We start from the raw sequence: 40,999 nt of genomic DNA, 5'->3' as shown, positions 1-40,999 counted from the left end.
GCCGGCCAGTCCGCGCTGCTGCCGGCGGGGGTACTGGCGCTGTTGGTGTCGCTGCACCGGGCGGTGGAGCCGGAGCGTCAGCGCCGGCTGCAGGCACGGGTCGCGCGCCAGGCCTTCTTCGATGGCGGCGGCCTGCCGGACTTCCGTGCCGATACCGCGGAGATCCGCGCCGGCGACTGGCACGTCGCCCCGCTGCCGGAGGCGCTGCAGGACCGCCGGGTGGAGATCACCGGCCCGACCGACCCGAAGATGGTCATCAACGCGCTGAACTCCGGCGCCAAGGTGTTCATGGCCGACTTCGAGGATTCCACCGCCCCGGCCTGGCGCAACCTGCTGGCCGGCCAGCAGGCACTGATCGGCGCGGTGCGTGGCGATCTGACCCACACCGGGCCGTCCGTCGATGGGAAGCCGGGCAAGCAGTACACGCTGCGACCGTTCAACGAGCAGGCCGTGCTGATCGTGCGCCCGCGGGGCTGGCACCTGGATGAAAAGCACGTGCGCATCGATGGCCAGCCGATCGCCGGTGGCCTGTTCGATGCGGCGGTCTTCGCCTTCCACAATGCCCGCACGCTGATGTGCAGGCAGCGTGGCCCGTACTTCTACCTGCCCAAGCTGCAGAGCATGGAAGAGGCCGCGCTGTGGGAGACCGCGCTGTCGCACATCGAGGGCATGCTCGGCCTGCCGCATGGGCAGATCAAGGTCACCGTGCTGATCGAAACGCTGCCGGCGGTGTTCGAGATGGACGAGATCCTGCATGCGCTGCGCGATCGCATCGTCGGCCTGAACTGTGGCCGCTGGGATTACATTTTTTCCTACATCAAGACCTTCCGCCGCCACCCCGACAAGGTGCTGCCCGAGCGCGGCCAGGTGACGATGACCCAGCCGTTCCTGAAGGCCTATTCGGAGCTGCTGATCCGCACCTGCCACCGCCGCGGCGCACATGCGATGGGCGGCATGGCCGCGCAGATTCCGATCAACCACGACGCGGCCGCCAACGAGCAGGCGATGGCGCGGGTGCGGGCGGACAAGCTGCGCGAAGTCACCGCCGGCCATGACGGCACCTGGGTCGCCCACCCCGCGCTGATCCCGGTCGCGCAGGCGATCTTCGACGAACACATGCCCGGGCCGAACCAGCACCGCGTGCTGCGCAACGATGTGCAGGTGGGCCGCGATGACCTGATCGCCGCGCCCACCGGCACCGTCACCCGCGCCGGTTTCGAGGGCAACGTGGAGGTCTGCGTGCGCTACCTGGCCGCCTGGCTGGACGGCAACGGCTGCGTGCCGATCCACCACCTGATGGAGGACGCGGCCACCGCCGAGATCAGCCGCAGCCAGCTGTGGCAGTGGCTGCATACCCCCGGCCAGCACCTGGACGACGGCACCGCGATCGACCTGGCCCTGCTCGACGCCACCCTGGCCCAGCTGCCTGCGAGGCTGGGTGACACCACCGCGCTGCCGGGCAGCGCCCGCATCCCCGAGTCCATCGCGCTGCTGGCCGCGCTCAGCCGCCGCGAGGAGCTCACCGACTTCCTGACCCTGCCCGCCTACGACCGTCTTGACTGACCACCCGCCATCCACCTGCTGTTACCGCATCCGTTCCCTTTGGAGATTCGACATGAGCACCCTGCAGACCGCCGAACAGATCCAGCACGCTTGGAACACCGACCCGCGCTGGGCCGGGATCACCCGCAACTACACCGCCGCCGATGTGGTGCGCCTGCGTGGCACCGTGCACGTGGAGCACTCGCTGGCGCGGCTGGGCGCGGAGAAGCTGTGGACGTACCTGCAGGAAAAGGACTTCGTCAACGCGCTGGGCGCGCTGACCGGCAACCAGGCCATGCAGCAGGTCAAGGCCGGCTTGAACGCGATCTACCTGTCCGGTTGGCAGGTCGCCGCCGATGCCAACCTGGCCGGCCAGATGTACCCGGACCAGTCGCTGTACCCGGCCGATTCGGTGCCGGCGGTGGTCAAGCGCATCAACAACACCCTGCTGCGCGCCGATCAGCTGCACCATGCCGAAGGCAAGGATGACATCGACTTCCTGCAGCCGATCGTGGCCGATGCCGAAGCCGGTTTCGGCGGCGTGCTCAACGCCTTCGAACTGATGAAGGCGATGATCGAGGCCGGCGCGGCGGGCGTGCACTTCGAGGATCAGCTGGCCTCGGTGAAGAAGTGCGGGCACATGGGCGGCAAGGTGCTGGTGCCGACCCGCGAGGCGATCGAAAAGCTCAACGCCGCGCGCCTGGCCGCCGACGTGATGGGCGTGCCGACCCTGCTGGTGGCGCGTACCGATGCCGAGGCCGCCGACCTGCTGACCAGCGATGTGGATGGCAACGACCAGCCGTTCACCACCGGTGAGCGCACCGTGGAAGGCTTCTACAAGACCCGCAACGGTCTGGATCAGGCGATCAGCCGCGGCCTGGCCTATGCGCCCTACGCCGACCTGATCTGGTGCGAGACCGGCAAGCCGGACCTGGAGTTCGCGCGCAAGTTCGCCGAAGCGATCCACGCCAAATTCCCGGGCAAGCTGCTGGCCTACAACTGCTCGCCCAGCTTCAACTGGAAGAAGAACCTGGACGACGCCACCATCGCGACCTTCCAGAAGGAGATCGCCAAATACGGCTACAAGTTCCAGTTCATCACCCTGGCCGGCTTCCACGCCCTGAACTACTCGATGTTCAACCTGGCCCACGGCTATGCCCGCCGCCAGATGAGCGCCTTCGTGGAGCTGCAGGAGGCCGAGTTCGCCGCGGCCGACCGGGGCTTCACCGCGGTCAAGCACCAGCGTGAGGTCGGCACCGGCTACTTCGACGCGGTGACCCAGGCGATCCAGCAGGGCCAGTCCTCGACCACCGCCCTGACCGGGTCCACCGAGGAAGAGCAGTTCAACGCCGAACGCGCGGCCTGACCCGGCAAGGGCGGCCAGGGAAGGCCATCAGGGCGGCCGGTCGGGGGACCTGCCGCCCTGTGTCGTCTCCGGACCCGGCTCTTCACATCGTCACACGCGGTAGAACGGGCGTGTTTTCACGATCTTGGGGGGTAAAAGTCGGAAATGGGATAGGGCGCACAGTTTTGAGGAGTGCTATCCTCCTTCGCTCACCAGGGGGACGCTGGAAAGCGGGTGTTCGGAAATGACCGGCAAGGGTGCGGCGGCGATCATGTGCGAACAGGAACCAGACATCGACCGCAAGGCGATGGCTGAGATCGTGCACGCCATCCTGAGCAACGGCGAGTCCGCATTGTTCTCCGAATTCGGCCGGCAACGCAAGCTGCCCTCAGGCACCCATCTGTTCCATCGCGGCCACGCCGGCAGCACGATGTACGTGATCGTCAGCGGCTGCATCGAACTGGACTTCGGCGAAGACCTCGTCGTGAAGTCGCTCGGTCCCAATGAATTCTTCGGCGAGCTGGGCCTGCTGATCGGCGACCACCAGCGCACGGCCGGCGCGCGTGCGGTCGAGGACAGTATCGTGCTGGAACTGGACCACGACGATTTCCAGCGTCTGGTCGACCGCGACCCTGGTCTGCTGGCCTACTTCCTGCGCCGCACGATCATGCGGGTGGTGAGCAACGAGCAGGTGTTGATCCGCCAGCTGCGCCGCCGCAACCACGATCTCGAAACCGCGCTGGACAACCTCTACGTCACCACTCACCAGCTCACCCACACCCGCGAGCTGGTGCGCACCGACGAGCTGACCGGCCTGCACAACCGGCGTGGCCTCGCGCTCTACCTGCAGGACTGCCGTGCGCAGGAAAACAGCGCGCCTCAGGGCCTGCTGCTGATCGACTGCGACCAGTTCAAGCAGGTCAACGATGTGCACGGCCACCAGGCCGGCGACCGCGTGCTGCAGAGCGTGGCCAACATCCTGCGCTCGGTGGCCACCGAGCCGGACGTGGCCTGCCGGCTGGGCGGCGACGAATTCTGCCTGCTGCTGCGCAGCGCCGACCAGGACAGCCTGCAGCACGCCGCCGAGTTCATTCTCAGCGCGGTGCATGGCCTGATCGGCCGTGCGCATGGCGTGCCGCATGTGTGCCCGGTCAGCATCGGGGTCTGTCTGATCGACCCGCAGACCGACTGGAGCGAGTGGTACGCCCGCGCCGACAATGCGCTGTACCAGGCCAAACGGCTGGGCGGCAACCGATTGCACTGGTCGCGATCAGCGACCGCCACACCCTGATCGGGAGATCGGCATGAACGGCGACAACGGAACGTCGACCCAGGCCCCGCAGATGCGGGCGCTGCTGTTCACCGATCTGTGCGACTCGTTGATCCTGGTCGAGCGCATCGGCGATGCGGCGGCGGCCGAGCTGTTCCAGGCGCATGACCGGCTGGTGCTGGTGTTGCAGCAACAGTGGAATGGTCGCCTGATCGATCGTTCCGATGGCCTGCTGCTGTTGTTCGAGCGCGCCATCGATGGTCTCGGCTTTGCGCTGGATTACCAGCGCGGCCTGATGGAGATCGGCAAGCAGCGTGACATCGTGCTGCGCGCCCGCGCGGGCCTGCACGTCGGCGAAGTGCTGACCTGGGAAAACAGCCCCGAGGCGATCAAGGTTGGGGCCAAATCGCTGGAGGTCGAGGGCCTGGCCAAGCCGATGGCCGCGCGCCTGATGGCCCTTGCCCGGCCCGGGCAGATCCTGCTCTCGGCCGTGGCCGAATCGCTGACCCATCGCGCGGTGGGCGAGCTGGGGGAGCGTGGCGAGCGACTGGTGTGGAAATCGCACGGCGGCTGGCGGTTCAAGGGCATGCCCGGTCGCCAGGACATCCATGAAGTGGGTGAACGGGAGTTTGCGCCGCTGCGTGCCCCACGCGGCAGCCCCAAGGCCCGCCGTGCCGTGCCGCTGTGGCGCCGGCCGATGACACTGCTGGCCGAGGTGGCGCTGGTGGCAGGCATGGTCTTCGGCACCTGGGCCTTTCTACGCCCGACGCCGGCCATTGCCTTCGGCGAACGGGATTGGGTGGTACTGGGCAACCTCCATAACCTGACCGGCAATGCACTGCTGGACGACAGTCTTCAACAGGCGTTCCGCATTTCTCTGGAGCAGTCGCGTTACGTCAATGTGCTCAGCGACATGAAGGTGCAGGAAACGCTGGAGCGGATGCGTCGCGAAGGTGGAGCGCTGGACCGCGACGCGGCGATCGAGGTCGCGCTGCGTGAGGGTGCCAGAGCCGTGATCGTACCCACCGTGGCCGAAGTGCATGGGCGGCTGCGTGTTTCACTGGAACTGATCGATCCCAACACCGGCAATACGGCGTGGTCCGACCATGCCGATGGCCGCGGCATGGAATCCCTGCTGGGATCCACCGATGACGTCGTGGCTCAGATGCGCGCCGAGCTCGGCGAGGCCATGCATGACATCTCGCGGGACTCGATGCCCCTGCCCAAGGTGGCGACGGCCAGCCTGGATGCGCTGCATGCCTACGCGATGGGCGTCAAAGCATACGGCGATGGACGCTATGACGACGCGCAGCGGTTTTTCGGGCAGGCGGTGCGTTTCGATCCGGACTTCGCGTTCGCCTACCTGGCACAGCTGCGCATCCAGTGGGGCCGGGGCAATCCCGAAGGGGCCCGGCAATCGCTGGCCGCGGCAAAACGCGCTGCCGGTCGCTTGTCAGGACGGGATCGGCTGTACATGGACGCCTGGGATGCCGATCTCAACGGCGCCGGAACACTCGCCACGGCCGAAAAGTGGAAGCTCTTGGGCGATCTCTATCCCGATTACCACGGCGCCCATGCCAACTACGCCTGGTCCATGCTGAGCGTGGGGCGGTATAGCGAGTCCGAGCAGGCTGCACGCAAGGCCGCTGTCGCACAGAACCCGTTGCAGGCCATGGCGTTGCAGGCGCTCGGTCGCGCCGAGCTGGCGCAGAATCACGCCGATGCGGCACTGCGCAGCTATCGTCAATCCGCACGGATCGGTCAATGGTCAGTGAACCGCCACATGGTCGCCGCGCTCGCCGCTCATGGCGACCTGGTGGGCGCCCAGCGCATGCTTGCCGCCGCTCGGGAGGATGATCTTGCCATGCACCTGGAGGGCACCGCCGTCGCGCTGGACGCAGGCGAGCCGGCGGCGGCACTGCGGGCCAATGCAGGTGCCCTGCGCCACTGTGGTGACAATGCGCGGATCTGCGGAATGTTCCAGGCGCAGTCGCTTTCGCTGGCCAGCATTGCCGTGCGAAAGGCCGGCGCACACGAATATGAGCAGCTTATCGCCACCATGATCGCGCAGGCGGCCGATCCTGCGGCAGGTGAGCGGGGAGAGTGGCTGTACATGGCCGCTGCCTCGGCCTATCTCGCGCAACGCGCCGAGCTCTATGACGTGGCACGTCGCCAGTTGCCGCATCTGCAGCGACTTGCCAAGGCACTGGATGACCCGCGTGGAACGCAGATGGTGGCGGTGCTGGTGGCCAACCAGGATCGCGTGGATGGCCGGGCTGCGCAATCGGTGCAGCGTTTGCGCGCGCTCATCGACGGCAGCGAGTTGTTCCAGGTCCACGTCGCCCTGCAGGACAGCCTGGTGGCCGCCGGGGACCAGGTGGCTGCCGCCGCCGAGCAACGCTGGCTGGCGACACAACGCGGCAGGGCCTACGCGGAGAACGCCGGTTCCTATCTCCTGCAGGCGCTGAATGTCCATGACAGCCGGGCCGCGCAACGACGTCTGGACGCGACGTCGTTGCAGTAACCGCCAGACCTCAGGGCTGCGGCTTGCGCTGCAGTTGTGAGTCGATGTCACCGCTGACGAAACAGTGCGGAAAGCTGAAGGAGCTGGTGGCGGTCAGGTGGGCAAGCAGGCGCGTGCGAGCGGCCTGGAATTCCTCCTTGCTGGCCAGCGGACCGCCTGATTCGCAGTCGCACGATGCCGCGCCCGCCTCGGCGCTGATGGTCGCCAGCGCGGCAGCGGGATCGGCCTGGAACAGGGTACGGAACGCATCGTCGCTGCTGAGCAGATCCAGCAGCTGTACGGCATCGTTGGAGGAAAGCGGCGGAGAAGTGCTGGTCATGTGGGATGTCTCGGAGATAGCGGAGGGAAGGAGGAGGCGTACGCGCAGGCCGGGGTGTGACGTTACAGCCGCGATCGATAGCGGCCGGCGCGTGAAGCGCTTGAGTCGCCCGATGATCATCGGCCTTCATCTTTGGCGATCCCGGCCGACACACTGGAACACGCGATGCTTCCCTTTCTGGCTGCCCATGCACGATACCCTCCACCTGCGCCGATGCCGCACCCTCTACCTCGAGCCCCGACAGCAGACCTCCTTCGATCTGCGCGCGCTGGTATCCGGTGGTACGGGCATGACCCTGCGCAGTGTCTGGACGGCGCTGGCACCGCACCTGCCGGCGCCGGTCGAGCTCAATGAGTCACAGGTGCTGCTGCTGGGACGTCTCGACCCGGAGCGATGGGAGCCACGGCCCGCCGGGGAAGATGACAGCGATCTGCGCTACCTGCTGGCGCATGGGCTGGTCCAGGCACAGGGAGCAGATCGCGACGCGTTGGCTGAACGTGAAGCGCAGCTGCGGCAGGTGCCGTGGTGGGGACCTGCCGCGATGCTCCATTGGCAGGGCCGCTGGCAGGGCCAGGACAGCGTGAAAGCCCTGGAATCGGCGGGACTGCACACAGCGGCGGGGCTGCGTGCACACCTTGGGCCGCCACCGCCCGCGTTGGCTCCCCACGCAGGAGAACCTCGCCGCCTGCCACGCCAGCCCGAGGAAGCGTTCGACCGCAGCCTGCGCGAGCGCAGCACCTGCCGCAACTTCGATACGGCGCAGCCACTGCCGCTGGCCGAGCTATCACGACTGCTGCAGCGCACCCTGGCTGAAACAGGACGGCAGGTGGTCGAAGAAGACGCGGTGTTTCTCAAAAAGAACGTACCGTCCGCCGGGGGCCTGCATCCCACCGAAGCGTATCTGCTGGTGCAGCATGTCGAGGGCCTCCAGGCGGGTCTGTATCACTACGATCCTGCCTCGCACGGCGTGTCCGCCCTGCCTTCCGATGCGCGGTCCATGGCAGAGCTGGCGGTGTTGTTCACCGCCGGCCAACACTGGTTTGCCGATGCGCCGGTGCTGATCGTGCTGGCCCCCCGGTTCGCGCGCACCTACTGGAAGTACCGCCACCATCCCAAGGCCTACCGCGCGGTGATCCTGGATGTTGGCCACATCTCGCAGCTGCTGCTGACCTGCGCGACCGAACAGGGCCTGGGGGCCTTTGTTACGGCCGCGATCAACGAACAGGATATCGAGCAGGTGCTCGGCATGGATCCCATGCAGCTCAGCCCGCTCGCCGTGTGTGGCGTAGGCTGGCGGGCACAGCAGATGTCGACCTCTGAGTTCGACCCCGGCGGCCAGGTGTGGACGCCGGTACTCACTGCCGAGCCGCCAACCGGGTGACTCACCCCGCCTCGAAATCCACCAGCACGGCCCCATCACCCACCTGATCCCCGGCTTTGACCCGGTAACCCTGCACGGTGCCATCGGCCGGTGCCTGCAGCGTGTGCTCCATCTTCATCGCTTCCAGCACCAGCAGCGGCGCGCCGCGTTTGACCGCCGTGCCCGGTGACACGAGTGTGGCCACGATACGGCCCGGCATCGGCGCGACCAGGCTGCCGGCATCGGCGACGGACTGGTCCGCTTCGCTGACCGGATCATGCAGGGTGAAGCGCTGCACGCCCTCGCTGCCGAACAGGTACAGCTCATTGCCGTCGCGGATGACGGTGGCGCGATGCAGCTGCTCGCCGATCTGCACGCGCAGCGCATCACCGGCCAGGCGGCCGCTGCCCTGCAGCGCGTTGCCATCCATGTGGACGGTCCACTGTCCGCCCGCGCCCTGCACGGCCACGCTGCGCTGTGCACCCCGGTGCTCCAGCGTCAGCGCGCGTGCGGCGGCCGCACCAAGGCGCCAGCCATCCTGGGCCTGCCACGGCGAGTGCGGGTCACGCGCATCACGGCTGGCGGCTTCGCTGGTGGCCACGCCGGCAATCGCGGCCAGCGCCCACAGCGCCGGATCACTGTCGTCGTCGTTGGGGGCCAGTGCGGCCTGCTCGCGCTCGATCAGCGCGGTGTCCAGCTTGGCCTGGGTAAACGAATCGGTCATCACCAGCCGGCGCAGGAAGGCGGCATTGGTGGTCACGCCGACCACTTCGCACTCGGCCAGCGCCTGCTGCATGCGGCGCAGCGCGGCGTCGCGGTCGACATCCCAGACGATCAGCTTGGCGATCATCGGGTCGTAGAACGGGGTGATCGCATCGCCCTGCTCGACACCGGCATCCACGCGCACGTGCGCGGTGTTGGCCGGCAGGCGCAGGTGGCGCAGGGTGCCGGTGGAGGGCAGGAAACCGCGGTCGGCGTCTTCGGCGTACAGGCGGGCTTCCAGTGCGTGCCCGCGGATCTGCAGTTGATCCTGCTGCAGCGGCAGCGGTTCACCGCTGGCCACGCGCAGCTGCCATTCCACCAGGTCGGTGCCGGTGATGCACTCGGTGACCGGGTGCTCCACCTGCAGGCGGGTGTTCATTTCCATGAAGTAGAAATCGCCATCCGGGCCGGCGATGAACTCCACCGTGCCCGCGCCGACGTAGTTGACCGCGCGCGCGGCATCGACGGCCGCCTTGCCCATCGCGGCGCGGCGCTCGGGCGTCATGCCGGGCGCAGGCGCTTCTTCGAGCACCTTCTGATGGCGGCGCTGCACCGAGCAGTCGCGCTCGAACAGGTACACCACGTTGCCGTGGCTGTCGCCGAACACCTGGATCTCGATGTGGCGCGGACGCTCCACATACTTCTCGACCAGCACGTGTGCGTTGCCGAACGCGGACTGCGCTTCACGCTGGCAGCTGGCCAGCGCCTCGGTGAAGGTCGCGCTGTCATCCACGCGGCGCATGCCCTTGCCACCGCCGCCGGCGCTGGCCTTGATCAACACCGGGTAGCCGATGCTGTCGGCCTGCTTGCGCAGGAACTCGGGGATCTGCTCGTCGCCGTGGTAGCCCGGGGTCAGCGGCACGCCGGCCTGCTGCATCAGCGCCTTGGCCGCGCTCTTGTCGCCCATCGCGCGGATTGCCGCCGCAGAGGGGCCGATGAACACGATGCCGGCCTCGGCGCAGGCCTGCGCGAAACCGGCATTCTCCGAGAGGAAGCCGTAGCCGGGATGGATCGCCTGCGCGCCGGTGCGGCGGGCGGCCTCCAGGATGGCATCGCCGCGCAGGTAGCTCTCGCGCGCCGGCGCCGGGCCGATCGCGATGGCCTCGTCGGCCAGGCGCACGTGGCGCGCGTTGCGGTCGGCGTCGGAGTACACCGCCACGGTGGCGATGCCCAGGCGTTGGCAGGTAGCGATGACGCGGCAGGCGATTTCGCCACGGTTGGCGATCAGGATCTTGGTGAACATGGTGGTCTCGTTGCGCGGGCCAAGGGCGGCGGTGCCAGGCGGCACCGCCCGTGCATTACATGCGGAACACGCCGAAGTCGGTCTTCTTCGCCGGGGCGTTGAGGCTGGCCGACAGCGCCAGGCCCAGCACACGACGGGTGTCGGCCGGATCGATCACGCCGTCATCCCAGAGGCGGGCGCTGGCGTAGTACGGGTGGCCCTGCGATTCGAACTGCGCGCGGATCGGCGACTTGAAGCCGTCTTCTTCCTCGGCCGACCACTGCCCGCCCTTGGCTTCGATGCCATCGCGTTTGACCGTGGCCAGCACGCTGGCGGCCTGCTCGCCGCCCATCACGCCGATGCGCGCGTTCGGCCACATCCACAGGAAGTTGGGTGAGTAGGCGCGGCCGCACATGCCGTAGTTGCCGGCACCGAACGAGCCGCCGATCACCACGGTGAACTTGGGCACCTTGGCGCAGGCCACGGCCATGACCAGCTTGGCCCCGTCCTTGGCGATGCCGCCGTGCTCGTACTTGCGGCCAACCATGAAGCCGGTGATGTTCTGCAGGAACACCAGCGGAATGCCGCGCTGCGTGCACAGTTCGATGAAGTGCGCGCCCTTCAGCGCGGACTCGGAGAACAGGATGCCGTTGTTGGCGATGATGCCCACCGGGTAGCCGTGCAGGTGCGCGAAGCCGGTGACCAGGGTGTTGCCGTAGCGCGGCTTGAACTCATCAAAGCGCGAATCGTCGACCAGGCGCAGGATCACTTCGCGCACGTCGTAGGGCTTGCGCGTGTCGGCCGGGATCACGCCATACAGCTCGTGGGCCGGATGCCGCGGTTCCACCGGGGCCTGCACCGCCAGCGCCGGCTCGGGCTTGCGCCAGTTGAGCTGGGCGATGATCGCGCGGACCCGGCCCAGCGCCTGCAGGTCGTTGTCGGCCATGTGGTCGGCCACGCCGGAGATGCGCGTGTGCACATCGGCACCGCCCAGTTCTTCGGCGGTGACCACTTCACCGGTGGCCGCTTTCACCAGCGGCGGGCCGCCGAGGAAGATGGTGCCCTGCTCGCGCACGATCACCGTTTCATCGCTCATCGCCGGCACGTAGGCGCCACCGGCGGTGCAGCTGCCCATCACGCAGGCGATCTGCGGGATGCCCTGCGCGGACAGGTTGGCCTGGTTGTAGAAAATCCGGCCGAAATGGTCGCGGTCCGGGAACACCTCATCCTGCAACGGCAGGAACGCACCGCCCGAATCCACCAGGTAGATGCAGGGCAGGCGGTTCTGTTCGGCCACTTCCTGCGCGCGCAGGTGCTTCTTGACCGTCATCGGGTAGTAGGTGCCACCCTTGACCGTGGCATCGTTGGCCACGATCACGCATTCCACGCCCGAGACCCGGCCGATGCCGGCAACCACGCCGGCGCTGGGGATCGGGTCGCCATACATGCCGTGCGCGGCCAGCGGGGCGATTTCCAGGAACGCGCTGCCCGGGTCGAGCAGGGCATCGATGCGGTCGCGCACCAGCAGCTTGCCGCGTGCGGTGTGCTTGGCGCGCGCTGCTTCGCTGCCGCCCAGCGCGGTCTGCGCCAGGGTGGCGCGCAGGTCATCGACCACCGCCTGCAGCGCGGCGCGGTTGGCCTCGAAGGTGTCGCTGCCCGGTTGCAGCTGGGTGCTCAATACGGTCATGGCAGGGCCCTTACTTGGTGCGCTGGAACAGTTCGCGGCCGATCAGCATGCGGCGGATCTCCGAGGTGCCGGCGCCGATTTCATACAGCTTGGCATCGCGCCACAACCGTCCGGTCGGGTACTCGTTGATATAGCCGTTGCCGCCCAGGATCTGGATCGCCTGGCCGGTCAGCCAGGTGGCCTTCTCGGCCGAATACAGGATCGCGCCGGCTGCGTCCTGGCGCGTGGTGCGGCCCTGGTCGCAGGCGCGTGCCACCGCGTAGACATAGGCACGGCAGGCGTTGAGGCCCACATACATGTCGGCCAGCTTGGCCTGGATCAGCTGGAAGGTGCCGATCGCCTCGCCGAACTGCTTGCGCTCGTGCACGTACGGCATCACCACATCCATCGCGGCCGCCATCAGCCCGAGCGGGCCGCCGGAAAGCACCACGCGCTCATAGTCCAGACCGGACATCAGCACCTTGACGCCACCGCCGACCACGCCAAGCACGTTGGCTTCGGGCACTTCGCAATCCTGGAAGACCAGCTCGCAGGTGTTGGAGCCGCGCATGCCGAGCTTGTCCAGCTTCTGCGCCGTGGAGAAGCCCTTCATGCCCTTTTCGATCAGGAACGCGGTGATGCCCTTGGCGCCGCCATCCGGATCGGTCTTGGCATAGACCACCAGCACATCGGCATCCGGGCCGTTGGTGATCCACATCTTGTTGCCGTTGAGCACGTAGTGATCACCGCGCTTGTCCGCGCGCAGCTTCATCGACACCACGTCCGAGCCGGCGCCCGGTTCGCTCATCGCCAGCGCGCCGACCAGCTCGCCGCTGCACAGGCCGGGCAGGTAGCGCTTTTTCTGCTCTTCGTTGCCGTTCTTGCGCAGCTGGTTCACGCACAGGTTCGAGTGCGCACCGTAGGACAACGCGATGGCACCGGAGGCGCGCGAGATCTCTTCCATCGCCACCACATGCGCGAGGTAGCCCATGCCGCTGCCGCCGTATTCCTCTTCCACGGTCAGGCCGAGCAGACCCTGCTCGCCGAGCTTGCGCCACAGCGCATTGGGGAACAGATTCTCTTCGTCGGCCTGGGCCGCCAGCGGCGCGATTTCAGCGGAGGCAAAATGGGCCACGCTCTGGCGCAGCAGGTCGATCTCTTCGCCGAGATCGAAGTTCATGGTCGGGACGTGCATGGGCGACTCCGCAACAACAAGGGATGGGACGCGCCGGGAGGGATGGACGGGCTGACAGGGCCGTCCCGCGGGCGATGTACCCCCAGCGTAGCCGGGTTCGACAAAGAAGTGAACACAAATTCAAAAATTGAACATAGAATCAACAAATGGCCTATAAACGCTCCGCCCTGATGGAAGAACGCCTTGCCGGCGCCCGTGAACGCATCCTGCTGGCGACCCGTGTGCTGGTGGCGGCCGGCGGCTACCGCAACGCCCCGGTGACCGCTGTGGCGGCCGAAGCCGGGGTCTCCACCGGCCTGATCTACCGGCACTTCCCCTCCAAGGCCGAACTGTTCGTGGAGGTGCTCACCGCCGCCGTCGAGCACGAGCTGCGCATCTTCGAGGCGATCGCGGCCGAGCCGCTGCCCGCGCCGGAGCGCCTGCGCCGGGCGATCACCGCCTTCGTGCGGCGCGCGCTGGCCGGGCCCGGGCTGGCCTATGCCTTCATCGCCGAGCCGGTGGATCCGGAAGTGGAGGCCGAGCGCATCCGTTGCCGCCGTCTGTTCGGCGATGTGTTCCGGCGCATCGTCGCCGATGGCGTGGAGGCAGGCACCTTCCCGCCGCAGGACACCCATGTCGCAGCGGCCTGCATCGTGGGGGCGTTCACCGAGGCGCTGGTCGGCCCGACCGCACTGAGCCGCGACGCGCACGGCGATGAAGATGCGCTGGTCGAGTCGATCTGTGTTTTCTGCCTGCGTGCCGCTGGCGCCTGAGCCGCGCCGATGCTGCATTGCGACACCCGGCGGTCGCTTGCGCAGCGCCGCCGACGCTGGTCATACTCGGCCGACAAGCCGTGGTCCAACGACTACCAGCCAGGGGTATAGAGAGTGCGGAATTACGACCTCGAGTTCCTGAAACGCTTCTCCATGGTCATCGCGCTGCTGATGGCCATCACACTCGGCCTCATCATCTTCGCGGCCTACCTGCATACCAGCATCCCCCCTGAAGTCTCGCCGATGGCGGCCAAACGCACGGAACAGCGCATCGCGCCGGCCGGTGCGGTGTACGCCGGCAGCACCGGTGCCGCCGCCCAGGCTGCGGCCCAGGCCGCCGCGCTGGTCAAAGCCGCCTCGCAGGTCGCCTACGGTGGCACCACCGACGGCAAGGTGATCTACGACAACCTCTGCACGGCCTGCCATACCAATGGCGTCGGCAAGGCGCCGACGCTGGATCACGGGCATTGGGATGCGCGCATCGCCCAGGGCAAGGACACGCTCTACAAGCATGCGGTGGAGGGCTATACCGGCCCGGACGGTGGCATCATGCCGCCCAAGGGCGGGAATCCGGCGCTGACCGAGGAGCAGATCCATGCCACGGTCGATTGGATGCTGGCCAACCTGAAATAACGGCTTTGCCGGATCAGGTCACCGACGCCGCCGAAGGGCGGCGTTTCACTTTATATGGTTAGCCTTGTCGCACTTCCCTGGAGTCCTGCTTCCGATGCGCCGTACCCCCCTCGTGTTCGCTCTCGCGCTGGCCCTGTCCGGCGCGGTCCATGCCGCCCAGCCGCAGCCCGCCACCTCGCCGCAGGTGCGTCCGGCGCCGACCACGTCGGCCACGGTCACCCTGACCGCGCCGCCCACCGACTGGCGCACGCTGGACGGCCAGCAGGTCCGCATCGCCGCGCCGCTGACCCTGGCCGGCACCGATGGCCTGTCGCGCTTTGGGGAGTTGACCGTGGCCTTCGGTGGTCGCCTGTGGCAGCCGAGCGAAGTGGCCGCACCCGGCAGCCCGGAGCACGCCCGTGAGGTGGCCGACAACCTGCGTCGCCGGCTGGTGCTCGACGATGGCAGCGACGCCCGGGATCCCGGCCCGGTGGCCTACCTGCCGGCGGCCGCGAACCTGCGCACCGGCATGGTCCTGCGCAATATCGAAGGCATCGTCCGCGTCGATGCCAAGGGCAACACCCGCCTGCAGGTGACCCGCCCGCTGAACCTGCCGGCGCTGCAGCGCCCGGCCGTACCGGTGGTGGCCGGGGCCCTGCATGTGGCCGCGTTCAACCTGGAGAACTTCTTCAATGGCGACGGCCAGGGCGGCGGTTACCCGACCCTGCGTGGCGCCCGGACGCTGGCCGAACATCACGCGCAGAAAGCCAAGCTGGTCGCCACCATCAACGCGCTCGGCGCCGATGTCGCGGCGCTGATGGAACTGGAGAACGATGGTTACGGCCCGCAGTCGGCGATCGCCCAGCTGGTCGATGCGCTCAATGCTGACCGGGGCCAGGGTGCCGACTGGCGCTTCATCGACGCGAAGCAGGGGCCGGGTGACAACCCGATCCGGGTCGGCATCATCTACCGTGCCACGCGCGTGACCCCGGTCGGCGCCCCCGCCGTGCTGGAGAAGGAGCCCTTCGGCGAGCGCAGCCGCGTGCCGCTGGCGCAGGCCTTCCGCGCGGGCAAGGGCGCGCCGTTCGTGGTCGTGGCCAATCACTTCAAATCCAAGGGCTGCTCGGACGCGACCGGCGCCGATGCCGATCAGAAGGACGGCCAGGCCTGCTGGAATGCCACCCGGGTCGCCTCGGCCACGCTGCTGGACCAGTGGCTGGCGACCGACCCCACCGGTGCGGGTACCCGCGATGCGGTGCTGCTGGGCGACTTCAACGCCTACGCGATGGAAGACCCGATCCGCACCCTGCACGCGGCCGGCTGGCGGGATGCGTTCGCAGTGGCCAAGGTCGAACACCCTTACAGCTATGTCTACAACGGCATGACCGGCCGGCTGGACCATGCGCTGTTGAGCCCGGGCATGGCCAAGCGCCTGCGTGCGGCGGCGGAGTGGCACATCAATGCCGATGAAGCTGACGATGTGGGCTACCGCGACCGCAACGAAGCGGGCCCGTGGCGCAGCTCGGACCATGATCCGCTGTTGCTGGGGTTTGATCGCTGATCCCGGTCACCGTCGCGTTGCCTTGGTAGTGCCGGCCGCTGGCCGGCACCGCATCAGTCGGTTACCACGTGCCCCACGCGATCAACCCGATCGCCGCCACGGCCAACCCGAGGCCCACCCGGTTCCACACACTGGTGCGCTCGCCGAAACCGAGGATGCCCACCAGCGCGCCCAGCACCACCACGCCGATGTTCATGCCGGCGAACACCACCGCCGGGCTGTCCGGCAGATGCTGGTGGGCGCGCACGTAGAACAGGATGTTGCCGAAGTTGAGCAGGCCGAGCAGGGCGCCGCCGACCCCGTTGCGCCACTGCAGGCGGGCGATCCCGCGCAGGTGGCGCCATAGCTGCAGGATGAGCATCAGCACGAAGGCCAGGCTGAAGCTGACCAGAAGCGCCGCCATCGAGGGCGTACCCGACAACGCCACCTTCTTGAGCAGGATGTCGACCAGGGCGTAGCCCACCCACACCGCCAGCAGCCACGGCCAGGCCCGCCCACCGGAGGGCTCGGCCGCCCCGGCGCGCGGGCGCACGCTGATCCCCAGGATCGCCAGCAGGCCCAGCCCCAGGCCGGCCAGCTTCCAGCCGTTGGCGCTCTCGCCGAACACCAGGAACGCAGCCAGCAGCGAAAGCAGCAGCGACAATCGCTGGGCCACATCGCTGCGCACGATCCCGGCACGGGTCACTGCGCGGGCCATCATCAGGAAGATCGCCGGCAACGCCACGGCCAGGCAGAGCAGGGCGGCCCACGGCGCGTGCGGGGTCTGCAGCGAGGCCAGCGAGGGCTGCAGCAGCACCGCGCTGAGCACGCTGGCGACCAGGTAATTCCAGGTCACCACCTGCGGCATGTCCAGCCGCTGGCGCGGCGCCAGCTTCAGCAGGACCGACACCAGCACGCTGCAGAGAACGCTGAAAACCAGATAGTGCATGTACGGATCCGGCGGGGGCGGCGGTGAAGCACGCGGAGGGACGGTATTATGACGCCATGCACAATCCCCCATTTCCCCAAGAAAGCGGTGCGCTGACGCTGGACGGACCGGTCGGTCCGCTGGATGTCGTGGTTGATCTGCCCGAGGCCGATGTCGCGGTGCAGCCGGTGGTGGCGATCGTCTGCCACCCCCTGTCCACCGAGGGCGGCAGCATGCACAACAAGGTGGTGACCATGGCCGCGCGCTCGTTGCGCGACCTGGGCATCGCCACCGTGCGCTTCAACTTCCGCAGCGTCGGCGATTCGGCCGGCAGCTTCGACAACGGCGTGGGCGAGCAGGACGACCTCAAGGCCGTTGCCGCCTGGGTCCGTGCACAGCGGCCGGGCCAGGACCTGTGGCTGGCCGGTTTCAGCTTTGGTGCGTACGTCTCGTTGCGCGCCGCGGGCGACCTTCAGCCGACCACGCTGATCTCGATCGCGCCGCCCGCCGGGCGCTGGGACTTCGAGGGCATGCAGCCCCCGGCCCAGTGGCTGGTGATCCAGGGCGAGGAAGACGAGATCGTCGATCCGCAGGCGGTCTATGACTGGCTGGACGGCCTGGACGCACCGCACGAACTGGTGCGCATGCCCGATACCAGCCATTTCTTCCACCGCAAGATCGTCGACCTGCGCGGCGCGCTCATCCATGGCGTCAAGCAGTGGCTGCCCAACGGCGCCTCCGACGCGGCCCCCGACGCAGCATGAGCGAGACCGTGATGACCCCGTCGCAGCGCTACGCCGATGGCGTGGCCCGGGGCGAATGGCAGAACGACCCGGCCCAGCACGCCGCCCTGGCCGAGCTGGACCGCATCCATCTGGCGCTGGTCGACAGCGCGCAGGACGGCTGGCTGGATCGCCTCTCCGCATTCTGGAAGAAGCCCGAGCCGGTCAAGGGCCTGTATTTCTGGGGCGGGGTGGGGCGCGGCAAGACCTTCCTGGTCGATCTGTTCTATGACGGCCTGCCGATCGAGCAGAAGTACCGCACCCATTTCCACCGTTTCATGCGTGGCATCCACGAGCGCCTGCGCGAGCACCAGGGGCAAAGCGATCCGCTGGCGAAGATCGCCCAGGAGTGGCGCAGCAAACTGCGCGTGCTGGTGCTGGACGAGTTCTTCGTCACCGACATCGGTGATGCAATGCTGCTGGCGCGCCTGCTCGAGCGCATGTTCGCCGAGGGTGTGACCCTGGTGACCACCTCCAATACCGCCGTGGAAAACCTGTACCTCAACGGCCTGCAGCGCGACAGCTTCATGCCCGCGATCGGGCTGCTGCAGACCTACTGCGTGGAGCTGTACGCCGAAGGCACCGAGGACTACCGCATGCGCGCGCTGACCCGCTCGCCGGTGTACCAGTCCCCGATCGATGCCGGCAGCGATGCCTGGCTGGCCGGCCGCTGGGCCGAGCTCAGCGGTGGGCAGCCGGCCAAGGCGGGCAACATCGAGATCGAGGCGCGCAAGATTCCGGTGCGCGGCCGCGGCAAGAGCATCGTCTGGTTCGATTTCAAGGCGCTGTGCGAAGGCCCGCGTGGCCCCTCGGATTACATCGAGATCGCGCACGAGTTCAACACCGTGCTGCTCGGGGACATCCCGCACTTCGACACACTCAACGAAGATGCCGCGCGCCGCTTCGTCAACCTGATCGACGAGCTGTACGACCGCCACGTCAACCTGGTCTGCACCGCGACCGATTCACCGGTCGGGCTGTATTCGGGCATCCGCCTGCAGGGCGCGTTCGAACGTACCGCCTCGCGCCTGATCGAAATGCAGAGCGCCGAGTACCTGGGCACCCCGCACCGCGCGTAGCTCCGCGCCATGCGTGGATGCTCTCTACAACGGCGGCAACACCAACGCATCTCCGCGCGGCAGTTCGTGCGCGATCGGCACCGCTGCGTCCTCGTCGCGGTCCATCACCATCATCGCCAGCGGCTTGCCCTGGTAGCGCACCTCCAGCGACTGCTGGATCGCATCCAGCGCCAGCACCTGCGTGCACAGCGACTGGGCCTGCGCCTCCAGCGCCTGCCCGCGCGCCTCCATGCGGCGCTCCAGGTCGGCCTCCATCTGCTCGGCGCGGGCCTCGATCCGGTCCGAGCCGCCGGTCAGCATCGTCCACATCACGCCGCGGGCCAGCGAGGCCGACATCGACTCGGCGGCCTGCTCGATGCGCGCCTCGAACTGCTCGCCGAACAGATCCTGCTCCCAGATCCCGCGGCCAAGGGTACGGCCGACGTACGCGTGGGCATCCTTGCGCAGCCCGTCCACCTCGCGCGCCCTGCGGCGGCTGCCGGTCATGATTTCCACCGTGGCGCCCAGCGCATCGAAGGCGATGTCCGTGGCCTCGCCGGCCACTCCGGCCACGGCAGGCACCAGCTGGCGGGTGCCCCATTCGAGCTGGCGCAGGCGCTGGGCGTCGGCGTCGCTGACCGGGATCGGCTGGCGATCGATGTTCAGCTCGCCATCGTGGAAGAAGATCTCCGCCGGCACCTGCTCGCGGTTGCGCAGCCAGATCCCGCCGCTGTCCACCAGCACGTTGTAGGGCGTGCTCACCCCGCACTGGCGTGAGGAAAGCGCTGGCGCCTTGGTCCCGCCGGCAGCGGCAGCACCGGCCACGGTCAGGCCCAACATCAGACAGCCGGTCAGGGGCAGGCGCATGGTCGCGTTCATATATAAGGAGGCGTATCAGAGCGTGGCACCCCGCAGCCACCCCGGCGCGGGTCGGAAGTCACCCTGACCGGCGGTCATTCGTTAGGCCGGTGTGAGGCCCGCTGTTCCGTTTTTCGCGACCCTGCGTCGCATCCGGCATCGACGTTTTGGCCTTGACTGCGCACTCGCTTTCGACGGGTCCAGACCGTTCGTCGGACGCCCTTCAGGCCCGGTCCTTGCGCCGCAAGGGATTGGAGAAATTCACTACATTTGGCGTTGACGACACCTGGTACCCCCACTATCTTGTGGCCGTCGGTACCGCCGACCACAAGTCGACGGGAGTATTGCCTTCACGCCGATGGCCTGAAGACCTACTGACAACCGCACGAAGTACAGCGTGTGGTGCCGGTCGCAGGATTCTCCGGGGGGAGAGGACCGGTGACGCAGGGGAACCGCCCGCAGGCTTGCCTGCCCGGGTCGCGGCTCCTGCGACGCCGATAGTCCACCCTGAGCATCTCTGCATCGGTTCCGGCGCCTGCCAGGCAGACCCCGCTGTACCACCCCAAATCACGCCAAGAGGAAAACGCCGTGAGCACCGAAACCAGCGCAGCTATCGATAAGGAAAGCGAATTCCTGCTGACCTCGCCGCCCACGGCGACCGCCATGAGCGTGACCAAGCGCAATGGCACGACCGAACTGGTGGACCTGAACAAGATCGTGCGCGCTGTACAGCGCTGCTGCGAAGGTCTGCATGCGGTGGATCCGATGCGCGTTGCGACCCGCACCATCTCCGGCCTGTACAACGGCGCGACCACCCAGGAGCTGGACGAACTGTCCATCCGCACCTCGGCGCTGCTGATCGGTGAAGAGCCCGAATACGGCCGCCTCGCTGCGCGCCTGCTGGCCAACTTCATCGCCAAGGAAGTGTCCGGCCAGGAAATCCATGCGTTCTCGCAGTCGGTCGGCCGCGGCCACGAAGTGGGCCTGATCAACGCGCGCCTGCTGGAATTCGTGCAGGTCAACGCCCGCAAGCTCAACGACGCGATCGATCCGTCGCTGGACCTGCATTTCGATTACTTCGGCCTGCGTACCCTGTACGACCGTTACCTGCTGCGTCATCCGCACACCCGCAAGGTGATCGAGACCCCGCAGCAGTTCTTCCTGCGCATCGCCAGCGCGCTGAGCGAAGACGTGCCGGAAACCCTCGCGCTGTACAAGCGCATGGGCAACCTGGATTACCTGCCGTCCAGCCCGACCCTGTTCAACTCCGGCACCACGCACGAGCAGCTGTCCTCGTGCTTCCTGCTGGATTCGCCGCAGGATTCGCTGGAGTCGATCTACGCCAAGTACGGCGATATCGCCCAGCTCTCCAAGTTCAGCGGCGGCATCGGCGTCAGCTACAGCCGCGTGCGTTCGCGTGGTTCGCTGATCAAGTCGACCAACGGCCATTCCAACGGCATCGTGCCGTGGCTGAAGACCATGGATTCGTCCGTGGCGGCGGTGAACCAGGGTGGCAAGCGCAAGGGCGCGGCCTGTGTGTACCTGGAAACCTGGCACGCCGATATCGAGGACTTCCTCGAACTGCGTGACAACACCGGCGACGAATCGCGCCGTGCGCACAACCTGAATCTGGCCAACTGGATCCCCGACCTGTTCATGCAGCGCGTCGAGGCCGACCAGGAATGGTCGCTGTTCGATCCGAGCGTGGTGCCCGAGTTCACCGATCTGTTCGGCGAAGCCTTCGAACAGGCTTACCTGCAGGCCGAAGCCCAGGGCAAGGCCCAGCGCACCATCTCCGCACGCAAGCTGTACTCGCGGATGATGCGTACCCTGGCCGAGACCGGCAACGGCTGGATGACGTTCAAGGACAAGTGCAACCGCGCCAGCAACCAGACGCTGCGCCCGGGCAACGTGATCCACCTGTCCAACCTGTGCACCGAAATCCTGGAAATCACCTCGGCCGAAGAGACCGCGGTGTGCAACCTGGGCTCGATCAACCTGGGCAATCATTTCGACGGCCACGGCGAGTTCGATTTCGACAAGCTGGCCGACACCGTGCGCCTGGCCGTGCGTCAGCTCGACCGCGTGATCGACCTGAACTTCTACCCGATCGAAACCGCCCGCCGCGGCAACCTGCGCTGGCGCCCGGTCGGCCTGGGCTGCATGGGCCTGCAGGACGTGTTCTTCCGCAAGCGTCTGGCCTTTGACAGTGCCGAAGCCCGCGCGCTGTCCAAGCAGATCGCCGAAACGATCTACTTCCACGCGCTGGAAACCTCGTGCGAGCTGGCCCAGGAACGCGGCAAGCACCCGTCCTTCGCCGACACCCGTGCGGCCAGCGGCGAGCTGCAGTTCGATGCCTGGAACGTGGTGCCCGAAGACACCGCACGTTGGGATGCCCTGCGTGAGCGCATCAAGGAACACGGCCTGCGCAACTCGCTGCTGATCGCGATCGCCCCGACCGCGACCATCGCCTCGATCGCCGGTTGCTACGAGTGCGTCGAGCCGCAGGTGTCCAACCTGTTCAAGCGCGAAACGCTGTCCGGCGACTTCCTGCAGGTCAACCGTTACCTGGTGAACGAGCTGAAGAAGCTCGGCCACTGGACCCCGGAAATGCGCGACGCGATCAAGCTGGCCGAAGGCTCGATCCAGGGCATCACCCAGATCCCGGAAACGCTGCGCCACATCTACCGCACCGCTTGGGAACTGCCGATGCGTTCGCTGATCGACATGGCCGCCGACCGCGGCGCGTTCATCGACCAGTCCGCCTCGCTCAACCTGTTCATGGAAAGCCCGAACATCGGCGCGATGTCCTCCATGTACATGTACGCCTGGAAGCAGGGCATCAAGACCACGTACTACCTGCGTTCGCGCCCGGCGACCAAGATCGCCAAGACGACCGTCAGCAGCTACACCCCGGTCGAAGCCGTCGCCTGCTCGCTGGAAAACCCGGAAAGCTGCGAGGCGTGCCAGTAAACAAGGCGTGCCGGCCCACCCGGCCGGCACCGCCGGGTGCACGGACGGAAAATCACACATTCGGTAGCTACCGACCGTTGGTCGGTAGTCGCCAAGAAGGACGAAACACCATGGCCGACAAGCCTGCTCAAATGCTGCTCGATCCAGGTTTTGAACTGACGTTGCGCCCGATGCGCTACCCGCAGTTCTATGACATGTATCGCAATGCGATCAAGAACACCTGGACGGTCGAGGAAATCAATTTCCAGATCGACATCAGTGACCTGCACGGCAAGATGTCGCCGGGCGAGCGCCACCTGATCCACCGTCTGGTCGCGTTTTTCGCCACCGGCGATTCGATCGTGTCCAACAATCTGGTGCTGAACCTGTATCAGCATCTGAATGCGCCGGAAGCGCGCATGTACCTGTCGCGCCAGCTGTACGAAGAAGCGCTGCACGTGCAGTTCTACCTGACCCTGCTGGACAACTACCTGCCGGATCCGGACGAGCGCGCCAAGGCGTTCGACGCGGTGGAGAACATCGATTCGATCAAGAAGAAGGCGGACTTCTGCTTCAAGTGGATCGATTCGATCCAGAACCTGAAGCGCATCGAGACCCGTGATGAGCGTCGCCAGTTCCTGCTCAACCAGATCTGCTTCGCGGCATGCATCGAGGGCCTGTTCTTCTTCGCGGCCTTCGCCTACGTGTACTACTTCCGTTCGCGCGGCCTGCTCAACGGTCTGGCCTCGGGCACCAACTGGGTGTTCCGCGACGAGAGCGCGCACATGGAGTTCGCCTTCGAGTGCGTGGATGTGATCCGCGAGGAAGAGCCGGACCTGTTCGACGATGCGATGAAGCAGGAGGTCTACGACATGCTGGCCGATGCGATCGAGTGCGAAGTGCAGTTCGCCGAGGACGTGCTGTCGGGCGGTGTGGCGGGCATTTCGACGCGTGACATGCGCCAGTATCTGCAGCATTGCGCGGACAATCATTTCCATCGCCTGGGCATGGAGAAGAAGTACAACGTGCGCAATCCGCTGAGCTTCATGGAGCTGCAGGATGTGCAGGAGTTGACCAACTTCTTCGAGCGTCGTTCGTCGGCCTACCAGGTGGGCGTGAAGGGCGAAGTGTCGTTCGACATGTCGTTCTGATCTGACGCTCACGTCGTGATGTCGAAAAGCCCCGGCCTTGTTCCGGGGCTTTTTCGTTTCCCGCTTTACTCGCTGAAGCGATGAAGCGATGAAGCGATTAAGCGATGAAGCGATTAAGCGATGAAGCGATTAAGCGATGAAGCGATGAAGCGATGAAGCGATGAAGCGATGAAGCATTGAAGCAAGAGCGTTGGCGTCCGGATGCTGCGAGTGGAAGTGACCCGGGCAGGCGAATGCTGGACCCGCCGTGAACACGTCCGTGTGGGCTCGTGGGCCGCATCCATGCGGCCCCAACGGTCCTGCATTCGCCTGCCCGGGTCACTTCTCACGGATCTCCCAGTGCGGTTGGAAAGGCACTTTGCTTCTGATGGCTTCTACTGTCGTGGCATGCCTTCCTATCACACGTTGGGTAGAGCCGAGCCATGCTCGGCTGCTCTTCCTTCCCCACACCACGTCGCGTAAGCATCCGCTGGAACTGCTCTCCCCACCGCGCAACGACACACTATCCAGAGGAGGTCGGGGGCCCATTTGCAGGACCATTAAGCGGCATGGATGCCGCTTACGAGCCTACATGGGTGAGAACGCATTGCCTGCGAGGTATTGCCTCGCATGCGTTCGAACGCACAGCCGCCGGCGGCTGGGCCGGGCCGCGGAGCGGGATTTACGGCGCGTCCCGCAAAGGGGCCCCCGACCTCCTCGAACCGATAGAGATAAAGGCGCCAAGAACGCCCTACGCGACCAACCCTCCCCCTGTCGTATCATCCGCGCCACCCCACACACATTCCCGGCCCCCGCCATGACCCCCATCCCTGAAACCATCCCGCCCATCGAAGTCCGCATGGCCGAGATCGTGTTCCCCAACCACACCAATCACCTGGGCACCCTGTTCGGTGGCCAGGCACTGGCATGGATGGACAAGGCGGCGTTCCTGGCCGCCGCCCGCTACTCCCGCCGTACCGTGGTCACCGCGCGCTCGGACCAGGTCGATTTCAAGCTGCCGATCCGCATCGGCCAGATGGTGGAGACCGTCGGCCGCATCGTTGAAGTGGGCCGCAGCTCGATGAAGGTGGAGGTTGAACTGATCGCCGAAGACCTCCACACCGGTGAGCGCAAGCTGTGTACGCGCGGGCACTTCGTGATGATCGCGCTGGATGCCGATGGCCATCCGACCAGCGTCCCGTCGCTGCCGGGTGACATCCCGGGCCCGTAAGCGGCCAGCGATTGCCTCTCTGTCCCTGCGCCCCCATCTGCTGATCATGAGCACACCTCTCGCCGAGTTCATCGACCGCGCCCAGCGCCTGTTCGTGCTGACCGGCGCAGGCTGCAGCACCGATTCGGGCATCCCGGATTACCGCGATGCCGATGGGCAGTGGAAGCGGACGCCGCCGGTCACCTACCAGGCCTTCATGGGCGAGCTGGCCACCCGCCAGCGTTATTGGGCGCGCAGCCTGCTGGGCTGGCCCCGGTTCGGGTGGGCCCAGCCGAACGGCACGCATGCCGCGCTCGCCGCGCTGGAAGCCCGGGGGCAGGTCGAGCTGCTGCTCACTCAGAATGTGGACCGGCTGCATCAGCGGGCGGGCAGCGAGGCGGTGATCGATCTGCATGGGCGGCTGGACCAGGTGCGCTGCATGGGCTGTGAAGCACGCACTCCGCGCGAGGCGTTCCAGCACCGGCTGCTGGCGCTCAACCCGGACTGGGAGCATCTGGAGGCCGCACAGGCGCCCGATGGCGATGCCGATCTGGAGATGGATTTCTCCGCCTTCCAGGTGCCGGCCTGCCCGGGCTGCGGCGGCGTGCTCAAGCCGGATGTGGTGTTCTTCGGTGAAAGCGTGCCGCGCGAGCGGGTCGCCACCGTCCACGACCATCTGCAGCGGGCCGATGCGGTGCTGGTGGTCGGCTCCTCGCTGATGGTCTATTCCGGGTTCCGCTTCGTGCAGGCGGCCGCGCAGGCCGGGGTGCCGATCGCTGCGCTCAACCGCGGCCTCACCCGTGCCGACGCGCTGCTGAGCCTGAAAGTCGACCAATCCTGCGCCGAGGCGCTGGCCTTCCTGCTGCCGGGAACCGCCGCCGCCTGAGCCGCTACGAAACACTGATCCACTGGCACGGTTGCCTCCGCCGCCGCACAGGAGTGCAATGGCGCCCGGTTACATTTCCTCTTCCCGAGTTCCCCCCTTGAGCCAGCTCTTCTCCTCCATCCCCTTCGGCCCGCTGACCCTGCCCAACCGCATCGTGATCGCGCCGATGTGCCAGTACTCCTGCGTCGACGGCCTTGCCAACGACTGGCACCGCATCCATCTCGGGCAGCTCTCGCAGTCCGGCGCCGGCCTGCTGATCCTGGAAGCCACCGCCGTGCTGCCGGAAGGCCGCATCAGCTGGGCCGATCTGGGCCTGTGGGATGACGCCACCGAAGCCGCGCTGGCCTCGGTCGTGGCCTCGGTCAAGCAGTGGTCGCCGATGCCGCTGGGCGTGCAGCTGGGTCACGCTGGCCGCAAGGCCTCGGTCAACAAGCCGTGGGAAGGTGGCGGTGCGATGGACCCATCCGATCCGCGTGCCTGGCCCACAGTCGCGCCGTCTGCGCTGCCGTTCGCCAAGACCGATCCGACGCCGACCGAACTGGACCTGGCCGGTATCGATGCGGTGGTCGAAGCCTTCGCGGCTGCGGCTCGTCGCGCCGAACGCGTCGGCATGGACCTGATCGAACTGCACGCCGCGCACGGGTACCTGCTGCACCAGTTCCTGTCGCCGCTGAGCAATCGCCGCGAGGACGACTACGGTGGCTCGCTGGAGAACCGCATGCGCCTGCTGGTGCGCGTGTTCGACGCCGTGCGCGAGGCCGTCTCCGATCGCATCGCGGTGGGTGTGCGCATCTCCGCCAGCGACTGGGTGGCCGGCGGCTGGGATATCGAGCAGACCACGACCCTGGCGCATGTGCTGGACGCGCGCGGCTGCCAGTTCCTGCATGTCTCCAGCGGTGGCAACGACCCGCGCCAGCAGATACCGCTGTCGCCGGGCTACCAGGTGCCGTTCGCGCAGGCGATCAAGGCGCACAAGCTGCGCATGCCGGTCATCGCGGTGGGCCTGATCACCGAGCCCTCGCAGGCCGAATCGATCCTGCGCCATGGTCATGCCGATGCGATCGCGCTGGCCCGCGGCATCCTCTACGACCCGCGCTGGCCGTGGCATGCCGCCGCGGCACTGGGCGATTCGGTGGCTCCGGCACCGCAGTACCTGCGCTGCGAACCGCGCGAAGCCCGCGGTGTGTTCATCGCGCCGGAACGCTGACACGCGGAAGGGAGTGCCGGCCGCTGGCCGGCATCCCGGGTGAGCCTGCCCTCAGCCGGCATCCACCCGCCACGCCGGCGGCAGCCCCTCGATGATGTGCTGCATCAGCGCCCGCACCTTCGGGGTCAGATCGCGGCGATCGCTGACGCACAGGAACAACCGCATCGGTTCCGGTGAGGCCTGGGTGCTCTGCGCATCGCCGGGTTCGAACAGCGCCTGCAGCTCGCCGCGCGCGAGATAGGGCGCGGCCACGAATGCCGCCAGCCGGGTGATGCCGCCGCCGGCCACCGCCATCTCGGCCAGCGCGTCGATGTCGTCGCTGACCAGCGCCGGGGCCACCTCGGCATCGAAGCGCATGCCGTCGCGTACGAAGCCCCAAGGCAGATAGCGCCCATCCAGCGGGTAGCGCAGCAGCAGGCAACGATGCTCGCGCAGCGCCTCCGGTGTGAGCGGGATGCCGGCCCGCGCGAGATACGACGGTGCCGCGCAGAACACGAACGGCACCTGCGCGATCGGCCGGGCCACCAGGCCTTCCTCCAGCTGCGGTTCGATCCGGATGCTCACGTCCACGTCTTCGTGCGCGTGGTCGACGCTGCGGTCGGTGAGCAGCAGCTCGATCGCCAGGCGGCGGAAGCGGGCCTGCAGCGCGGGCAGCAACGGGGCCAGCGCGTGCCGGCCGAACGCGGTGCTGCTGGCGATCCGCAGCCGCCCTTCAGGCGTGGCATCGAGGTCGGTCACGGCGGCCTGGGCGCGCTGCAGGTCGCGCTCGATGTGGCGCACCTGGGCCAGGTACAGCGCACCGCGCTCGGTCAGGGCCAGGGTACGGGTGGTGCGGTTGAGCAGGCGCACACCCAGATGCGCCTCCAGCCGGGCGATGTTCTGCCCGACCGCCGCCGGGCTGACCCCCAGCGTGCGCGCGGCCGCGGCCAGGCTGCCGGCGTCGGCGGTCCGGATGAAGCTGCGGATTGACTGGAGAATGTTCATGCTGGCCGCCATTCTCGCGCTCCATTGGAAAGAATTTCTTTATAAAGCGCCAAGCCCATCCGGTCTACCCGCCCCGGCGGCGGCTGCTTATCGTGCCTGTCCCGCAATCGCCAGGTTGCCCGCTCGCCCGGCTCTGTTGCCCGGGCGACGCCGCGTCCGCGCTGTGCCGCCCCCGCTGCCGTCGCGTCCTGCGCACGGCCTGGCCGCCTTCCCCGGAGATGCACATGAACCCAGCGCTCGCCCCCCTCGATACCGACCCGCAGGAAACCCAGGAATGGCGTGAGTCGCTGGAGGCGGTCATCCATGCCGCCGGCCGGCCGCGCGCGCATTACCTGATGGACCAGTTGACCGAGCTGGACACGGCCCGCCATGGGGATCTGCATGGCCGCGTCTGGACGGCGTATACCAACACCATTCCGGTCGAGCGCCAGCCCGCCTACCCGGGCGATCTCGGCATCGAGCGCCGCCTCAACGCGATGATCCGCTGGAACGCGATGGTCATGGTGCTGCGCGCCGGCAAGCACTCCAACGTGGGCGGCCACATCGCCACCTACCAGTCCGCGGCGGTGCTGTACGACGTCGGCTTCGATCACTTCTTCCGTGGCCGTACCGGCACCTTCGATGGCGACATGATCTACATCCAGGGCCATTCGGCGCCCGGCATCTACGGCCGCGCGTTCGTCGAAGGCCGCATCGCACCGGAACGCATGGACAACTTCCGCCGCGAATCCGATCGCGAGGGTCTGTCTTCGTATCCGCACCCGCGCCTGATGCCGGACTTCTGGCAGTTCCCCACCGTCTCGATGGGGCTGGGCCCGCTCACCGCCGCCTACCAGGCGCGCTACATGCGCTACCTGGAATACCGCGGGCTGAAGGAGCACCAGGGCCGCAAGGTCTGGGCGTTCCTCGGCGATGGCGAAATGGACCAGCCCGAATCGCTGGCCGCGATCTCGGTGGCCGGCCGCGAGCGCCTGGACAACCTGGTGTTCGTGGTGAACTGCAATCTGCAGCGGCTGGATGGCCCGGTGCGCGGCAACGCCAAGGTGATCCAGGAACTGGAAGGCACCTTCCGCGCCGCCGGCTGGAATGTCATCAAGGTGATCTGGGGCGGCGGCTGGGACGCGCTGCTGGCCAAGGACCGCACCGGCCTGCTGCGCCAGCGCATGATGGAATGCGTGGATGGCGACTACCAGACCTTCAAGTCGCAGAACGGTGCCTACGTGCGCGAGCATTTCTTCGGCAGGTATCCCGAACTGCTGGCGCTGGTCGCGGACCTGAGCGATGACGAGATCTGGGCGCTCGCCCGCGGCGGTCACGATCCGCAGAAGGTGTACGCCGCCTACGCGCAGGCCGTCGCCGGCAATGGTCGCCCGAGCGTGATCCTGGCCAAGACGGTCAAGGGGTTCGGCATGGGCGAGGCCGGTGAAGGGCAGAACATCAATCACCAGCTCAAGAAGATGAGCGCCGATGCCGTGCGTGCGTTCCGTGACCGGTTCGATCTGCCGGTCAGCGACGACCAGCTGGAAGACATGCCGTACCTGCGCCCCGCGCCGGGCAGTGCCGAGGCGCGCTATTTCGCGCAGCGTCGCCAGGCCCAGGGCGGCCAGCTGCCCGCGCGGGTGACCCACGTCGATCCGTTGCCAGTGCCGGCGTTGTCGGCGTTCGCCACCCAGTTGCAGGGCAGTGGCGAACGTGGCCAGTCCACCACGATGGGCTTCGTGCGCATCCTCACCACGCTGCTCAAGGACCCCGAACTGGGCAAGCTGATCATTCCCATCGTGCCCGATGAATCACGCACGTTCGGCATGGAAGGCCTGTTCCGCCAGATCGGCATCCACTCCTACCTCGGCCAGTTGTACACCCCGCAGGACGCCGGCCAGCTGAGCTATTACAAGGAAGCCAAGGACGGCCAGATCCTGCAGGAGGGCATCAACGAATCCGGCGCGATCTGCTCGTGGATCGCCGCCGGTACCGCGTACAGCAACCACGGCCTGGCCACGATTCCGTTCTACATCTTCTATTCGATGTTCGGCCTGCAGCGCGTTGGCGACCTGGCCTGGGCGGCTGCCGATGCACGTACCCGCGGCTTCCTGCTCGGCGCCACGTCCGGCCGCACCACGCTGATGGGCGAGGGCCTGCAGCACGACGACGGCCACAGCCACGTGCTGTCCTCGGTGATCCCCAGCTGTGTGTCCTATGACCCGACCTACAACTTTGAACTCGCGGTGATCATCCAGGACGGCCTGCGCCGGATGTACGTGGACCAGGAAGATATCTACTACTACATCACCGTGCTCAACGAGGCCTATCCGCACCCGGCACTGCCCGAAGGCAGCGAAGCAGGCATCCTCAAGGGCCTGTACCTGCTGCATCCCGCTGCCGCCGACAGCGACCCGGCGCTGCGCGTGCAGCTGATGGGCAGTGGCGCGATCCTGCGCGAGGTGGAAGCCGCGGCCACGCTGCTGCAGCAGGACTTCGGCATCGCCAGCGATGTGTGGAGCGCCACCAGCCTCACCGAACTGCGCCGTGATGGCCTGGCGGCAGAGCGCTGGAACCTGCTGCATCCCGTGGAGGAACCGCGGGTGCCGTATGTGCAGCAATGCCTGGCCGCGCACCCGGGCCCGGTGATCGTGGCCACCGACTACATGAAGATCGTCGGCGACCAGATCCGCCCCTTCATCGACGGCCGTCGCTTCACCGCCCTGGGCACGGATGGCTTCGGCCGCTCGGATACGCGCGAGTCATTGCGTACATTCTTTGAAGTGGACCGCCACTTCATCGTGCTCGCCGCGCTCAAGTCGCTGGCCGACGAGGGCCGGATCGAACGGGCCCAGCTGCAGGTGGCGATCGACCGCTATGGCATCGATGTGGAGAAGGTGGATCCGGTGTCGGTGTAGTCGCGGGGCCCGCTGCCCTTGGTTGCATCTGAGAGCATCGTCCGCAGCCCGGCGGTGCTCGCTTACACTGGTCGGATGCGCCCCGATTCCATCCTCACCCTGTCATGCCCGGACCGTACCGGGATCGTCTACCGTGTGTCCGGCCTGCTGTTCGAGCTGGGCTGCAACATCCTCGATGCCCAGCAGTTCGGCGACGACGAGAGCGGCCGGTTCTTCCTGCGCGTGCATTTCGACCGTGCCGCCGAGCAGTCACTGGGCGACGTGGAAGCCCGCATGGCCACCCTGGCCGCCGAGTTCGGGATGGACTGGCAGCTGCATGACGCCCGCCGTCGTGCGCGCCTGCTGGTGTTGGTGAGCAAGCAGGGGCATTGCCTCAACGACCTGCTGTTCCGTGCGCACAGCCGGCAGCTGCAGGTGGATATCGCGGCGGTGGCCTCCAATCACGAGGACTTCGCTGCCCTGGCCGGCTCCTACGGCGTGCCGTTCCATCACCTGCCGGTCAACGCGGACAACCGCACCGTGCAGGAGCAGCAGATCATCGATCTGGTGGAGCGCGAGCAGATCGACCTGGTGGTGCTGGCGCGTTACATGCAGATTCTGTCGCCGCGCCTGTGCGAGGCGCTGGCCGGGCGCGCGATCAACATCCACCACAGCTTCCTGCCCAGCTTCAAAGGCGCACAGCCGTACCACCAGGCACACGCGCGCGGGGTCAAGATCATCGGCGCCACCGCGCACTATGTGACCCCGGATCTGGACGAAGGCCCGATCATCGAGCAGGACGTGGCGCGCGTGGATCACGCGATGACGCCACGCGATCTGGTGCGGCTGGGTAGCGATACCGAATCGCAGGTACTGGCGCGCGCGGTACGGCGGCATGTGGAGCACCGGATCCTGCGCAACGGGCATCGCACGGTCGTGTTCCGCTGACCGGTAGGTACCGACCGTTGGTGGGTACGACACTCCGGTAGTGCCGGCCGCTGGCCGGCTCATCGCACGACCCAAACGGTATCGGGAGCCGGCCAGCGGCCGGCACTACCAGCGCACGGCCGGCACCAGACGGTCGTTCTTTGATCCGGTAGGTACCGACCGTTGGTCGGTACGCCGTTCCGGCCGGCGCCTTGACTCGCCCGTCAGATCAGCGCGATTTTCGCCTTGGCCAACGCTTCGCGCACCATCCCATCATTGGCCTCGGTCACCGGCCGGGTCAGGTCCCAATGGAACTTCACCCGGAACCCGGACTTCACCGCATCCTGCGCGCTCCACAACACGCAGTAATCGCGCGCCAGACCGCACACGTGCACCTCGCGGATGCCGCGTTCGTGCAGCCACCCGGCCAGGCCGGTCGCCGGGCGGGTGCCGTCAGGACCATGGTTCTCGCGGAACGCGCTGTAGGAGTCCACCTGCTGGCGCGTGCCCTTGCGCAGGATCAGGTCGGCCAGGGTCCAGTCCACGCCCGGATGCAGCACGGCGCCGTCGCTGCCTTGTACGCAGTGGTCCGGCCACAGCGTCTGCGGCTGCGCGTGCAGCAGGATCGCCTCGAACGGGAGATGCCCCGGGTGCTGGCTGGCAAAGGAGGCGTGGTCGGCCGGGTGCCAGTCCTGGGTCGCCACCACGGTGCGGTAATGGCGCTCGGCGAGCACCGCGGCGATGCCCGGCACGATCGCATCGCCGTCCACGCAGGCCAGTGCGCCACCAGGCATGAAGTCCGGCTGCAGGTCGATCACGACCAACGCGACATCGGCGGGGTAACGGCTCATGGCGGCTTCACGGCTGTGGGGACGCCCAGTCTAGCCGACGCCCCCGCAACGGTCAGTCGGCGTCGCCCTGCTTCAAGGTGCCATCGCCGTAGTACAGCACGCCCAGCTTGATCCGCTCGCGGCCGGTCTGGCGACGGTGGCGGTTGGCGTCGCGCAGTGAGTACACGCAGCCGCAGTATTCCTGTTGGTAGAACTGCTCGCGCTTGCTGATCTCCACCATCCGCGCGGCACCGCCGCCCTTGCGCCAGTTGTAATCCCAGTACTGGATGCCCGGGTAGTGTGCGGCGGCGCGGTGGCCGCAGTCGTTGATCTGGTTCATGTCCTTCCAGCGCGAAATGCCCAGCGAGCTGCTGATCACCGCAAAGCCGTTCTCGTGCGCATACAACGCGGTGCGCACGAAGCGCATGTCGAAGCACATCGTGCAGCGGATGCCGCGCTCGGGCTCGTTCTCCATGCCGCGGGCGCGGGCGAACCAGTTGTCGGTGTCGTAGTCAGCGTCGACGAACGGCACGCCATGCTTCTCGGCGAAGCGGATGTTCTCCTGCTTGCGCAGTTCGTATTCCTTTACCGGGTGGATGTTGGGGTTGTAGAAGAAGATCGTGTAGTCGATGCCGGAGGCGGTGATCGCTTCCATCACCTCGCCCGAACACGGCGCGCAGCACGAGTGCAGCAGCAGCTTGGTTTGGCCGTCGGGCAGGGACAGGGTCGGGCGGTCGATCGGTGTCAGGTCATGCGGGTTCATGCGTTTCTCGTCGACCCCACCGCCGGCAACGGCGGCGATGGGGTCCTTGGGGCGGTCTACAAGGGTCGGATCAGGCGGCGTTGGCGTCCGCGGTTTCCTCGCGCAGCTCACGCGCAGCGGCCACCAGAGCTTCCAGCGCGGCCCGGGTTTCCGGCCAGCCACGGGTCTTCAGGCCGCAATCCGGGTTGACCCAGATCTGCTCCGGGCGCAGTACTTCGGCGGCCTTGCGCAGCAGTGCCAGCATCTCGGCCTTGTCCGGCACGCGCGGGGAGTGGATGTCGTACACGCCCGGGCCGATCTCGTTGGGGTACTGGAAGCGCACGAAGGCATCCAGCAGCTCCATGCGTGAGCGGGAGGTCTCGATCGAGATCACGTCCGCGTCCATCGCAGCCACCGAGTGGATGATGTCGTTGAACTCGGAATAGCACATGTGGGTGTGGATCTGGGTCGCATCGCGCACGCCGCTGGCACTGATCCGGAAGGCTTCGACTGCCCAGTCCAGGTACTCGCGCCACTGTGCGCGGCGCAGCGGCAGGCCTTCGCGGATCGCCGGCTCGTCGATCTGGATCACGCCGATCCCGGCCGCTTCCAGGTCGGTCACTTCATCGCGCAGGGCCAGTGCGATCTGGCGACAGGTGTCCGCGCGGGACTGGTCGTCGCGTACAAATGACCACTGCAGCACCGTCACCGGGCCGGTCAGCATGCCCTTCATCGGCCGCTGGGTGAGCGACTGCGCGTACTGCGACCAGCGCACCGTCATCGGCTGAGGGCGGGTCACATCGCCGAAGATCACCGGCGGCTTCACGCAGCGCGAGCCGTAGCTCTGCACCCAGCCATTCCTGGTGAAGGCAAAGCCATCGAGCTGCTCGCCGAAGTACTCGACCATGTCGTTGCGCTCGAACTCGCCGTGCACCAGCACGTCCAGCCCGATCTGCTCCTGCACGCGCACGCAGTGCTCGGTCTGGGTGGCCAGGAACGCATCGTAGTCCGCATCGGAGAGCTTGCCGGCCTTGTTGCGGGCACGCGCCTCACGCACCTCCAGCGTCTGCGGGAACGAACCGATCGTGGTGGTCGGGAAGCGCGGCAGCTTCAGCGCGGCGGCCTGGGCCAGGTGGCGTTGCGGGTAGCGGCTGTGGCGCTGTGCATCGGCCGGGGTCAGCGAGGAAAGGCGCGCGGCGACGGCCGTGTTGTGCACGCGCGGCGAACGACGGCGCGATTCGATGCACGCACGCGAATGAGCCAGCGGTGCTTCGGCACGCGCCGGTGCATCGATCGCGTCGGCCAGTACGCGCAGCTCGCCGAGCTTCTGCCGGGAGAACGCCAGCCAGCTGCGCAGTTCGTCATCGAGCTTCTTTTCGTGGTCCAGATCGACCGGGGTATGCAGCAGCGAACACGACGGCGCCAGCCACAGCGCATCGCTGCCGACATGGCCGTGCGCGTAGCGCGCCAGCACCAGCGCGTTGTCCAGGTGGGTGCGCCAGATGTTGCGGCCGTTGACCAGCCCGGCCGACAGCACGCGACCGGCCGGCAGCGCCTTGATCACCGCATCGAGCTGTTCCGGCGCACGGACCAGATCCACATGCAGGCCATCGATCGGCAGCGAGGCGGCCAGCGCGAGGTTGTCCTCCAGCGCACCAAAGTACGTCGCCACCAGCACCTTGGGGCGGGCAGCCTGGGCCAGTACCGCGTAGGCATGCTCGTAGGCAGCACGTGTGGCCTCGTCCAGGTCCTGCACCAGCAGCGGCTCATCCAGCTGCACCCACGCCGCGCCGGCCGCCTTGAGCTCGCCCAGCAGCTGCACATACACCGGCAGCAGTGCATCCAGCAGGTCCAGTGCGTTGCTGCCGTCGGTGGTCTTGGACAAACGCAGGAAGGTCACCGGGCCGATCAGCACCGGACGGGTCTCGATCCCCAGCGCCTTGGCCTGGCGGTACTCGGCCAGCGGCTTGTCGCCGCGTACCGTGAAGGTCTGGCCGGCGTGCAGTTCGGGCACCAGGTAGTGGTAGTTGGTATCGAACCACTTGGTCATTTCCAGCGCATGCAGGTCGATGCCATCGCGCTGCAGGCCACGCGCCATCGCGAAATAGCCGCTCAGCGGCTCGGCATCGGCGAGCGCGCGGTAGCGGGTCGGGATCGCATCGAACAGGAAGGCCGCATCCAGCACCTGGTCATACAGGCTGAAATCGTTGCTCGGCGGCACATCCACGCCGGCCTCGCGCTGCAGCTGCCAGTGGCGTTCACGCAGCTCGGCCGCGGTGTCCTGCAGCGACGCGGCGGTGCTCTCGCCGGACCAGAAGGCTTCGAGCGCGCGCTTGAGTTCGCGCTTGGCACCGATGCGTGGAAAACCCAGGGTGGTAACAGTGGTCATTGGAACGTGTCCTCATTGCGTAGGGGCATTGAGGAACGAAGGAACCGCGCGCCGTCCGGGGCCTTGCAGCCCCTTCCGCCCCGCCAGCGACCTTCGCCCCCGCGGGCGAACCGGATGCCGTGAAGCGGACGCACGGGGGCAGCGCCATGCAGGCGGCATGGCGGCAGGCCCCGGCAACCTCCCCGCGGACGTTCCAGGTCGAATCGGAGGACGGTCATGTCCTCCGGCCGGGGCCGGTATTCGGGCTGATGGACACGGGCGCGGGCGCCCACCTAGTACCTGCCGCTTCCCAGGCGCGAAGGCCCAGTGCTGTTGGCAGGAGTCGTTTCCATTCACCGCTGCGGGGCAGCTCCGGAATGGGCGCACGAGGCGCCTTCACCGGATTCCCGTTTAAATCCATCCCTTCATCTGCATGAAGCGATGGATACCTTCGGCGAGCACAAGGTAGGCCGAAGGCGAGCGATGGTCAAGTCGTCTGCCCGATTCACCCCACTGCATCCAAACCACCGTCAACTGCGTATCTCCCTGCAAGCCCGCCCGTTTGGACCCCCATGCGCCAGCCCTTGCCCTGCCTGATCCTGCTGCTGTCGGTGATCGCCGCCCCCGCGAGTGCCGCCGCGCAGACCGTGCAGCGCCAGGAAGGCCGCGCGTACGCCACCGCCGATGGGCGCCTGCTCTACCGCGAGACCCATTGGCTGCAGGGGCCGGCAAGCGCACAGTCGCGGCTGGTGCTGTACCGCTGCAGCGATGGGCGCCCGTTTGCGCGCAAGTGGATGACCCCGCAGGGCAGCCCGCAGACGCCTGATTTCACCTTGGACGATGGCCGCGATGGGTATCAGGAAGGCGTGCGCGGCGGTGCCGCTACCCGCCAGGTATCGGTCCGTGCCAGCGCGCAGGCACCGACATTCAGCCGCGCCATCGCGGTTCCGCCGGGCGCGGTGGTGGATGCCGGTTTCGACGCGGCGGTGCGCAGCCATTGGGCGGCGTTGCAGGCGGGGCAGAGCGTGGCGTTCCAGTTCCTGCTGCCCAGCCGTCAGCGCCTGGTGCCGCTGAAAGTGCAACGCACGGGTGCGGTGACCTGGCAGGGTCAACCGGCCGAGCAGCTGCAGATGAAGCTCGATGCGTGGTTCGGTTTCGCGGTGCCCCCGGTCACCCTGGTCTATGCCACCGCGGACCAGCGGCTGCTGCAGTTCACCGGCACCGGCAACGTCCGCGATGAGAAGGGCAAGTACCCGCAGGTGCGGGTCGAGTTTCCGGCGGCTCCCGTTGCCACGCCTGCGGCAGAGTTGTCCGCCGCGCGTACGCAGCCGCTGGTGAAGACATGCGGTGCCTGAGCGCCCCCTTGCAGCCAGCCTCGCAAGCAAGGACGATGCCGATACGCCCGTTATCGACATTGAGCCTGCGATGCCCGAGCTGGACGCTGCCGCCACCGCCGCATCCCACCGTCTGGACGAGTTGCTCGCCCGGGTCGCCGGCGGCGATCGCCAGGCCTTCGAATCGGTCTATCAGCTGGCCTCTGGCCGCCTGTTCGCGATCTGCCTGCACGTGCTGCGCGACCGCGGGGATGCCGAAGAGGTACTGCAGGACGTGTTCACCACGGTCTGGAACAAGGCGGCGCAGTTCGACCGCGCCAAGGCGGCGGCCATGACCTGGCTGTCGATGCTGGCGCGCAACCGCTCGATCGACCGCCTGCGCGCCGCGCCGCCGCGCGCGCTGGATGATCTGTCGGTGGCGGAGGAGATTCCCGATCTCGCGCCGCAGCCTGCCCAGGCTGCCGAACAGGCCTCCAACCACGAGCGCCTGCAGGCGTGCCTGGAAACCTTGGAACCGCGCCGGCGATCCTTGATCCGGCTGGCCTTCCTCGATGGCGCGAGCTATGAAGAATTGGCGCGCCGCATCGGTTCGCCGCTGGGCTCGGTGAAGAGCTGGGTCCGCCGCGGGCTGGGTCAACTGCGGGTGTGCCTGGAACGATGAACGTTCGCGACCTCCACGATCTGCAAGACGACGGCGAGCCGCCGAACGCCGACATCCTGGCCGGCGAATACGTGCTGGGCGTACTCGATGCCGCCCAGCGTGCCGAGGTCGAACGCCGCATCGCCAGCGATCCCGGCTTCGCGCGATTGGTGGCCCAGTGGGAGAACCGCCTTGCGCCCCTGCTCGAGTCGCTCGGTACCGAAGCGGTGCCCGCGCATCTGTGGCCGCGCATCCGCACCTCGCTCGGCTGGACAGCCGCAACGGCCGCCTCGCCTCGGGTGTGGCAGCGCACCGGTTTCTGGCAGGGCATGACCGCGCTGGCTGCTGCGCTGGCACTGGTCGCGGTGTTCAGCCGCCGCGATCTGGAGCCGACCGCACCTTCGCCCTCGCCGGTGGCGGTAACGCCGACCCCGCCGACGACACCGGCCGAGCCGGAGCAGGCCACCAAGCCGGTCACGCCGCTGTTGCACGACGATGGCACGCCGGGCTGGCTGGCCTCGGTCGACAAGGCCCAGGGCAAGGTGCTGATGGTGCCGGTCCCGGCCGCGGCCGATGCGGCCGGCCGTGCCCCCGAGCTGTGGCTGATCCCGGCCGGCGCCGCCCCGCGTTCGCTGGGCCTGGTCTCCATCGACCGCGCGCATACTGTCGCCGTGCCGGACACGCTGCGTGATGCACTTGTGAACGGCTCGGTGTTGGCGATCACACTGGAACCGTCGACCGGTGCGCCGCAAGGCATTCCGACCGGCCCGATCATCGCCAAGGGCGACATCGCCAACCTGTAATCGCACGGAGTCGCGGTTTTTTTCCGGATCCGTGCATCCAAACGCCGTGCCCTGTCGTATCTCCTGATAACGCCTCAGGAGAAGCGAGTCATGTCGGTCAGCCCCACCCCCGACGCAGGACGCACCGCACAGCGACGCCGCTGGGCCACGCTGTGGCGTTGGTTCGATACCAGCACGGATGCGGCTGCCGCGACCGGCCAGCCACAGCGCGTGGACTGGGTGCGGGCCATCCCGTTCGCGGCGATGCACTTGGCCTGCCTGGCGGTGATCTGGGTGGGCGTGTCGTGGGTCGCGGTCGGCGTGGCGGTCGCGCTGTACGCGGTGCGCATGTTTGCGATCACGGCCTTCTACCACCGCTACTTCTCCCATCGCACCTTCCAGACGTCGCGGGTCGTGCAGTTCATCTTCGCGCTGATCGGCGCTTCCAGCGTGCAGCGCGGCCCGTTGTGGTGGGCGGCGCATCATCGCAATCACCATCGTCATACCGATACTGCCGCCGATCCACATTCGCCCTCGGTGCATGGCTTCTGGTGGAGCCACATGGGTTGGTTCCTGACGGTCGAAGGCTTCCGCACCGACTGGTCGCGCATCCCAGATCTGGCCAAGTACCCGGAGCTGCGCTGGCTGGACCGCTTCGACACGCTGGTGCCGATCGCGCTGGCCGCGGCACTGTTTGGCCTGGGTGCGCTGCTGGAGCGTATCGCGCCGTCGTGGGGCACCAGCGGTGGGCAGATGCTGGTGTGGGGCTTCTTCATTTCCACCGTGGTGCTGTTCCACGCCACGGTGACGATCAACTCGCTGGCGCACCGCTTCGGCCGCCAGCGTTTCAACACCGGTGACGACAGCCGCAACAACCTGTGGCTCGCGCTGCTGACCTTCGGCGAAGGGTGGCACAACAACCACCACTTCTTCCCGGGCACCGCGCGTCAGGGCTTCTACTGGTGGGAAGTGGATGTCACCTGGTATGGCCTGCGTGCGATGGCCGCGCTCGGGCTGGTGCGTGATCTCAAACCCGTGCCGGCCTGGGTGCTGGCCAAGGCGGAGCACTGACATGCGTATCGCCGTGATCGGATCGGGTATCGCCGGCCTCTCCAGTGCGTGGTGGCTGAGCCAGCAGCATGAAGTGACGCTGTTCGAAGCCAATGACTACCTCGGGGGTCACACGCATACGCATGAGGTGGAGGTCGATGGGCGCACGCAGGCGGTGGACACCGGCTTCATCGTGTTCAACCCTGCCCACTACCCGCTGCTGACCGGCCTGTTCGACGAGCTGGGGGTGGCTTCGCAGCCGACCACGATGAGCTTTTCGGTGCACAGCGAGCGCAGCGGGCTGGAGTACAACGCGACCTCGCTGGACACCCTGTTCTGCCAGCGCCGAAATCTGGTGTCGCCGCGCTTCTGGGGCATGCTGCGGGACCTGCGCCGGTTCTACCGCGAGGCGCCGGCGCTGCTCGAGCGCGACGATGAAGGCCCCTCGCTGGGCGAATTCCTGGACAAGGGCCGTTACGGCCGCACCTTCATCGACGAGCATCTGCTGCCGATGGCCTCGGCGCTGTGGTCGTCGCCGACGGCCAGCCTGGCCGCCTTCCCGGCGCGCTACCTCGTGCAGTTCATGGCCAATCACCAGATGCTGCAGATGACCGGGCGCGCGCCGTGGCGGGTGGTGCAGGGCGGCTCGGCCAGGTACGTCGATGCACTGCGCAAGCGCTGGCAGGTGCGTGAGCGCCTGGAGTGCCCGGTGTTCGGCGTGGAGCGGCATGAGCATGGCGTGCGCGTACACAGCGCTGCCGGCCTGGAGGGCTTCGACCAGCTGGTGCTGGCCTGTCACAGCGACCAGGCGCTGGCCTTGCTGTCCGATGCCGACCTCACCGAGCGCGCGGTGCTGGGCGCGATCCGCTACCAGCCCAACGAGGTGGTGCTGCATACCGATGCCAGCCTGCTGCCGCGTGACCGCAAGGCCTGGGCCGCCTGGAATGCGCATGTGCCGCGCGACCCGCTCGCACCGTGCACGGTCAGCTACTGCATGAACCTGCTGCAGGGCATCGACACGCCTACGCCGTTGGTGGTTACGCTCAACCGCAGCGCTGCGATCGATCCGTCCACCGTGCTGCGCCGCCTGCAGTACGCCCACCCCGTGCATGACCACGCGATGGTGCGGGCCCAGCAGCGTTGGGCCGAGATCCAGGGCCACCGCCGCACCTGGTTCGCCGGTGCGTACTGGGGCTGGGGCTTCCACGAGGATGGCATCCGCAGTGCACGGCGCGTGGTCGACGCGTTACAGGCGCTGGATGCGGAGTCGTACTGGCCGCTGGCCGAGGCGCTACCGGCATGAACGCCAGTGCGATCTACCGCGGCTGGATGCGCCATCGGCGACA

Annotated in this window: 33 protein-coding genes and 1 riboswitch (1 of these 34 cut by a window edge); of the genes, 23 read left to right on the top strand and 10 right to left on the bottom strand. The window is 67.3% G+C overall.

Going from position 1 to position 40,999, the window contains the following annotated elements; all coding sequences use genetic code 11:
* The 4 genes from aceB to ACW6W5_RS11775 all read left to right on the top strand — a co-directional run.
* A partial coding sequence (gene aceB / locus ACW6W5_RS11790) for a malate synthase A (RefSeq protein ID WP_458233646.1) occupies positions 1–1,563 on the top strand: 1,563 nt, incomplete at its 5' end.
* Between the two features lie 52 nt (positions 1,564–1,615).
* The gene (gene aceA / locus ACW6W5_RS11785; protein ID WP_152154430.1) at positions 1,616–2,908 is read left to right on the top strand and encodes an isocitrate lyase; all 1,293 of its coding nucleotides are present in this window, start codon (positions 1,616–1,618) and stop codon (positions 2,906–2,908) included.
* A gap of 223 nt (positions 2,909–3,131) precedes the next feature.
* On the top strand, positions 3,132–4,178 hold the full coding sequence (locus ACW6W5_RS11780) for a GGDEF domain-containing protein (protein WP_121044364.1): 1,047 nt from the start codon (positions 3,132–3,134) through the stop codon (positions 4,176–4,178).
* A gap of 13 nt (positions 4,179–4,191) precedes the next feature.
* Positions 4,192–6,681 carry a putative peptide modification system cyclase gene (locus ACW6W5_RS11775; RefSeq protein WP_121044361.1) on the top strand — a complete coding sequence of 830 codons (2,490 nt, stop codon included), beginning with the start codon at positions 4,192–4,194 and terminating at the stop codon, positions 6,679–6,681.
* Between the two features lie 10 nt (positions 6,682–6,691).
* On the opposite strand, the gene ACW6W5_RS11770 is transcribed toward ACW6W5_RS11775, so the two are convergent.
* On the bottom strand, positions 6,692–7,000 hold the full coding sequence (locus tag ACW6W5_RS11770; RefSeq protein ID WP_070474300.1) for an NHLP-related RiPP peptide: 309 nt from the start codon (positions 6,998–7,000) through the stop codon (positions 6,692–6,694).
* 112 nt (positions 7,001–7,112) lie between these two features.
* Between ACW6W5_RS11770 and ACW6W5_RS11765 the strand changes: the two genes are divergently transcribed.
* Positions 7,113–8,381 (top strand): putative peptide maturation dehydrogenase, encoded by a 1,269-nt coding sequence (locus ACW6W5_RS11765; protein ID WP_310793649.1) that lies wholly within the window; start codon positions 7,113–7,115, stop codon positions 8,379–8,381.
* Between the two features lies 1 nt (position 8,382).
* Here ACW6W5_RS11765 and ACW6W5_RS11760 read toward each other — a convergent pair whose 3' ends face one another.
* Genes ACW6W5_RS11760 through ACW6W5_RS11750 form a run of 3 tightly spaced genes read right to left on the bottom strand, consistent with a single transcriptional unit; the run spans position 8,383 to position 13,205 of the window.
* Positions 8,383–10,365 (bottom strand): acetyl/propionyl/methylcrotonyl-CoA carboxylase subunit alpha, encoded by a 1,983-nt coding sequence (locus ACW6W5_RS11760; protein ID WP_152154432.1) that lies wholly within the window; start codon positions 10,363–10,365, stop codon positions 8,383–8,385.
* 55 nt (positions 10,366–10,420) lie between these two features.
* Positions 10,421–12,031 carry a carboxyl transferase domain-containing protein gene (locus ACW6W5_RS11755; protein WP_152154434.1) on the bottom strand — a complete coding sequence of 537 codons (1,611 nt, stop codon included), beginning with the start codon at positions 12,029–12,031 and terminating at the stop codon, positions 10,421–10,423.
* Between the two features lie 10 nt (positions 12,032–12,041).
* Positions 12,042–13,205 carry an isovaleryl-CoA dehydrogenase gene (locus ACW6W5_RS11750; RefSeq protein ID WP_102788830.1) on the bottom strand — a complete coding sequence of 388 codons (1,164 nt, stop codon included), beginning with the start codon at positions 13,203–13,205 and terminating at the stop codon, positions 12,042–12,044.
* Between the two features lie 146 nt (positions 13,206–13,351).
* Between ACW6W5_RS11750 and ACW6W5_RS11745 the strand changes: the two genes are divergently transcribed.
* The 3 genes from ACW6W5_RS11745 (at position 13,352) to ACW6W5_RS11735 (ending at position 16,130) form a co-directional block, all read left to right on the top strand.
* Positions 13,352–13,957: a TetR/AcrR family transcriptional regulator gene (locus tag ACW6W5_RS11745; protein WP_121044348.1), complete on the top strand. Its 606-nt coding sequence runs from the start codon at positions 13,352–13,354 to the stop codon at positions 13,955–13,957.
* Positions 13,958–14,071: 114 nt separating this feature from the next.
* Complete coding sequence (locus ACW6W5_RS11740; RefSeq protein WP_046272290.1) at positions 14,072–14,590, top strand: c-type cytochrome; 519 nt, start codon at positions 14,072–14,074, stop codon at positions 14,588–14,590.
* Between the two features lie 94 nt (positions 14,591–14,684).
* Positions 14,685–16,130: an ExeM/NucH family extracellular endonuclease gene (locus ACW6W5_RS11735; protein ID WP_152154436.1), complete on the top strand. Its 1,446-nt coding sequence runs from the start codon at positions 14,685–14,687 to the stop codon at positions 16,128–16,130.
* 61 nt (positions 16,131–16,191) lie between these two features.
* Here the strand turns inward: ACW6W5_RS11735 and ACW6W5_RS11730 are convergent, their stop codons facing one another.
* Positions 16,192–17,058, bottom strand: coding sequence for an EamA family transporter (locus ACW6W5_RS11730; protein ID WP_152154438.1), 867 nt, complete (start codon positions 17,056–17,058; stop codon positions 16,192–16,194).
* 56 nt (positions 17,059–17,114) lie between these two features.
* On the opposite strand from ACW6W5_RS11730, the gene ACW6W5_RS11725 reads away from it, so the two are divergent.
* Positions 17,115–17,801: an alpha/beta hydrolase gene (locus ACW6W5_RS11725; protein WP_121044340.1), complete on the top strand. Its 687-nt coding sequence runs from the start codon at positions 17,115–17,117 to the stop codon at positions 17,799–17,801.
* Complete coding sequence (zapE, locus tag ACW6W5_RS11720; protein ID WP_121044337.1) at positions 17,798–18,898, top strand: cell division protein ZapE; 1,101 nt, start codon at positions 17,798–17,800, stop codon at positions 18,896–18,898. The genes ACW6W5_RS11725 and zapE overlap by 4 nt, the downstream gene beginning before the upstream one ends.
* A 24-nt stretch (positions 18,899–18,922) precedes the next feature.
* Here the strand turns inward: zapE and ACW6W5_RS11715 are convergent, their stop codons facing one another.
* Positions 18,923–19,744: a DUF2884 family protein gene (locus tag ACW6W5_RS11715; RefSeq protein WP_226956723.1), complete on the bottom strand. Its 822-nt coding sequence runs from the start codon at positions 19,742–19,744 to the stop codon at positions 18,923–18,925.
* Positions 19,745–20,323: 579 nt separating this feature from the next.
* Between ACW6W5_RS11715 and ACW6W5_RS11710 the strand changes: the two genes are divergently transcribed.
* The 5 genes from ACW6W5_RS11710 to ACW6W5_RS11690 all read left to right on the top strand — a co-directional run bounded on the left by ACW6W5_RS11710 (position 20,324) and on the right by ACW6W5_RS11690 (position 27,120).
* Complete coding sequence (locus ACW6W5_RS11710) at positions 20,324–22,708, top strand: ribonucleoside-diphosphate reductase subunit alpha (RefSeq protein ID WP_121044335.1); 2,385 nt, start codon at positions 20,324–20,326, stop codon at positions 22,706–22,708.
* A gap of 110 nt (positions 22,709–22,818) precedes the next feature.
* Positions 22,819–23,838 carry a ribonucleotide-diphosphate reductase subunit beta gene (locus ACW6W5_RS11705; protein ID WP_121044332.1) on the top strand — a complete coding sequence of 340 codons (1,020 nt, stop codon included), beginning with the start codon at positions 22,819–22,821 and terminating at the stop codon, positions 23,836–23,838.
* A 796-nt stretch (positions 23,839–24,634) separates the two neighbouring features.
* Positions 24,635–25,048, top strand: a complete 414-nt coding sequence (locus tag ACW6W5_RS11700; RefSeq protein WP_019184839.1) for an acyl-CoA thioesterase — start codon at positions 24,635–24,637, stop codon at positions 25,046–25,048.
* A 46-nt stretch (positions 25,049–25,094) separates the two neighbouring features.
* The gene (locus ACW6W5_RS11695) at positions 25,095–25,913 is read left to right on the top strand and encodes an NAD-dependent protein deacetylase (RefSeq protein WP_152154440.1); all 819 of its coding nucleotides are present in this window, start codon (positions 25,095–25,097) and stop codon (positions 25,911–25,913) included.
* A gap of 58 nt (positions 25,914–25,971) precedes the next feature.
* Entirely contained in the window at positions 25,972–27,120 is a 1,149-nt protein-coding gene (locus tag ACW6W5_RS11690) for an NADH:flavin oxidoreductase/NADH oxidase (RefSeq protein WP_458233645.1), read from the top strand.
* A gap of 51 nt (positions 27,121–27,171) precedes the next feature.
* Here the strand turns inward: ACW6W5_RS11690 and ACW6W5_RS11685 are convergent, their stop codons facing one another.
* Complete coding sequence (locus tag ACW6W5_RS11685) at positions 27,172–28,104, bottom strand: LysR substrate-binding domain-containing protein (RefSeq protein ID WP_193222806.1); 933 nt, start codon at positions 28,102–28,104, stop codon at positions 27,172–27,174.
* Between the two features lie 224 nt (positions 28,105–28,328).
* On the opposite strand from ACW6W5_RS11685, the gene aceE reads away from it, so the two are divergent.
* Together aceE and purU are read left to right on the top strand one after the other, a co-directional pair.
* Complete coding sequence (gene aceE / locus ACW6W5_RS11680; protein WP_152152955.1) at positions 28,329–31,001, top strand: pyruvate dehydrogenase (acetyl-transferring), homodimeric type; 2,673 nt, start codon at positions 28,329–28,331, stop codon at positions 30,999–31,001.
* Between the two features lie 75 nt (positions 31,002–31,076).
* A complete protein-coding gene (gene purU, locus ACW6W5_RS11675) occupies positions 31,077–31,928 on the top strand; it encodes a formyltetrahydrofolate deformylase (RefSeq protein WP_152152953.1) in 852 nt (283 codons plus the stop codon).
* 203 nt (positions 31,929–32,131) lie between these two features.
* Here purU and ACW6W5_RS11670 read toward each other — a convergent pair whose 3' ends face one another.
* The 3 genes from ACW6W5_RS11670 to metE all read right to left on the bottom strand — a co-directional run bounded on the left by ACW6W5_RS11670 (position 32,132) and on the right by metE (position 35,868).
* On the bottom strand, positions 32,132–32,758 hold the full coding sequence (locus ACW6W5_RS11670) for a nicotinamidase (RefSeq protein WP_152152951.1): 627 nt from the start codon (positions 32,756–32,758) through the stop codon (positions 32,132–32,134).
* Between the two features lie 52 nt (positions 32,759–32,810).
* Positions 32,811–33,500, bottom strand: a complete 690-nt coding sequence (locus ACW6W5_RS11665) for an epoxyqueuosine reductase QueH (RefSeq protein ID WP_193222805.1) — start codon at positions 33,498–33,500, stop codon at positions 32,811–32,813.
* Positions 33,501–33,570: 70 nt separating this feature from the next.
* Positions 33,571–35,868: a 5-methyltetrahydropteroyltriglutamate--homocysteine S-methyltransferase gene (gene metE, locus ACW6W5_RS11660; protein ID WP_152152949.1), complete on the bottom strand. Its 2,298-nt coding sequence runs from the start codon at positions 35,866–35,868 to the stop codon at positions 33,571–33,573.
* Between the two features lie 214 nt (positions 35,869–36,082).
* A riboswitch (cobalamin riboswitch) is annotated at positions 36,083–36,316 on the bottom strand.
* Positions 36,317–36,419: 103 nt separating this feature from the next.
* On the opposite strand from metE, the gene ACW6W5_RS11655 reads away from it, so the two are divergent.
* The 6 genes from ACW6W5_RS11655 to ACW6W5_RS11630 form a co-directional block, all read left to right on the top strand.
* A complete protein-coding gene (locus ACW6W5_RS11655; protein ID WP_152152947.1) occupies positions 36,420–37,202 on the top strand; it encodes a hypothetical protein in 783 nt (260 codons plus the stop codon).
* Between the two features lie 70 nt (positions 37,203–37,272).
* Positions 37,273–37,842, top strand: coding sequence for a sigma-70 family RNA polymerase sigma factor (locus ACW6W5_RS11650; RefSeq protein ID WP_152152971.1), 570 nt, complete (start codon positions 37,273–37,275; stop codon positions 37,840–37,842).
* Positions 37,839–38,624 carry an anti-sigma factor gene (locus ACW6W5_RS11645; RefSeq protein ID WP_152152945.1) on the top strand — a complete coding sequence of 262 codons (786 nt, stop codon included), beginning with the start codon at positions 37,839–37,841 and terminating at the stop codon, positions 38,622–38,624. Before ACW6W5_RS11650 ends, ACW6W5_RS11645 begins: the two co-directional genes overlap by 4 nt.
* A 90-nt stretch (positions 38,625–38,714) precedes the next feature.
* On the top strand, positions 38,715–39,674 hold the full coding sequence (locus ACW6W5_RS11640) for an acyl-CoA desaturase (RefSeq protein ID WP_152152943.1): 960 nt from the start codon (positions 38,715–38,717) through the stop codon (positions 39,672–39,674).
* A gap of 1 nt (position 39,675) precedes the next feature.
* Positions 39,676–40,956: an NAD(P)/FAD-dependent oxidoreductase gene (locus ACW6W5_RS11635; protein ID WP_152152941.1), complete on the top strand. Its 1,281-nt coding sequence runs from the start codon at positions 39,676–39,678 to the stop codon at positions 40,954–40,956.
* Positions 40,953–40,999: the 5' portion of a DUF1365 domain-containing protein gene (locus tag ACW6W5_RS11630; protein WP_152152939.1), read on the top strand. The gene runs 721 nt beyond the window's last position; 47 of the gene's 768 nt are visible here — the first part of the coding sequence; its start codon is at positions 40,953–40,955; the stop codon falls past the right edge of the window. The genes ACW6W5_RS11635 and ACW6W5_RS11630 overlap by 4 nt, the downstream gene beginning before the upstream one ends.

The sequence above is a fragment of the Stenotrophomonas sp. IS26 genome (assembly GCF_054188265.1).
This window is presented reverse-complemented; position numbering and strand designations above follow the sequence as displayed.

What these genes read in the sequence shown, in the direction of transcription:
- purU (WP_152152953.1), top strand. Translation starts at nt 31,077, where the DNA reads ATGCGCCCCGATTCCATCCTCACCCTGTCATGCCCGGACCGTACCGGG.
- ACW6W5_RS11700 (WP_019184839.1), top strand. Translation starts at nt 24,635, where the DNA reads ATGACCCCCATCCCTGAAACCATCCCGCCCATCGAAGTCCGCATGGCC.
- ACW6W5_RS11770 (WP_070474300.1), bottom strand. Translation starts at nt 7,000, where the DNA reads ATGACCAGCACTTCTCCGCCGCTTTCCTCCAACGATGCCGTACAGCTG.
- ACW6W5_RS11705 (WP_121044332.1), top strand. Translation starts at nt 22,819, where the DNA reads ATGGCCGACAAGCCTGCTCAAATGCTGCTCGATCCAGGTTTTGAACTG.
- zapE (WP_121044337.1), top strand. Translation starts at nt 17,798, where the DNA reads ATGAGCGAGACCGTGATGACCCCGTCGCAGCGCTACGCCGATGGCGTG.
- aceA (WP_152154430.1), top strand. Translation starts at nt 1,616, where the DNA reads ATGAGCACCCTGCAGACCGCCGAACAGATCCAGCACGCTTGGAACACC.
- ACW6W5_RS11645 (WP_152152945.1), top strand. Translation starts at nt 37,839, where the DNA reads ATGAACGTTCGCGACCTCCACGATCTGCAAGACGACGGCGAGCCGCCG.
- ACW6W5_RS11765 (WP_310793649.1), top strand. Translation starts at nt 7,113, where the DNA reads ATGATCATCGGCCTTCATCTTTGGCGATCCCGGCCGACACACTGGAAC.
- ACW6W5_RS11725 (WP_121044340.1), top strand. Translation starts at nt 17,115, where the DNA reads ATGCACAATCCCCCATTTCCCCAAGAAAGCGGTGCGCTGACGCTGGAC.
- ACW6W5_RS11775 (WP_121044361.1), top strand. Translation starts at nt 4,192, where the DNA reads ATGAACGGCGACAACGGAACGTCGACCCAGGCCCCGCAGATGCGGGCG.
- ACW6W5_RS11760 (WP_152154432.1), bottom strand. Translation starts at nt 10,365, where the DNA reads ATGTTCACCAAGATCCTGATCGCCAACCGTGGCGAAATCGCCTGCCGC.
- ACW6W5_RS11655 (WP_152152947.1), top strand. Translation starts at nt 36,420, where the DNA reads ATGCGCCAGCCCTTGCCCTGCCTGATCCTGCTGCTGTCGGTGATCGCC.
- ACW6W5_RS11670 (WP_152152951.1), bottom strand. Translation starts at nt 32,758, where the DNA reads ATGAGCCGTTACCCCGCCGATGTCGCGTTGGTCGTGATCGACCTGCAG.
- aceE (WP_152152955.1), top strand. Translation starts at nt 28,329, where the DNA reads ATGAACCCAGCGCTCGCCCCCCTCGATACCGACCCGCAGGAAACCCAG.
- ACW6W5_RS11690 (WP_458233645.1), top strand. Translation starts at nt 25,972, where the DNA reads ATGGCGCCCGGTTACATTTCCTCTTCCCGAGTTCCCCCCTTGAGCCAG.
- ACW6W5_RS11695 (WP_152154440.1), top strand. Translation starts at nt 25,095, where the DNA reads ATGAGCACACCTCTCGCCGAGTTCATCGACCGCGCCCAGCGCCTGTTC.
- ACW6W5_RS11715 (WP_226956723.1), bottom strand. Translation starts at nt 19,744, where the DNA reads ATGCGCCTGCCCCTGACCGGCTGTCTGATGTTGGGCCTGACCGTGGCC.
- metE (WP_152152949.1), bottom strand. Translation starts at nt 35,868, where the DNA reads ATGACCACTGTTACCACCCTGGGTTTTCCACGCATCGGTGCCAAGCGC.
- ACW6W5_RS11730 (WP_152154438.1), bottom strand. Translation starts at nt 17,058, where the DNA reads ATGCACTATCTGGTTTTCAGCGTTCTCTGCAGCGTGCTGGTGTCGGTC.
- ACW6W5_RS11735 (WP_152154436.1), top strand. Translation starts at nt 14,685, where the DNA reads ATGCGCCGTACCCCCCTCGTGTTCGCTCTCGCGCTGGCCCTGTCCGGC.
- ACW6W5_RS11650 (WP_152152971.1), top strand. Translation starts at nt 37,273, where the DNA reads ATGCCCGAGCTGGACGCTGCCGCCACCGCCGCATCCCACCGTCTGGAC.
- ACW6W5_RS11750 (WP_102788830.1), bottom strand. Translation starts at nt 13,205, where the DNA reads ATGCACGTCCCGACCATGAACTTCGATCTCGGCGAAGAGATCGACCTG.
- ACW6W5_RS11640 (WP_152152943.1), top strand. Translation starts at nt 38,715, where the DNA reads ATGTCGGTCAGCCCCACCCCCGACGCAGGACGCACCGCACAGCGACGC.
- ACW6W5_RS11665 (WP_193222805.1), bottom strand. Translation starts at nt 33,500, where the DNA reads ATGAACCCGCATGACCTGACACCGATCGACCGCCCGACCCTGTCCCTG.
- ACW6W5_RS11685 (WP_193222806.1), bottom strand. Translation starts at nt 28,104, where the DNA reads ATGAACATTCTCCAGTCAATCCGCAGCTTCATCCGGACCGCCGACGCC.
- ACW6W5_RS11755 (WP_152154434.1), bottom strand. Translation starts at nt 12,031, where the DNA reads ATGACCGTATTGAGCACCCAGCTGCAACCGGGCAGCGACACCTTCGAG.
- ACW6W5_RS11745 (WP_121044348.1), top strand. Translation starts at nt 13,352, where the DNA reads ATGGCCTATAAACGCTCCGCCCTGATGGAAGAACGCCTTGCCGGCGCC.
- ACW6W5_RS11780 (WP_121044364.1), top strand. Translation starts at nt 3,132, where the DNA reads ATGACCGGCAAGGGTGCGGCGGCGATCATGTGCGAACAGGAACCAGAC.
- ACW6W5_RS11635 (WP_152152941.1), top strand. Translation starts at nt 39,676, where the DNA reads ATGCGTATCGCCGTGATCGGATCGGGTATCGCCGGCCTCTCCAGTGCG.